The sequence below is a fragment of the Comamonas terrae genome, assembly GCF_001544075.1.
Taxonomy (GTDB): domain Bacteria; phylum Pseudomonadota; class Gammaproteobacteria; order Burkholderiales; family Burkholderiaceae_C; genus Comamonas; species Comamonas terrae.
In genome coordinates this window covers 1-54719 of record NZ_BCNT01000006.1, presented here as the reverse complement: position 1 = coordinate 54719, position 54719 = coordinate 1, and the positions used below count along the sequence as shown (strand labels likewise).

General features: G+C 68.1%; 53 protein-coding genes (1 of these 53 running past the window's edge). 26 read left to right on the top strand and 27 right to left on the bottom strand.

Annotation, left to right across the window (positions count from 1 at the left end; all coding sequences use genetic code 11):
- Nucleotides 1-843 carry the 3' portion of an EamA family transporter gene (locus Cte04_RS10535; protein ID WP_441529264.1) on the top strand. It extends 51 nt beyond the left edge of the window, so only the last 843 of its 894 coding nucleotides appear in the window; its start codon lies beyond the left edge, outside the window; it ends in the stop codon at nucleotides 841-843.
- Here Cte04_RS10535 and Cte04_RS10530 read toward each other — a convergent pair.
- The 8 genes from Cte04_RS10530 to Cte04_RS10495 all read right to left on the bottom strand — a co-directional run bounded on the left by Cte04_RS10530 (nucleotide 840) and on the right by Cte04_RS10495 (nucleotide 9225).
- On the bottom strand, nucleotides 840-1091 hold the full coding sequence (locus Cte04_RS10530) for a VF530 family protein (protein ID WP_066476379.1): 252 nt from the start codon (nucleotides 1089-1091) through the stop codon (nucleotides 840-842). The genes Cte04_RS10535 and Cte04_RS10530 overlap by 4 nt on opposite strands.
- 70 nt (nucleotides 1092-1161) lie before the next feature.
- Nucleotides 1162-1965, bottom strand: coding sequence for a 4-hydroxy-2-oxoheptanedioate aldolase (hpaI, locus tag Cte04_RS10525; RefSeq protein ID WP_066476378.1), 804 nt, complete (start codon nucleotides 1963-1965; stop codon nucleotides 1162-1164).
- An 18-nt stretch (nucleotides 1966-1983) separates the two neighbouring features.
- Nucleotides 1984-2958: an NAD(P)-dependent oxidoreductase gene (locus tag Cte04_RS10520; protein WP_066476372.1), complete on the bottom strand. Its 975-nt coding sequence runs from the start codon at nucleotides 2956-2958 to the stop codon at nucleotides 1984-1986.
- Nucleotides 2955-4109 (bottom strand): sialidase family protein, encoded by a 1155-nt coding sequence (locus Cte04_RS10515; RefSeq protein ID WP_066476365.1) that lies wholly within the window; start codon nucleotides 4107-4109, stop codon nucleotides 2955-2957. The genes Cte04_RS10520 and Cte04_RS10515 overlap by 4 nt, the downstream gene beginning before the upstream one ends.
- 10 nt (nucleotides 4110-4119) lie before the next feature.
- The gene (locus Cte04_RS10510) at nucleotides 4120-5112 is read right to left on the bottom strand and encodes a Bug family tripartite tricarboxylate transporter substrate binding protein (protein ID WP_066476362.1); all 993 of its coding nucleotides are present in this window, start codon (nucleotides 5110-5112) and stop codon (nucleotides 4120-4122) included.
- 43 nt (nucleotides 5113-5155) lie between these two features.
- Nucleotides 5156-6634, bottom strand: coding sequence for an NAD-dependent succinate-semialdehyde dehydrogenase (locus tag Cte04_RS10505; protein ID WP_066476359.1), 1479 nt, complete (start codon nucleotides 6632-6634; stop codon nucleotides 5156-5158).
- A gap of 66 nt (nucleotides 6635-6700) precedes the next feature.
- Nucleotides 6701-8236 (bottom strand): D-arabinonate dehydratase, encoded by a 1536-nt coding sequence (locus tag Cte04_RS10500; protein WP_066476351.1) that lies wholly within the window; start codon nucleotides 8234-8236, stop codon nucleotides 6701-6703.
- 2 nt (nucleotides 8237-8238) lie between these two features.
- A complete protein-coding gene (locus Cte04_RS10495) occupies nucleotides 8239-9225 on the bottom strand; it encodes a tripartite tricarboxylate transporter substrate binding protein (protein WP_066477048.1) in 987 nt (328 codons plus the stop codon).
- Nucleotides 9226-9405: 180 nt separating this feature from the next.
- Between Cte04_RS10495 and Cte04_RS10490 the strand changes: the two genes are divergently transcribed.
- On the top strand, nucleotides 9406-10341 hold the full coding sequence (locus tag Cte04_RS10490) for a LysR substrate-binding domain-containing protein (protein WP_066477045.1): 936 nt from the start codon (nucleotides 9406-9408) through the stop codon (nucleotides 10339-10341).
- Nucleotides 10342-10356: 15 nt separating this feature from the next.
- Here the strand turns inward: Cte04_RS10490 and Cte04_RS10485 are convergent, their stop codons facing one another.
- Together Cte04_RS10485 and ertE are read right to left on the bottom strand one after the other, a co-directional pair.
- A complete protein-coding gene (locus Cte04_RS10485) occupies nucleotides 10357-11733 on the bottom strand; it encodes a chloride channel protein (protein ID WP_066476350.1) in 1377 nt (458 codons plus the stop codon).
- Nucleotides 11734-11895: 162 nt separating this feature from the next.
- Entirely contained in the window at nucleotides 11896-13179 is a 1284-nt protein-coding gene (ertE, locus tag Cte04_RS10480; RefSeq protein WP_066476349.1) for an N-carbamyl-l-glutamate amidohydrolase ErtE, read from the bottom strand.
- A gap of 209 nt (nucleotides 13180-13388) precedes the next feature.
- Here ertE and Cte04_RS10475 point away from each other — a divergent pair, with 209 nt between their 5' ends.
- The 3 genes from Cte04_RS10475 (at nucleotide 13389) to Cte04_RS10465 (ending at nucleotide 15880) form a co-directional block, all read left to right on the top strand.
- Complete coding sequence (locus tag Cte04_RS10475; protein ID WP_157081936.1) at nucleotides 13389-13856, top strand: hypothetical protein; 468 nt, start codon at nucleotides 13389-13391, stop codon at nucleotides 13854-13856.
- Between the two features lie 113 nt (nucleotides 13857-13969).
- Nucleotides 13970-15202, top strand: a complete 1233-nt coding sequence (locus Cte04_RS10470) for a DNA-binding protein (RefSeq protein ID WP_066476344.1) — start codon at nucleotides 13970-13972, stop codon at nucleotides 15200-15202.
- A gap of 36 nt (nucleotides 15203-15238) precedes the next feature.
- Nucleotides 15239-15880, top strand: a complete 642-nt coding sequence (locus Cte04_RS10465; protein ID WP_066476340.1) for a Vgb family protein — start codon at nucleotides 15239-15241, stop codon at nucleotides 15878-15880.
- A gap of 6 nt (nucleotides 15881-15886) precedes the next feature.
- Here the strand turns inward: Cte04_RS10465 and Cte04_RS10460 are convergent, their stop codons facing one another.
- Entirely contained in the window at nucleotides 15887-16822 is a 936-nt protein-coding gene (locus tag Cte04_RS10460; protein WP_066477043.1) for a LysR family transcriptional regulator, read from the bottom strand.
- A 167-nt stretch (nucleotides 16823-16989) separates the two neighbouring features.
- Between Cte04_RS10460 and Cte04_RS10455 the strand changes: the two genes are divergently transcribed.
- The 8 genes from Cte04_RS10455 (at nucleotide 16990) to Cte04_RS10420 (ending at nucleotide 23292) form a co-directional block, all read left to right on the top strand.
- Nucleotides 16990-17700, top strand: a complete 711-nt coding sequence (locus Cte04_RS10455) for a pirin family protein (protein ID WP_066476337.1) — start codon at nucleotides 16990-16992, stop codon at nucleotides 17698-17700.
- Between the two features lie 53 nt (nucleotides 17701-17753).
- On the top strand, nucleotides 17754-18452 hold the full coding sequence (locus tag Cte04_RS10450) for a hydrolase (protein WP_066476335.1): 699 nt from the start codon (nucleotides 17754-17756) through the stop codon (nucleotides 18450-18452).
- Nucleotides 18453-18491: 39 nt separating this feature from the next.
- A complete protein-coding gene (locus Cte04_RS10445) occupies nucleotides 18492-18776 on the top strand; it encodes a XapX domain-containing protein (protein ID WP_066476333.1) in 285 nt (94 codons plus the stop codon).
- Between the two features lie 123 nt (nucleotides 18777-18899).
- Nucleotides 18900-20810, top strand: a complete 1911-nt coding sequence (locus tag Cte04_RS10440) for an amidohydrolase (RefSeq protein ID WP_066477038.1) — start codon at nucleotides 18900-18902, stop codon at nucleotides 20808-20810.
- A 15-nt stretch (nucleotides 20811-20825) separates the two neighbouring features.
- Nucleotides 20826-21266 (top strand): DoxX family protein, encoded by a 441-nt coding sequence (locus Cte04_RS10435; RefSeq protein WP_066476331.1) that lies wholly within the window; start codon nucleotides 20826-20828, stop codon nucleotides 21264-21266.
- Complete coding sequence (locus tag Cte04_RS10430) at nucleotides 21263-21976, top strand: YoaK family protein (protein ID WP_066476329.1); 714 nt, start codon at nucleotides 21263-21265, stop codon at nucleotides 21974-21976. Before Cte04_RS10435 ends, Cte04_RS10430 begins: the two co-directional genes overlap by 4 nt.
- A gap of 13 nt (nucleotides 21977-21989) precedes the next feature.
- Nucleotides 21990-22583, top strand: coding sequence for a TMEM175 family protein (locus Cte04_RS10425; protein ID WP_066476327.1), 594 nt, complete (start codon nucleotides 21990-21992; stop codon nucleotides 22581-22583).
- A 25-nt stretch (nucleotides 22584-22608) separates the two neighbouring features.
- Nucleotides 22609-23292 (top strand): YoaK family protein, encoded by a 684-nt coding sequence (locus Cte04_RS10420; RefSeq protein WP_066476325.1) that lies wholly within the window; start codon nucleotides 22609-22611, stop codon nucleotides 23290-23292.
- A 66-nt stretch (nucleotides 23293-23358) separates the two neighbouring features.
- Here Cte04_RS10420 and Cte04_RS10415 read toward each other — a convergent pair whose 3' ends face one another.
- Nucleotides 23359-24447, bottom strand: coding sequence for a tartrate dehydrogenase (locus tag Cte04_RS10415; protein WP_066476324.1), 1089 nt, complete (start codon nucleotides 24445-24447; stop codon nucleotides 23359-23361).
- A 94-nt stretch (nucleotides 24448-24541) separates the two neighbouring features.
- Between Cte04_RS10415 and Cte04_RS10410 the strand changes: the two genes are divergently transcribed.
- Nucleotides 24542-25450 carry a LysR substrate-binding domain-containing protein gene (locus tag Cte04_RS10410; protein ID WP_066476323.1) on the top strand — a complete coding sequence of 303 codons (909 nt, stop codon included), beginning with the start codon at nucleotides 24542-24544 and terminating at the stop codon, nucleotides 25448-25450.
- A gap of 149 nt (nucleotides 25451-25599) precedes the next feature.
- Here Cte04_RS10410 and Cte04_RS10405 read toward each other — a convergent pair whose 3' ends face one another.
- The 4 genes from Cte04_RS10405 to Cte04_RS10390 all read right to left on the bottom strand — a co-directional run bounded on the left by Cte04_RS10405 (nucleotide 25600) and on the right by Cte04_RS10390 (nucleotide 30642).
- Nucleotides 25600-27201, bottom strand: coding sequence for an alkaline phosphatase D family protein (locus Cte04_RS10405; RefSeq protein ID WP_066476322.1), 1602 nt, complete (start codon nucleotides 27199-27201; stop codon nucleotides 25600-25602).
- A gap of 131 nt (nucleotides 27202-27332) precedes the next feature.
- Complete coding sequence (locus Cte04_RS10400; protein ID WP_066476320.1) at nucleotides 27333-28322, bottom strand: Bug family tripartite tricarboxylate transporter substrate binding protein; 990 nt, start codon at nucleotides 28320-28322, stop codon at nucleotides 27333-27335.
- An 80-nt stretch (nucleotides 28323-28402) separates the two neighbouring features.
- Nucleotides 28403-29620, bottom strand: coding sequence for a CaiB/BaiF CoA transferase family protein (locus Cte04_RS10395; RefSeq protein ID WP_066476318.1), 1218 nt, complete (start codon nucleotides 29618-29620; stop codon nucleotides 28403-28405).
- 62 nt (nucleotides 29621-29682) lie between these two features.
- Nucleotides 29683-30642 (bottom strand): hydroxymethylglutaryl-CoA lyase, encoded by a 960-nt coding sequence (locus Cte04_RS10390; protein ID WP_066476316.1) that lies wholly within the window; start codon nucleotides 30640-30642, stop codon nucleotides 29683-29685.
- A 178-nt stretch (nucleotides 30643-30820) separates the two neighbouring features.
- Between Cte04_RS10390 and Cte04_RS10385 the strand changes: the two genes are divergently transcribed.
- Nucleotides 30821-31726: a LysR family transcriptional regulator gene (locus tag Cte04_RS10385; RefSeq protein ID WP_066477024.1), complete on the top strand. Its 906-nt coding sequence runs from the start codon at nucleotides 30821-30823 to the stop codon at nucleotides 31724-31726.
- A gap of 84 nt (nucleotides 31727-31810) precedes the next feature.
- On the opposite strand, the gene Cte04_RS10380 is transcribed toward Cte04_RS10385, so the two are convergent.
- A complete protein-coding gene (locus Cte04_RS10380) occupies nucleotides 31811-32257 on the bottom strand; it encodes a GatB/YqeY domain-containing protein (protein ID WP_066476315.1) in 447 nt (148 codons plus the stop codon).
- Nucleotides 32258-32414: 157 nt separating this feature from the next.
- Nucleotides 32415-32627 (bottom strand): 30S ribosomal protein S21, encoded by a 213-nt coding sequence (rpsU, locus tag Cte04_RS10375; protein ID WP_003052999.1) that lies wholly within the window; start codon nucleotides 32625-32627, stop codon nucleotides 32415-32417.
- A gap of 370 nt (nucleotides 32628-32997) precedes the next feature.
- Here rpsU and Cte04_RS10370 point away from each other — a divergent pair, with 370 nt between their 5' ends.
- Nucleotides 32998-34068: a BMP family protein gene (locus tag Cte04_RS10370; protein ID WP_245633343.1), complete on the top strand. Its 1071-nt coding sequence runs from the start codon at nucleotides 32998-33000 to the stop codon at nucleotides 34066-34068.
- Nucleotides 34069-34126: 58 nt separating this feature from the next.
- On the opposite strand, the gene Cte04_RS10365 is transcribed toward Cte04_RS10370, so the two are convergent.
- A complete protein-coding gene (locus tag Cte04_RS10365; RefSeq protein WP_066476305.1) occupies nucleotides 34127-35398 on the bottom strand; it encodes a BaiN/RdsA family NAD(P)/FAD-dependent oxidoreductase in 1272 nt (423 codons plus the stop codon).
- A gap of 219 nt (nucleotides 35399-35617) precedes the next feature.
- On the opposite strand from Cte04_RS10365, the gene Cte04_RS10360 reads away from it, so the two are divergent.
- A complete protein-coding gene (locus Cte04_RS10360; protein WP_066476303.1) occupies nucleotides 35618-36118 on the top strand; it encodes an acyl-CoA thioesterase in 501 nt (166 codons plus the stop codon).
- Between the two features lie 70 nt (nucleotides 36119-36188).
- Here the strand turns inward: Cte04_RS10360 and cobA are convergent, their stop codons facing one another.
- Together cobA and ybiB are read right to left on the bottom strand one after the other, a co-directional pair.
- Nucleotides 36189-36989, bottom strand: coding sequence for a uroporphyrinogen-III C-methyltransferase (gene cobA, locus Cte04_RS10355; RefSeq protein WP_066476301.1), 801 nt, complete (start codon nucleotides 36987-36989; stop codon nucleotides 36189-36191).
- A 47-nt stretch (nucleotides 36990-37036) separates the two neighbouring features.
- On the bottom strand, nucleotides 37037-38032 hold the full coding sequence (gene ybiB / locus Cte04_RS10350) for a DNA-binding protein YbiB (protein WP_066476298.1): 996 nt from the start codon (nucleotides 38030-38032) through the stop codon (nucleotides 37037-37039).
- A 199-nt stretch (nucleotides 38033-38231) separates the two neighbouring features.
- Between ybiB and Cte04_RS10345 the strand changes: the two genes are divergently transcribed.
- The 4 genes from Cte04_RS10345 (at nucleotide 38232) to Cte04_RS10330 (ending at nucleotide 41856) form a co-directional block, all read left to right on the top strand.
- Complete coding sequence (locus Cte04_RS10345) at nucleotides 38232-38927, top strand: DUF937 domain-containing protein (protein WP_066476296.1); 696 nt, start codon at nucleotides 38232-38234, stop codon at nucleotides 38925-38927.
- Between the two features lie 204 nt (nucleotides 38928-39131).
- On the top strand, nucleotides 39132-39575 hold the full coding sequence (locus Cte04_RS10340; RefSeq protein ID WP_066476267.1) for a CBS domain-containing protein: 444 nt from the start codon (nucleotides 39132-39134) through the stop codon (nucleotides 39573-39575).
- Between the two features lie 226 nt (nucleotides 39576-39801).
- Complete coding sequence (tsaD, locus tag Cte04_RS10335) at nucleotides 39802-40842, top strand: tRNA (adenosine(37)-N6)-threonylcarbamoyltransferase complex transferase subunit TsaD (protein ID WP_066476263.1); 1041 nt, start codon at nucleotides 39802-39804, stop codon at nucleotides 40840-40842.
- A 387-nt stretch (nucleotides 40843-41229) separates the two neighbouring features.
- Nucleotides 41230-41856 (top strand): hypothetical protein, encoded by a 627-nt coding sequence (locus tag Cte04_RS10330; protein WP_157081932.1) that lies wholly within the window; start codon nucleotides 41230-41232, stop codon nucleotides 41854-41856.
- A gap of 76 nt (nucleotides 41857-41932) precedes the next feature.
- Here Cte04_RS10330 and Cte04_RS10325 read toward each other — a convergent pair whose 3' ends face one another.
- A complete protein-coding gene (locus Cte04_RS10325) occupies nucleotides 41933-42841 on the bottom strand; it encodes a LysR family transcriptional regulator (protein ID WP_066476260.1) in 909 nt (302 codons plus the stop codon).
- Nucleotides 42842-42954: 113 nt separating this feature from the next.
- Here Cte04_RS10325 and metE point away from each other — a divergent pair, with 113 nt between their 5' ends.
- Nucleotides 42955-45282, top strand: a complete 2328-nt coding sequence (gene metE, locus Cte04_RS10320) for a 5-methyltetrahydropteroyltriglutamate--homocysteine S-methyltransferase (RefSeq protein ID WP_066476258.1) — start codon at nucleotides 42955-42957, stop codon at nucleotides 45280-45282.
- A 189-nt stretch (nucleotides 45283-45471) separates the two neighbouring features.
- Here the strand turns inward: metE and Cte04_RS10315 are convergent, their stop codons facing one another.
- A complete protein-coding gene (locus tag Cte04_RS10315; RefSeq protein WP_066476253.1) occupies nucleotides 45472-45855 on the bottom strand; it encodes an Hsp20/alpha crystallin family protein in 384 nt (127 codons plus the stop codon).
- Between the two features lie 179 nt (nucleotides 45856-46034).
- On the opposite strand from Cte04_RS10315, the gene Cte04_RS10310 reads away from it, so the two are divergent.
- A complete protein-coding gene (locus tag Cte04_RS10310) occupies nucleotides 46035-47333 on the top strand; it encodes a branched-chain amino acid ABC transporter substrate-binding protein (RefSeq protein WP_066476252.1) in 1299 nt (432 codons plus the stop codon).
- A 64-nt stretch (nucleotides 47334-47397) separates the two neighbouring features.
- Here the strand turns inward: Cte04_RS10310 and mltB are convergent, their stop codons facing one another.
- From mltB to Cte04_RS10290, 4 genes are read right to left on the bottom strand one after another with little or no spacing between them, the layout of a single operon-like run.
- On the bottom strand, nucleotides 47398-48534 hold the full coding sequence (mltB, locus tag Cte04_RS10305; RefSeq protein ID WP_066477022.1) for a lytic murein transglycosylase B: 1137 nt from the start codon (nucleotides 48532-48534) through the stop codon (nucleotides 47398-47400).
- A 5-nt stretch (nucleotides 48535-48539) separates the two neighbouring features.
- Nucleotides 48540-50732: a transglutaminase TgpA family protein gene (locus Cte04_RS10300; protein ID WP_083526604.1), complete on the bottom strand. Its 2193-nt coding sequence runs from the start codon at nucleotides 50730-50732 to the stop codon at nucleotides 48540-48542.
- On the bottom strand, nucleotides 50729-51712 hold the full coding sequence (locus Cte04_RS10295; RefSeq protein ID WP_066476251.1) for a DUF58 domain-containing protein: 984 nt from the start codon (nucleotides 51710-51712) through the stop codon (nucleotides 50729-50731). Before Cte04_RS10295 ends, Cte04_RS10300 begins: the two co-directional genes overlap by 4 nt.
- Nucleotides 51712-52632 (bottom strand): AAA family ATPase, encoded by a 921-nt coding sequence (locus Cte04_RS10290; RefSeq protein WP_066476249.1) that lies wholly within the window; start codon nucleotides 52630-52632, stop codon nucleotides 51712-51714. Before Cte04_RS10290 ends, Cte04_RS10295 begins: the two co-directional genes overlap by 1 nt.
- Before the next feature lie 36 nt (nucleotides 52633-52668).
- Between Cte04_RS10290 and Cte04_RS10285 the strand changes: the two genes are divergently transcribed.
- The 3 genes from Cte04_RS10285 to Cte04_RS10275 all read left to right on the top strand — a co-directional run bounded on the left by Cte04_RS10285 (nucleotide 52669) and on the right by Cte04_RS10275 (nucleotide 54712).
- Nucleotides 52669-53628 (top strand): histone deacetylase family protein, encoded by a 960-nt coding sequence (locus tag Cte04_RS10285; RefSeq protein ID WP_066476247.1) that lies wholly within the window; start codon nucleotides 52669-52671, stop codon nucleotides 53626-53628.
- 40 nt (nucleotides 53629-53668) lie between these two features.
- Entirely contained in the window at nucleotides 53669-54460 is a 792-nt protein-coding gene (locus Cte04_RS10280) for an enoyl-CoA hydratase (protein ID WP_157081928.1), read from the top strand.
- Nucleotides 54461-54550: 90 nt separating this feature from the next.
- A complete protein-coding gene (locus Cte04_RS10275) occupies nucleotides 54551-54712 on the top strand; it encodes a hypothetical protein (RefSeq protein WP_157081926.1) in 162 nt (53 codons plus the stop codon).
- Nucleotides 54713-54719 lie beyond the last annotated feature (7 nt).

Here is a 54719-nt window from a genome sequence, read left to right as displayed (position 1 = left end):
CTGAACTTCATTGCCATGAAGTGGGGGCTGGAGACGCTGTCGCCGCTGCTGCTGTGCGCGCTGCGCTTTGTCGCAGCGTCGCTGCCGTTCCTGCTGTTCGTGCGCCCGCCCGGGAACCTGTCCTGGGGACTGCTGGCCGCTTACGGCCTGGTACAGGGCGTGGGCCAGTTCGGCCTGCTGTTCACGGGCATGAAGCTGGGCATGCCGGCCGGCATGGCCTCGGTGGTGCTGCAGACCCAGGCCTTCATCACCATGCTGATGGCCGCGGCCATGCTGGGCGAGAAGCCGCGGCGCTGGCAGTGGCTGGGGCTGACGATTGCCATCGGCGGCCTGATCTTCATCGGCGCGGCGCATGGCGACAGCGCCACGGACATGACGCTGGTGGGCTTTGTGCTGACCGTGGGCGCGGCCGCCATGTGGGCCGGCTCCAACCTGCTCACGCGCCTGGCGGCCCGGCAGGGCCCGTATGAGCCCGTGCCCTTCATCGTCTGGACCAGCCTGTTCCCCATTGTTCCGCTGCTGCTGCTCTCGATCTGGGTGGATGGCGCGGACTCCGTGCAGCGCCAGCTGCAGGGCATGGGCCTGCGCGAGCTGGGCGTGGTCGCCTATCTGGCCCTGCTGTCTACCCTGCTGGGCTACGGCCTGTGGACCCGGCTGCTGCAGCGCTATGCCGCCAGCACCGTGGCCCCGCTGTCGCTGCTGGTACCCGTGGTGGGCCTGCTGTCGGCCATGCTGATCCTGGGCGAGCGGCCGAATTCCATGCAATGGCTGGGCACGCTGGCCGTGCTGGCCGGCATGGTGATCAACCAGTTCGGCGGGCGCTGGATGGGCGCGCGGTCCTAGCTTCGGCCCTGGCTCTGGCGCTGCTGGCGGCGCAGGGTGTAGAGGTACAGGCTTTCGGTCTTCTCGCGCGCCCAGGGCGTCTTGCGCAGGAATTTGAGGCTGGAGCTGATGCTGGGATCCACGCTGAAGCAGCGCAGGGGAATGTGCTCGCTTAAGGCCTCCCAGCCGTAGTGGTCCACGAGTTCGGTCAGCAGGCGCTCCAGCGTGATGCCGTGCAAGGGGTTGCGTGGTTGCGCAGGCGTATTCATGCCGTGATTGTCCTGCAGGGCCGGCGCGGCCGTGGCCTGCGGGGTTTTGCCTGCGCCGGTGCGCCTGTTATCAGTAGGCCGCTCCGGGGGCGCCGGGCGCCATGGCCGGCGTGCCGCCGAACTGCGTGCGCAGCCTGCGCGCCGCGTTCACGAACATCAGCACATCCACGCCCACGGCCACGAAGGTGCAGCCCAGGTCCAGGTAGCGCTGCGCCAGCGCCGGGTCCGAGGTCAGCGTGCCGGCGGCCTTGCCGCTTGCGATGATGGTCTTCATCGCGCCTTCGATGGCCGCCTGCACCTCGGGGTGGCCGGGGTTGCCGCGGTGGCCCATCGAGGCCGCCAGGTCGGCCGGGCCGATGAAGACGCCGTGCACGCCGTCCACAGCGCAGATGGCGTCGAGGTTGGCCAGTGCGGTGGTGGTCTCGGCCTGCACCAGCAGGCAGATTTCGTCGTCGGCGACCTGCAGGTAGTCGGCGCGGCTGCTCCACTGCGAGGCGCGCCCCACGGCGCTGCCCACGCCGCGCACGCCCCGGGGCGGGTACTGCGTGGCGGCCACGATGGCGCTGGCTTGTTCCGGCGTATCGACCATGGGCACGAGCAGCGTTTTCGCGCCAATGTCCAGCATTTGCTTGATGAGGGCCGTATTGTCCTCCACCACGCGCACCACGGGCTGGCCGGGGTGGGGCGCCACGGCCTGCAGCGCGGCCAGCGTGCTGCGCAGGTCGTTGGGGGCGTGTTCGCCATCGATCAGCAGCCAGTCGTAGCCACAGGTGGCGGCGGCCTCGGCCAGGTAGGGGTCGGCCATGGACAGCCACAGGCCGATGCGGGGCTGGCCTGCGGCCAGGGCGGTCTTGAATGGGTTGTGGGCGGGCATGGGGCGATGGAGAAAGGGTCAGAGCAGATGGCCGGCGGGCAGGGGCCGGCCCGCGAGGTGGTCGACGATGTTGGCGGCGGTGAGGGTGGCCACGCGCAGCGCGGCCTGGCGCGTGACGCCGGCCACATGCGGGGTCAGCAGCACCTGGGGCAGGCGGGTGAGCGGGTGGCCTTGGGGCAGCGGCTCGGTGTCGAAGGTGTCGAGGCCGGCGCCGGCCAGGTGGCCGCTTTGCAGTGCCGCCAGCAGCGCGGCCTCATCGACGACCGGGCCGCGCGCGGTATTGATCAGCAGGCTGCCGGGGCGCAGCAGCGCCAGCTCGGGCCCGCCGATCAGTCCGCGCGTGCGCTCGCTCAAAGGGCAGTGCAGGCTCAGTATGTCCACCTGGGGCAGCAGCCGGTGCAGATCGGGCTCGCAGCCAAAGCCGTCGGCCTGGCTCGCGGGGCGCAGCACCAGCACCCGGGCGCCCAGGGCCGCGGCCAGCTGTGCGGTGGCGCGGCCTATGGCGCCATAGCCCACGATGCCCACGGTGGAGCCGCGAAAGTCGCGCCCCTGCCAGTGGCTGCCGGGCCAGTTGCCGTCCCAGCCGCCGGCGCGCACCTGCCGGTCCAGCTGCGGCAGCTGGCGCACCAGGGCCAGCATCAGCGCCAGCGCATGCTCGGCCACGGCCGGGGCATTGGCGGCCAGCGCCACGGCCACGGCCACGCCTTGCGCGCGGGCGGCTTCGAGGTCCACGCTGTCCACGCCGGCGCCGTTCTTGGCGACGATGCGCAGTGCCGGCGCCGCGCGCAGCACGGCGGCCGTCACGGGCTTGGAGCCGCGCAGCACCAGGGCCTGGGCGCCGGTCTGCGCCAGCCGCCCGGCCAGGCTGGCCTCGGTGACGGGCTCGGCCATGAAGTGGATCTGCCCGCCGGCGGCCTGCACCAGGGCCTGGGCCTCGGGCGCCCAGTGCTCGGCGGTGACAAGAACATTGAATGGAGTATGTGTGGCGGTCATGCTTGTTGGGTCACCCAGTCCGGCTGCACGCGCACATGGCGGATGTGCTGGCGGAACACGGTATAGGCCAGGTGCAGCGCGCCGTCGGCGCCCTGGCGGATGGAGGGGTAGGAGTACTCGCGGTTGCGGCCGCGCTCGGAGTCGTTGCTCATGCACCAGCCGTCGCCCACCTCGAGGTTGCGCTGCCAGGGCCAGGTGAGGCCGTCGTCCGCCGACAGCGCCAGCGTCATGGGCGCACGGGGCGCGCCCCAGAACGCGCGGCGCTCGCCGGCCGCGGCGCTGGCAGGTGTTGCCGAGGCGTCGCCCAGCTCGTCATACAGCGACTCGCGCCGTTCGGTGGCATCGGCGGCGCTGCTGGCGTTGAAGATCATGGCCAGGCGTCCGTCGGCCAGGCGCAGCGCCTGGATGGAGGAGTTGTTGTTGGGCAGGGCCGTGGGTTCGGGCGCCTGCCAGCTCAGGCCGCCGTCGTCGCTGCGGCTGCGGTAGACATGGTCGGCCCAGCGGCTGCGGAAGAACGCCAGCAGGCCGCCGTCAGACGCGGAAACGATGTTCATGTGCACGCAGCCCAGGCTGCTCGGCACGGCGATGCGCTGCCAGCTGCCGCCCTGGTCGGTGGAACGCAGCACGCCGCTGTCGTCGTGGCTGCCGTCCCAGGCCTGGCCGGGCCGGGCGCGGCAGTGGAAGACCGGCAGCAGCCAGCTGCCGTCGGTATGGACAAGGATGGGCTGGCGCACGAAGGTGCCGGCCGGCGCGTCGGCCAGCGTCTCGGTGGGCTCCCAGCTCAGGCCGTGGTCGCGCGACAGGCGCCGGCGCACCACCGAGGTGTCCTGGTGGCCCGAGTGCTGGGCCGTGTGCAGCAACCACAGCGTGCCGTCGGGGGCCGGAAACAGTACGGGATTTTGCTCCGAGCGCTCGGCATCGTGCGACAGCTGCACGGGCTCGGACCATTGGTCGCTGCCGGGGGCCAGCCGCGACAGGAAGACCGAGATGTCGGAGCGGCCTTCCATCGAGCCGCCGAACCATACGCAGGCCAGGGCGCCGTCGCCCAGCACCATCAGGTTGGCGGCATGGGCCTGCACACGCGGCGAGGGCAGGTCGGCCACCTGGCGGGCCGGGTCTTCGGGGTGGGGGCGCAGCAATCCATCGGGCATGGGCTTCTCCTCAATCGGCCTTGATCTTGGCGCTCTTGATCAGCTCGCCGACGCGCTGGTATTCGCCAGGGATGAAGGCGCGCAGCTCGCCGGCATCGCCGTTGCCCGGGGTCACGCCCAGGTCGCGCAGCTTGGAGGCCACCTCGGGCTGCTTCAGGGCCTTGGTCAGCGCGCCGGAGAGCTTGGCGCTCACGTCGGCGGGCGTCCTGGCCGGCGCAAACAGCGCATACCAGGCCGAGAACTTGAACTGCGGGTAGCCGGCCTCGGCAAAGGTCGGCACATTCGGCAGTTCGGGCAGGCGGGCAGGCGCGCCCACGGCCAGGGCGCGCACCTTGCCGCCGCGCAGCAGCGGCATGGAATTGGTGGCCGTGTCGAAGATGACCGGCACGCGGCCGCCGATCAGGTCCACGATGTGGGCGTTGCCGCCCTTGTAGGGCACGTGCGTCATCTGGACCTTGGCGATGGAGACGAACAGCTCGCCGGCCAGGTGCAGCGGCGAGCCGTTGCCGGAGGAGCCATACATAACCGCCTGCGGGTCCTTGCGCGCCGCGTCCACCACGTCCTTGAGCGATTGGTAGGGCGAGTCGTTGGCCGTGATGGCGATGATGGGCGCGCTGCCGATCATGCCGATGGGCTCGAAGTCCTTGACCGGGTCGTACTCGGCCTTGATGAGGTGCGGGCTCGCGGCGTGCGTGGCCAGGCCGCCGACCAGCAGCGTGTAGCCATCGGCCGGTGCGCGCGCCACGATGCCCGCGCCCAGCAGCGCCCCGGCGCCGGGCCGGTTGTCCACGACACTTGCCGTGCCCAGCACCTCGCCCATTTTCTGGCCTACCAGGCGCCCCAGCATGTCGTTGGCGCCGCCCGCGGGGTAGGGCACCACGAAGGTGATGGGCTTGCTGGGGAACGGGCCCTGGGCCTGCGCCAGCGGCACGGCGCCGGCCAGGGCCAGTGCCGCCAGCGCGCCCAGCACGGGCCTGCGGGTGAGGGATCGGGAATGGCTCATGGTTTGTCTCCTGTGGTGGTGTGGTTCTAGCGACCGGGGGGCGTCAATCCAGTTGTCCCTGGCAGACGTACTTGGTGTGCAGGTAGTCGTCGAGTCCGTGCGTCGAGCCTTCGCGGCCGTAGCCGGATTCCTTGACGCCGCCGAAGGGCGCGGCCTCGGCGGCGAGCGCGCCCTCGTTGATGCCGACGATGCCGGTCTCCAGCGCGTCGGCCACGCGCCAGATGCGGCGCACGTCCTGGCTGTAGAAGTAGGCGGCCAGGCCGAAGGGCGTGTCGTTGGCGGCGGCCAGCACCTCGGCCTCGTCGTCGAAGACGGTCAGCGGCGCCACGGGACCGAAGGTCTCCTCGCAGGCGCAGGCCATGCGGGCGTCGGCGCCGGTGAGCACGGTGGGTGCGTAGTAGTGGGGGCCGAGTTCGGCCAGGCGCTTGCCGCCGACCAGGACCTTGGCGCCCTTGGCCACGGCGTCCTGCACGTGGCGCTCTATCTTCTCGACGGCGCGGGCATTGATCATGGGGCCGATCTGCGAGGCCGGGTCGCTGGCCGGGCCGACCTGCAGCGCGGCCACGCGCGCGGCGAGCTTGTGCGCAAACGCATCGAACACGCCGCGCTGCACGAACACGCGGTTGGGGCAGACGCAGGTCTGGCCGCCGTTGCGGAACTTGGCGGCCATGAAGCCGTCGACGGCGGCATCGATGTCGGCGTCGTCGAACACGATGAAGGGCGCGTTGCCGCCCAGCTCCAGCGAGAGCTTCTTGAGCGTATCGGCGCTGCGGCGCGCCAGGTGCTTGCCCACGGGCGTGGAGCCGGTGAAGGTGATCTTGCGCACGCGGGCATCCTGAAGCCACACGTCCACCAACTCGGGCGTCTTCTCGCGCGAGGCGGTGACGATGTTGAGCACGCCGGCCGGCACGCCGGCCTCGTGCGCCAGCAGCACCAGGGCCAGCGAGGTCAGCGGCGTGTCCTCGGCGGGCTTGCAGACCACGGTGCAGCCGGCGGCCAGCGCGGGCGCGATCTTGCGCGCGATCATGGCGGCGGGAAAGTTCCAGGGCGTGATGGCGGCCACCACGCCCACGGGCTCCTTGAGCGCGAACATGCGCCGGCCCGGCAGGGGCGCGGGAATCACCTCGCCGTTCATGCGCGTGGCCTCTTCGCCAAACCATTCGATGTAGCTGGCGGCGTAGGCCACCTCGCCCTTGCCTTCGGCCAGCGGCTTGCCCTGCTCCAGCGAGATCAGCGCGCCCAGGTCATCCTGGTGGGCGATGACCAGGTCGTTCCAGCGCTTGATGATGGCGGCACGCTGCTTGGCCGGAACCTTGCGCCACGCGGCAAATGCGGCATGGGCGGCATCCAGCGCGGCGCGCGCCTCAAGCGCGCCCGAATCCGGCACTTCGGTGATGAGGGCGCCGGTGGCCGGATCGGTCACGGCCAAACGGGGAGCCGGTGCGGCGGGCGCATCGCTCCACTGGCCGGCGATGAAGTTGGCGCTGCGGATCAGGTCGGGGCGGGTGAGGGTCAGGGGCATGGTTTTGAATGAAATTGGCATCCAGGGCTTATGCAGAAAGCGCTAGCAGCTATTGTTTTTGATGGTTCAGCTCACGATGCCCAGGTGCCAGGGCACGAACTCGTGGTCGCCCAGGCCGAGCTGCTCGCTCTTGGTGGCTTCGCCGCTGGCGTGGCGCAGGATCTGCTCGAAGATGCGCTCGCCCATCTCGGGCACCGTGCATTCGCCGTCCACGATCAGGCCGCAGTTGATGTCCATGTCCTCGGACAGGCGCTGGTACATGGGCGTGTTGCTGGCCAGCTTGATGGTGGGCGCGGGCTTGCTGCCGAACATGGAGCCGCGCCCGGTGGTGAAGCAGATCAGGTTGGCGCCGCTGGCAATCTGGCCGGTGGAGGCCACGGGGTCGTAGCCCGGCGAGTCCATGAAGACGAAGCCGCTCTCGGTGATGGGCTCGGCGTATTCATAGACCGCGCGCAGCGGCGTGGTGCCGCCCTTCATGGCCGAGCCCAGCGATTTCTCGAAGATGTTGGCCAGGCCGCCGGCCTGGTTGCCATGGCCCACCACGCCGTTGAACTGGGCGTTCTGGCCGGCCGTGTACTTTTCCCACCAGGCCAGGCGGTCGAGCAGCTTCTGGCCGACCTCGGGGCTGATGGCGCGGCGCGTGAGCATGAACTCCACGCCGTGGATCTCGGGCGTTTCGCTGAGGATGGCCGTGCCGCCGTGGCGCACCAGGATGTCCATGGCCGCGCCCAGGGCCGGGTTGGCCGTGATGCCCGAGAAGCCGTCCGAGCCGCCGCATTCCAGGCCGATCTTGAGGTGGCTCGCGCTCACCGTGCTGCGCTGTGCCTGGTTGGCGATGGGCAGCATCTCCTCGATGGCGGCAATGCCGGCGGCGATGGTGGCGCGCGTGCCGCCCACGTCCTGCATCACGAAGCTGCGCAGCAGCCGGCTTTCGTGCAGGCCCTGCGACTCCATCAGGCCATCGACCTGGTTGCGCTCGCAGCCCAGGCCCACGATGAGCACGCCCGCCAGGTTGGGGTGGCGCGCATAGCCGGCCAGCGTGCGGCGCAGCACGTCGAAATGCTCGCTGGGCGAGGACATGCCGCAGCCGCTGGTCTGCGCGAAGGCGGCCACGCCATCCACGTTCGGGAAGGCCGCCAGGCGCTCGGGCGTGAAGTGCGCGGCGATGTTCTTGATCACCGTGGCCGAGCAGTTCACCGACGACAGGATGCCGATGAAGTTGCGCGTGCCCACGCGGCCGTCGGCGCGCACAAAGCCCTGGAAGGTGGCGCGCTGCTCTTCGGGCACATAGTTCACCGGCCGCACGTCGGCGCCGAAGGCCGGGTCGCGGTAGTAGTCCACCAGCTGCAGGTTGTGGCTGTGCACGTAGTCGCCGGGCTCCAGCTCGCGCGTGGCCACGCCGATCACGGTGTCGTACTTCTTCACCTGCTCGCCGGCGGCGATGCGGCGCGCGGCGATCTTGTGGCCGGCCGGCACCTGGGCGCGCGTGCGCACGCCCAGGCCGGGGATTTCCTGGCCCAGCGCCAGCGCGGTCTTGGCGACGAAGACGTTGTCGTTGGGGTGCAGGTGCAGCAGCGGGCTGGCGGGGGGGCTGGAGGTCATGGTCAACCCTTCATCAATTCACGGAGTTTGAGCTTGTCGATCAGCACGGTCTCCTTCTGGTAGACCGTGTTCACGTATTTTTCGTAGTCGGGGCCGTCCAGGTACATCACCGGCGCGTCGATCTTGTCGGTCACGGCCTTGAACTCGGGGCTGGCCACGGCCTGCCTGAAGGCTGCGCGCAGCTGGGCCAGGATGGCCGGGTCCACACCCTTGGGGGCGCCGATGCCGTTGGGCGCATCGACGACGACGTGGTAGCCCAGCTCCTTGAGCGTGGGCGTGTCCTTGAAGCGCGGCGGCCGCTGCTCGCCCCAGGTGGCCAGCAGGCGCAGCTTGCCGGCCTGCACATGCGGCGCCCACGAGCTGGAGTCGGCCAGCACGTCCACATGGCCGCCCAGCACGCCCGCCAGCGCCTCGGCACCGCCCTTGTAGGGCACCTGGTTGAGGCGGATGCCGGCCGCGCCGGCGAATTCCTCCATGCCCACGTGCGTGGCGCCGCCCACGCCGGCGTGGGCATAGGTCACCTGGCCGGGTCGGGCCTTGGCGGCATCGACCAGGTCCTGCAGCGTCCTGAACGGCGAGTCGGCCTTCACGGCGATGCCGAAGGTCTGGCCCGAGGTGCGGGCGATGTAGCTGAAATCCTTGCGCGGATCCGCCTGCAGCATGCCCAGCTGCGCGAAGCGCGTGACCGAGATCGGGATCTGGCCGATGGTGTAGCCGTCGGCCTTGGCCGAGGCCAGCGCCTTGGCGCCGATCATGCCCGAGGCGCCGGCGCGGTTCTCCACCACGATGCTCTGCCCCAGCACCTTGCCGGCCACGGTGCACAGCGCGCGCATCGACTGGTCGGCCGTACCGCCCGCGGGCCAGGGGCAGATGAAGACGATGGGGCGCTCGGGCCAGGCCTGGGCCCGCAGCGGGCCGGCGGCCGCCAGCGCGGCGGCGCCCAGCGTGGTGTAGAGAAAGTCGCGGCGGTTGGGGCGATCGAGGGGCATGCGTGTCTCCGTATTGTTCTCAGGCCCGGGGCCGTGGATGCCAAAGGCTGGTGCCGCCGGAAGCGGAAGGCCTGCGACAACCGGATTGCCCGATTCCTGGTGGTGCAGCCGCGATTGTTCAAAATAGCGCCATGACAATCCAATGAGAATGTGGACTGTCTTCATAACCAAGAGGTAATGATGAGCAAGATCGACCGCGTGCTGCGCAGCAACCTCAAGCTTCGCCATCTGCAACTGCTGGTGGCGCTCGACCAGTTCCGCCACGTGGGCCGGGCGGCCGAGTTCCTGTCGGTCACGCAGCCGGCGGTCTCCAAGACCCTGGCCGAGGTGGAGCGCATGCTGGACACGCCGCTGTTCGAGCGCGGCCCGCGCGGCACCGAGCCCACGGCCGCCGGCGTGAGCCTGGTGCGCTTTGCGCGCTCGGTGCTGGCGGGCTTCGAGCGCACGCGCGACGAGATCGCCGCCGAGGCCAGCGGCGCGCGCGGCCGCACCAGCGTGGGCGCCATGGTCGTGGCCACGCCGGTGCTGCTGGCCCCGGCGGTGGAGCGGCTCAAGGCGCGCTCGGCCCAGACCACGGTGCTGGTCGAGGAGGGCGACCTGACGCGTCTGCTGCCCAAGCTGCGCCTGGGCGAGCTGGACCTGTTCGTGGGCCGGCTGGAGCCCGGCTATGCCGCGCCCGACCTGGAAACCGAGGCCCTGTACGAAGACCCCATGGTGGCCGTGGTGCAGGCCGGCCATCCGCTGGCGCGCAAGCGCCAGGTGCGCTGGGCCGACATTGCCGGCCAGCCCTGCGTGATGCCGCCGCCCTGGGCGTCGCTGCGCGTGAAACTGGAGCAGCAGTTTTTCGCCCACGACCTGCATCCGCCGGCCGACATCGTGGAGTCGGCCTCGTTCCTGTCGCAGATCAGCTTCCTGCACCAGCGCGGCGCCGTGGCCTTCATGGCGCGCACGGTGGCGCGGCACTTCGCGCAGCAGGGGCTGCTGGCGGTGCTGAAGCTCACGGTGCCGGTGGAGCTGCCGCCCGTGGGCCTGATCACGCTGCGCGGCCAGCCGATGACGCCGGTGACCCAGGGGCTGCTGGAGTGCCTGCGCGACGTGGGTGGCTCCATTCGCTGAACGTTTCCGTCGCGCCTATTTCTGCTGCGGGACGCCCGGGGCGTGCGCAGGTTCGGGCGGGTCCTGTGTACTGGCCGGCCCGGGCAGGGCACTGGCCATGTGGTGGGCAAGCGTTTCGTACAGCGGGCGTGCCAGCATGCGCGAGATCAGGCTTGCCAGCATGGCGGACGCCATGAGGCTGAGCACCATGGCATGTCCGTCGACCATTTCCATGACGATGATGAAGGCGGTCAGGGGCGCCTGGGTCACCGCGGCCAGAAAGGCTGCCATGCCCATGGCGATCAGCGCGGGAGCAATGGAGTCCGAGCCCGTGAGCGTGGCCACGTTGTGGCCCACGCCCGCGCCGATGGACAGCGAGGGCGCGAAGATGCCGCCCGGCACCCCCACCCAGGCGGACAGCCAGGTGGCGACGAATTTCAGCGTCACGTAGAACGACGGCACATCGGCCTCGCCTGCCAGCATGTGCTTGACGGCTTCGGAGCCGGCGCCGAAGGTGGCGCCGCCCGTCACCAGTCCGATCACCGCGATCACCAGGGCGCCGCCTGCCGCAAAGCGCAGCGGAAAGCGCGCGCGCCAACGGTTCATGCGCTCCGCCGGGGAGGTCAGCGAGGCGGCCATCACCTTGGCGAACAGGCCGCCCAGCACGCCGGAGGCCAGGGCCACGCACAGGCCCGGCAGCAGGGCATTCCAGGTCAGGCTGGGCACGCGGATGCGGCCGAAGTAGCTCAGGTTGCCGAAGGCGGAGACGCCCATCAGGCCTGCGAGCACGATGGCGGCGATGATCAGGCCGCTGGAGCGCGACTCCAGCTTGCGCGACAGCTCTTCGATGGCAAACACCACGCCGGCCAGTGGCGCGTTGAAGGCCGCGGCAATGCCCGCCGCGCCGCCAGCCACCAGCAGCGCATGGCTGCTGATGCCCGAATGGGGGCCGAGCCAGCGGCGTGCGCTGTGCATCACGCCGGCCGCCACCTGAACCGACGGACCTTCGCGGCCGATCGACAGGCCCGCGGCAAAGCCCGCGCTGGCCAGCGCCATCTTGGAAAAGGACAGCCACAGGGATACGAAGCGGCTGCGCTGGTGTTCGCTCACGGCCGGGTCCAGCGTCACCATGACCTGGGGAATGCCGGAGCCGGCTGCACCTGGCGCCCAGCGCCGGGTGGCCCAGACCGCAGCCACCGTGATGGCCGGCAGCCACAGCAGCACGGCCCAGCCGCCTTGCCAGCGGTAGATGCGCTGGAACAGCTCGAAGCCCGCATCGGCCATCAGCGTGAATGCCACCACGCAAAGGCCGGCGGCCGCTGCATAGGCCAGCACGATGCTGCGGTCCAGCCAGCGCCTTCCGTCCCGGAGTTCCTGATGCAGGTTGTGGAGAAAGTCTGGCTCTTGGTGCATCGCGCAGTGGAACCGGCCGGGGCCGCGGGAAATGGCTGAAAGCTGCTATTGTGCGCCGTGCCGGAAAAGTGCCGGCTCAAGAGATTTACTGGTTCACCAGATTGCTCGCCTATCCGCCGGTTGGGCGGCGGCAGGAAGAACCGCTGCAAGCGGCATCTCTCTTCATGACAGGGCGGCCAGCTGTTCATCCAGCACGCGGACCGTCTGATACAGCACCCGGGTGCCGTCGAGCAGCTGTGCGGGCTCTATCCATTCTTCCGGTGCGTGGCTGCGTCCCTGCAGGCAGGGAATGAAGATCATGCCGATGGGGCCGGTGGCCGCCATGTAGACGGCGTCATGGCCTGCGCCGCTGGGCATGCGCATGCTGGCGTAGCCAAGCTGCCTGCAGGCCTGCTCTATGCCCTGCATCACCAGTTCCTGGCAGTCGGTGGGCTGGGAACGGCTTACCTCATGCATGTCGGCCTGCACGCGCAGGCCGGCCAGCGCGGGCCGGACCTCGGCAAACAGTTCCTCGGGAAAGGATGCCAGCACGCCGGCGTTGTCGCTGCGCACTTCCATCGTCATCTCGACCAGGCCGGGCACGGCATTGGAGGCGTTGGGCGTCAGCGACAGGCGCCCCACGGTGGCCACCACATAGTGCGGTTGGCCGGCCAGCGCCCAGGCCTTGCGGTTGGCTGCGCCGATGATGCAGGCGGCACCGGCCAGCGCGTCCTGACGGATGTCCATGGGCGTGGTGCCCGCATGGTCGGCCTGGCCGCGCACGGTGAACGCGACGCGGCGTATGCCCACGATGTTGGTGACCACGCCGATGGGCAGCTGGCTGCGCTCCAGCACCGGGCCCTGCTCGATGTGCAGTTCCACGAAGGCTGCCGTGCTGCCCTTGCCGCGCAGCGGGCCGATCAGGGCTTCGGGCCTGGCGCCGATGCGGCGCATCCCCTGCGCCAGCGTTTCGCCCTGCGGGTTCGTTGCGGCCAGCATGTCCGGGCCCAGCTTGCCCGAAATGGCGCGGCTGCCTATGCAGGAGATGCCGTAGTCGCTGGGCTCCTCGGAAAGAAAATCGATCACTTCGAACGGGTGCTGCAGCGCGATCCCGTTCTCGTGCAGCGTGTGTGCGACCTCGATGCCGGCCAGCACGCCGATGATGCCGTCGAAGCGGCCCCCCATCATCACGGTGTCGCAGTGCGAGCCCGTGACGATGGGCGCGCGCGGTGCGGCGCCCGCTGCCGCGGGCAGGCGGCCCACGAGGTTGCCGCCCTCATCCAGGCGGACCGCCATGCCGGCGTTACTGAATTCTTCGGCCAGCCAGCGGCGCGCCTGTTCGAATTCCGGCGAGAAGGCCCGGCGGGTCCAGGGTGCATCAGGCAGCGTGAAGGTGGAAAGTGTCTCGATGCGGCGCCACAGACGCTCTGCGTTCAGTGGAGGGAGGCCGGTGGTGTGAAGCGTCATGTTTGCGTATCCGTTGGCGCATGCGGCGATTTCCCGGGACGGGTGGCGTGCATGCAGATGCCCGGCTCCATGTGTCCAGGGAGAAGCGGGCCGGAGGATTTTAGGCACTGGCCTGCGGGAAAAACGCCGGAATATCCGTTTGCTGCACAAGCGGGTAATTCCCGGGTTTCCCGCTTTCCCTTGCCCCGTCCGGCCAAGCCGGAGTTTTCATGTCCGGCATGCAGGAGGGGAAGGCTGGCCGGGGTCAGGGTTTCTGCCCGGCGGCAGGAACCGGCTCCGGGACAATCGGCTTCCAATGCGGCCGAAGGAGCAGCGACATGACTTCCATCCCTCATTGGTCTTGCCGCATGAGCGTGCAGGACCCTGTGCTGGATGCCCAGCACATTGAGCTTCTGGAAATGTGCAGATCCATCCAGTCCGACCTGGAGCAGGGCGGCGCGCAGGGCTGGGCCTTCCAGCAGAGGCTGGATGAATTCGCCTTCCTGCTGCGCGAGCACGATTGCGCGGAAGCCAGCGCCTTGCGGCTGCGTGGCCAGGACCTGCCGCATGGCTTGCGCATGCAGCGTGCGCAGGCCTTGCGGGACATAGAGGCGCTGGCCGGACAAAGTCCGTCGCAGCCGTTTGATCCGGCCATGGCGCGACACATGCTGTGCCGCTGGATTCAGTACCATTTCTGAATTTCAAGGCAGGCCTGCATGGCGCAGGTGCCTGCCCCTTGTTGCCGGGGCCGCGCTTTCCAGGGCGGCCATTGTGAAGGGCTCTGCGGCATGGCGGATGTGGCGGTACTGGCATGGATTCCCTGATCGCGGCGGCGGCCCGCGCGCTGGCGGCCGGCGACCCGTTCGGCGCGCTGAACCGGATTGCCCTGCGCAGCGATGCACCGGCGCTCGCGCTGCGCGGCATCGCCATGGCGCAGCTGGGCGACCTGGAGCGGGCCAGGGCCCTGGTGCGCAGCGCGGCGCGCGCCTTTGGCGCCCGCGAGGCCGTGGCCCGCGCCCGCTGCGTGGTGGCCGAGGCCGAGATCGCGCTGGCCCAGCGCAACCTGGGCTGGCCGGCCCGCCGGCTGGATGCGGCGCGCGCCACGCTGCAGGCGCGCGGCGACCCGGTGAATGCCGCGCATGCGCGCTACCTGGAAATCCGGCACTGCCTGCTGGTGGGCCGCCTGGGCGAGGCCGAGCGCCTGCTCGAGGGACAGCAGCCGGCGCTGCTGCCGCCGATGCTGAGGACTGTCCACGAACTGGCCGTGGCGGGCATGGCCATGCGGCGGCTGGATACCGGGGCGGCGTGCACGGCGCTGGCCCAGGCCGCGCAGGCGGCAGGCAGCGCGGGCATTGCGGCGCTGGAGGTCGAGGTGGAGCGCGCCGCCGCGGCCCTGGACGCGCCCGCGGCGCGGCTGGTGCAGAAAGCGCAGGCCGGGCGCCTGCTGGCGCTGGGCGAGGTCGAGGCCCTGTTCGCCTCCGGCACGCTGGTGGTCGATGCCTGCCGCCATGCCGTGCGTGCGGGCGATGTGGTCGTGCCGCTGACGGGCCGGCCGGTGCTGTTTGCGCTGGCGCGCCTGCTGGCCGAGGCCTGGCCGGCCGATGTGTCGCGCGATGCGCTGGCGGCGCGGGTGTTCCGGGCCCGCGAGGCCGACGAGTCGTACCGCGCACGCCTGCGCGTCGAGCTGGGGCGGCTGCGCCGGCTGCTGCGGCCGCTGGCCGGCGTGCGCGCCACGGCGCAGGGCTTTGTGCTGGTGCCTCGCCATCAGCCTGTGGCCGTGCTGGCGCGGCCCGTGGAAACGGCCCAGGGCGCGGTGGATGGGGCGGTGCTGGCGCTGCTGTCCGATGGCGAGGCCTGGGCCAGCTCGGCCCTGGCGCTGGCGGTGGGCGCCAGCCAGCGTAGCGTGCAGAGAGCGCTGGACGCGCTGGCGGCCGGCGGCCTGGCGCAGCCCGTGGGACGCGGCCGTGCGCGCCGCTGGCTGAGCCAGCCCGTGCCGGGATTCACGACGACTTTGTTACTCCCCGCTGCGCTGCCGGGTGGCTAGCATGGACTGACCGAACGCAACTTTCAGGAGTCCCGCATGAAAGCATCCACCGCAGAAATCATCCGCGAGTACGGGCCGTTTGACGGCGTCACGCATGTGCATGGCGTGTCCTACGACGGCCGGCAGGTCTGGTTCGCCACCGGCGACCACATCCAGGCGCTCGATCCCGACAGCGGCCAGATCGTGCGCAGCCTCGACGTGCAGGGCCACGCGGGCACGGCCTTCGATGGCCGGCACCTGTTCCAGATCGCCGAGAACCGCATCCAGAAGATCGACCCGGCCACCAGCCGCGTGCTGGCCACCATCCCCGCGCCCGGCGGCGGCGGCGACTCGGGCCTGGCCTGGGCCGAGGGCTCGCTGTGGGTGGGGCAGTACCAGGAGCGCAAGATCCACCAGATCGACCCGGAGACGGGGGAGGTGCTGCGCACCATCGCCTCGAACCGCTTCGTCACCGGCGTCACCTGGGTGGACGGCGAGCTGTGGCACGGCACCTGGGAGGGCGAGCAGAGCGAGCTGCGGCACATCGACCCCGGCAGCGGCGCGGTGCTGGAGCGGCTGGAGATGCCCGCAGGGCTGGGCGTGTCGGGGCTGGAGTCCGACGGCGGAGAGCGCTTCTTCTGCGGCGGAGGGGCCAGTGGCAGGCTCCGGGCCGTGCGCCGGCCGGCGCGGGCGAAGTAGTCCGGCTCAGAGCGGCCGCACCAGCTCCGCCACGCCGGCCCAGGGTTCGCTGGCGAAGGCCTCGGCCAGGTGCTCGATCAGGGCCTGCACGCGCGCCGGGCGGTTGCGGCCCGGGGGCGTCAGGATGTGCAGCGCGATCGGGTCCACCTGCCAGTCCTCCATCACGGCCTCCAGCGCGCCGGTCTGCAGCGCCGGCCAGGCCAGGAAGGCCGGCTGCAGCGCCACGCCCAGGCCTGCCAGCAGCGCGGGCGTCAGCGCGTCGGCGTTGTTGGCCTGCATCTGCACCGCCATCGACTGCGTGAACTCGCCATGCCGCGCATGCTTGAAGCGCCAGTGCGTGCCGCTGCGCTGGTAGCTGTACTGCAGCGCCTTGTGGTGCGCCAGGTCGCTGGGGTGGCGGGGCCGGCCGTGGCGCGCGAAGTACTCCGGCGAGCCCACGAGCAGGATGCGCACCTTGCACAGCTGGCGCGCCAGCAGGCTGGAATCCACCATGGTGGCGATGCGCAGCGAAAGATCGAACCGGTCGCCGATCAGATCCACCTGCTGGTCGTTGAAGTGCACGTCCAGCTCCACGTCGGGGTGGGCCTGCAGAAAGCCGGGCAGCACCGGCGCCAGCCGCGCGAGGCCGAAGGACATGGGTGCGGACAGGCGGATCAGGCCGCGCAGGCTGGTGGACTGCTCTGCCACCTCGGCCTCGACGGCCTGGCCCTCCTCGAGGATGCGCGCGGCGCGCTCCAGCGCCGCGTGGCCATTGGCGGTCAGCGACAGGCGGCGTGAGGTGCGGTGGAACAGCGTGGTCTTCATGCGCGCTTCCAGCCGCGAGACGGCCTTGGACACAGTGGCCTGGGACAGCGAGAACTCGGCCGCGGTGCGCGCGAAGGAGCCGGTTTCCGCGACCTTGGCAAAGATAGCCCACGCTTCCAGGTCTGGCAGTTTGTTCATGGTGGCTATGGAGCAGAGATAGGGAGGACAGCCCGCAATATGCCAGCAGTCGGCATGGCGGCGCATGCCAAAAACGGAAAGGATGGAATTCCAGTCCTTGGCTTCTCAGCGTGATCTGCGGTTCCTAGACTGGCTCCATTGCATCAACGAGTCCGCAGGAGAACACCATGATCGAACGCCGTCCCCTGGAAAGCCTGGGCGCCGCCCACCATGGCTGGCTCGACGCCAGGCACCATTTTTCCTTTGCCGAATACCACGACCCCGAGCGTGTCCACTGGGGTGCGCTGCGGGTGTGGAACGACGACACCATCGCCCCCGGCTCGGGCTTTCCGCCGCACCCCCATGCCGACATGGAAATCATCACCTATGTGCGCGAAGGTGCCATCACCCACCGCGACAACCTGGGCAACCAGGGCCGTACGGTGGCCGGCGACGTGCAGGTGATGAGTGCGGGCACGGGTATCCGCCACTCCGAATACAACCTGGAACCCGGCGTCACTCGCATCTTCCAGATCTGGATCCTGCCCGACCGGCAGGGCGAGCGGCCGGCCTGGGGTACCAAGCCTTTCCCCAAGGACGACCGCGCCGGCCGCTTCGTGACGCTGGCCAGCGGCGCCGAAGGCGACGACGACGCGCTGCCGATCCGCGCCGACGCCCGCGTGCTGGGCGCCACGCTCAAGGCCGGCGAGAGCGCCGAATACCGGTTCGCCGAAGGCGACCGCTATGGCTACCTGGTGCTGGCCAAGGGCCGCGCCGAGGTCAATGGCGTGCCGCTGGATGCCCGCGACGGCGCCGCGGTGCATGCCGAGAAGAGCCTGCGCATCACCGCGAGCGAAGACGCCGAGATCGTGCTGGTCGATGCCGGCGCGGTGCATTGAGTTTTCTCCCCCGTTTCCTTCACCCACCCTTCACCACCCTCAAGGAGTTCACCATGCCCAAGAACCGCTACACCGAAGTTCTGACCCCCCAGAACAGCCAGATCATCTTCATCGACCAGCAGCCGCAGATGGCCTTCGGCGTGCAGTCCATCGACCGCCAGGTGCTGAAGAACAATGTCGTGGGCCTGGCCAAGGCGGCCAAGGCCTTCGGCATCCCGGCCACCATCACCACGGTCGAGACCGAGAGCTTCTCGGGCCACACCTATCCGGAGCTGCTGGCTGTCTTTCCCGAACACAAGCTGTTGGAGCGCAGCTCGATGAACTCCTGGGACGACCAGAACGTGCGCGACGCGCTGGCCGCGGGTGCCGCCCAGGGCCGCAAGAAGATCGTGGTCTCGGGCCTGTGGACCGAGGTCTGCAACACCACCTTCGCGCTCTCGTGCCTGCACGACACCGACTACGAGATCTACATGGTGGCCGACGCCTCGGGCGGCACCTCGCTGGATGCGCACAACTACGCCATGGACCGCATGGTGCAGGCCGGCGTGGTGCCCATGACCTGGCAGCAGGTGCTGCTGGAGTGGCAGCGCGACTGGGCGCGCCGCGGCACCTACGACGCGGTGATGGACATCGTGCGCGAGCACTCCGGCGCCTACGGCATGGGCGTGGACTATGCCTACACCATGGTGCACAAGGCGCCCGAGCGCGTGCAGCACGGCGAGACCGTCGGCCCCAACCCCGCCCAGGCCTGACCCCCCCGCGCCGCGGCCCCTCGCCACAGGAGTGACACCATGAAGCTCTACGCACTGTCCCTGGGAGCCGGCCTGCTGGTCGGCGTGGTCTACAGCCTGCTGCAGGTGCGCTCGCCCGCGCCGCCGCTGGTGGCCCTGGTGGGGCTGCTGGGCATCCTGGTGGGCGAGCAGATCATTCCTGTCGGCAAGCAGCTATTGCAGGGCACGGCCTTCAGCGCCGCCTGCGAGCAGGCCGAGGCCACCGAGCATGTGCTGGGCCAACTCCCCGGCAGGCCCGGCAGGCCCGGCTGCCAGAAGCCCGGCGCGGACCAGCGCCAGGGCTGACACCGGCCCCCACTTCAAGGAAACTGTCCCATGAGCACGCGCAGAAAAGTCCTGGGCTCTGCCGCCACCCTGGCCATGGGTGGCCTGCTGGGCTGCAGCATCCCCTCACGCCAAGGAGCCTCCATGACCGACCAAACGCCCGACGCCAAGCCCGACGCCATCTTCCATAACGGCCGGTTCACCACGCTGAACCGGGCCCAGCCCACGGCCACGGCCGTGGCCGTCAAGGACGGCCGCTTCATCGCCGTCGGCTCCGATGCCGAGGTGCTGGCCCTGGCCGGCAGCGGCACGCGCAGGATCGACCTGCAGCGCCGCAGCGTGCTGCCCGGTCTGTTCGACAACCACACCCATGTGGTGCGCGGCGGCCTCAACTTCAACCTCGAGCTGCGCTGGGACGGCGTGCGCTCGCTGGCCGATGCGCTCGACATGCTCAAGCGCCAGGTGGCTATGACCCCGGCGCCGCAATGGGTGCGCGTGGTCGGCGGCTTCACAGAGCACCAGTTCGTCGAGAAGCGCCTGCCCACCATCGACGAGATCAACGCCATCGCGCCCGACACGCCGGTGTTCCTGCTGCACCTGTACGACCGCGCCCTGCTCAACGCCGCCGCGCTGCGCGCCGTGGGCTACACCCGGGACACGCCCGCGCCGCCCGGCGGCGAGATCGTGCGCGACGCCAACGGCAACCCCACGGGCCTGCTGCTGGCCAAGCCCAACGCCACCATCCTCTATGCCACGCTGGCCAAGGGGCCCAAGCTGCCGCTGGACTACCAGGTCAACTCCACGCGCCACTTCATGCGCGAGCTCAACCGCCTGGGCGTGACCGGCGTGATCGACGCGGGCGGCGGCATGCAGAACTATCCCGAGGACTACGAGGTGATCCAGCAGCTGGCCGATGCCAACCAGATCACCGTGCGCCTGGCCTACAACCTGTTCACGCAAAAGCCCAAGGAAGAGAAGGCCGATTTCCTGAAGTGGACGTCCTCGGTCCAATACAAGCAGGGCGACGACTACTTCCGCCACAACGGCGCCGGCGAGATGCTGGTGTACTCGGCCGCCGACTTCGAGGACTTCCGCCAGCCGCGCCCCGACATGCCGCCCAGCATGGAGGGCGACCTGGAGGAAGTGGTGCGCGTGCTGGTGCAGAACCGCTGGCCCTGGCGCCTGCACGCGACCTATGACGAGACCATCAGCCGCGCGCTCGACGTATTCGAGAAGGTGCACCGCGACACGCCGCTGACCGGCCTGAACTGGTTCTTCGACCACGCCGAGACCATCTCCGACCGCTCCATCGACCGCATCGCGGCGCTGGGCGGCGGCGTTGCCGTGCAGCACCGCATGGCCTACCAGGGCGAGTACTTCAGCGAGCGCTACGGCGCGCGCGCCACCGAGGCCACGCCGCCCGTCAAGAAAATCCTCGAGCGCGGCGTGAAGACCTCGGCCGGCACCGACGCCACGCGCGTGGCCTCGTACAACCCCTGGGTGTCGCTGTCGTGGATGGTCACCGGCAAGACCGTGGGCGGCCTGCAGATGTACCCCGAGCGCAACCTGCTCGACCGCGAGACCGCGCTGCGCATGTGGACCGAGAACGTCGCCTGGTTCAGCAACGAGGAAGGCCGGCGCGGCCGCATCGAGGTCGGCCAGTTCGCCGACCTGATGGTGCCGAGCAAGGACTACTTCACCGTGCCCGAGGACGAGATCTCGTTCCTCACGTCCGAGCTCACCGTGGTCGGCGGCCGCGTGGTCTATGGTGCGGGCCCGTTCCAGCAGCACGACGACAACCCGCTGCCGCCCGCCATGCCCGACTGGTCGCCCGTGCGCCGCTTCGGCGGCTACGGCGCCTGGGGCGAGCCCGAGGGCGCGGGCAAGAACTCGCTCAACCCCGCCCGCTACCGCAGCCTGGCCGCGGCCTGCGGCTGTGGCACCCGCTGCGGCCTGCACGGCCACAGCCACGCCAGCGCCTGGGCGTCCAGCGTGCCGTCCTCCGATCCGAAGAGCTTCTTCGGTGCGCTGGGCTGCTCGTGCTGGATGGCCTGACGCAGGAGGTCCGCCATGACAAGCACCCACCTGGAAAACCGCCTGGCCGCGCTGGCGCGCCCCGTCTTCGGCAGCGCCGCGCTGCGCTGGCTGGCCTGCCTGGGCCTGTGCGCGGCCTACCTGCAGGGCGGGCTGGTCAAGCTCAGCGACTTCCCCGGCGCCATCGCCGAGATGCAGCACTTCGGCCTGGCGCCGGCGCCGCTGTTCGCGGTGCTGGTGATCGCGCTGGAACTGGGCGCCTCGGCGCTGGTCCTCATCGGCCGGCTGCGCTGGCTGGGCGCGCTGGCGCTGGGGGGCTTCACCCTGCTGGCCACCTTCCTGGCGCTGCGCTTCTGGGAGCTGCCCGCGGGGCAGGAGCGCTTCATGGCGGCCAATTCCTTTTTCGAGCACCTGGGCCTGGCGGGCGGATTCCTGCTCGTGGCCTGGCTGGACCTGCGGGAAAAGGAGGACGCATGACGGCTGCCAACCAAGCAACGCCGGCCACGGGGCCCGCCCCGGGGCTGTGGGCGCAGTGCCGCGCGCCGGTGCTGCTCACCATCGTGGGCGGCGCCATAGACACCATCGGCTTCATCGCGCTGCTGGGCTTCTTCACCGCCCATGTGACCGGCAACCTGGTGCTGGCCGGCGCGGCCTTCGCCAAGGACGGGGCGGGCCTGTGGATCAAGCTGGGCGCGATCCCGCTGTTCATCGCCACGGTCATGCTCACCAAGCTGTGGATAGACCGCTGCAGCCCGTCCCCCAAGACCCTGGGCTGGCTGTTCGTGGGGGAGGCGGTGTTCCTCGCCGGCTTCATGCTCGCGGGCCTGCAGCTAGAGCCCTTCCGCGACCCCGATGCCGGCGCGCTGGCGCTGACCGGCGGGCTGGGCCTGGTGGCGCTGGCCATACGCAACACCGCCAGCAAGACGCTGATCAAGCACATCAGCCCCAGCACCATGATGACGGGCAACACCACGCAGTTCGGCATCGACCTGTCCAACTACCTGCGCCATCCCGGCAGCGAAAACCGGCAGGCGGTATGCAAGAGCGGCAGCGTGGTGGGCGGCTTCGTGCTCGGCGCTTTCCTGGGCGCGGTGCTCTACCAGCACCTGGGCTTCTGGAGCGTGCTGCCCTTCCTGCTGGCCGTGCTGTACCTGGCCAGCCTGGCCTTTCGCCAGCAGCCTCTCTGACGGAGGTGCCGCCATGAACAAGAGCCGCCTGGAATCCTTCAGCGACGGGGTCATCTCGGTGAGCCTGACGCTGATGCTCTACCAGATCCAGCTGCCGGCCGAGTTCACCTGGAGCGGGCTGTGGAAGGAGGCGCACAACTTCTTCGGCTACGTGCTCAGCTTCATCTATGTCGGCATCTACTGGAACAACCACCACCACCTGTTCCTGGTGGTGCGCGGCATCAACGGCCGCATCATGTGGGCCAACCTGAACCTGCTGTTCTGGCTGACCATGATCCCCATCACCACCACCTGGGCCGGCAGGTCGGGGCTGCTGGCGCTGCCCACCGCGCTCTATGCCGCGGTGCTGTTCATGTGCGCGCTCTCGTACTGGGGGCTGGAGCGTGTCATCATCGCGTCGGAGGGCCGGGATTCCGTGCTCGCGCGCACTCTGGGCAAGGACCTGAAGGGCAAGCTCTCGCTGCCCGTGTACGCCCTGGCCATAGGCGTCAGCTTCTACAGCACCATGGCCGCGTTCTTCATTTTCACGGCGATGGCGGTGCTCTGGTTCCGGCCCGACCCGCGCATCGAAAAATACCTGGCGCAGCAGAACGAGCAGCAGCGCTGACCGCCCCGCCTTGCCTGGAGCCCCCATGCCCGAAACCCGCAGCACCCCCGCCCCCCTGAGCCACCTGCTGGGCTTCAATGCCGGCTATGTGGACACGGCGGGTTTCCTGGCGCTGGGCGGCCTGTTCGCCGCGCATGTGACGGGCAACTTCGTCACGCTGGGCGCGGCGCTGATCCACAGCAGCGCGGGCGCCGTCTCCAAGCTGCTGGCGCTGCCAGTGTTCTGCGTGGCCGTGGTGCTGGCGCGCCTGGCCAGCAATGCGCTGGTGGCGCGGCAGCAGGCGCCCCTGCGCAGCCTGGTCGCGGCCCAGGTGCTGCTGCTGGCGCTGGCGGCGGCGCTGATGCTGGGCTACGGCCCGTTCGCGGACGGCGACGCGCCGCCCGCGTTTGCCGCCGGCATGCTGATGGTGTGCGCCATGGCCGTGCAGAACGCCATGCAGCGCATGCACCTGGCCCAGCTGCCGCCGTCGACTCTGATGACGGGCAACACCACCCAGGTGATGATCGATCTGGCCGACCTGTTCAAGGGCCTGTGGGGCGATGCGCGCGGCGCTGCCATGGGACGGCTGCGCAAGATGCTGCCCGCCATCGCCAGCTTTGCCGTGGGCTGCGCGCTGGCGGCGCTGGCCTATGTGGCCCTGGGCATGTGGTGCTTTGCGCTGCCGCCGGTGGTGGCGGCGCTGACGCTGCGCTACAGCAGCGATTCATGATGAAAATGGCTTGTAGCGCCAGTCCATCAAACGCCAATAGCTATTAATATAATAGCAATCAAACCATCAGTCACGGGCGATCAGTGCCGCAACCGCCTCGCCCACCTGCGTGGTATTGGCCGTGCCGCCCAGGTCCGGCGTGCGCGGGCCGCTCTTGATGACCTCCTCGATGGCGGCCACGATGGCGTCGTGCGCGGCGCGGCCGGCGCCCTGGCCCTGGGTCAGGAAGTCCAGCAGCAGCGCGCCCGACCAGACCATGGCGATCGGGTTGGCGATGTTCTTGCCGTAGATGTCGGGCGCCGAGCCGTGCACCGGCTCGAACAGGCTGGGGAAGGTTCGGTCGGGGTTCAGGTTGGCCGACGGCGCCAGGCCGATGGTGCCGGTGGTGGCCGGGCCCAGGTCGGAGAGGATGTCGCCGAACAGGTTGGTGGCGGCCACCACGTCGAAGCGGCCCGGCTGCAGCACGAAGCGCGCGGTCAGGATGTCGATGTGCTGCTTGTCCAGCGTGACCTCGGGGTACTGCCTGGCGACCTCCTCGGCGCGCTGGTCCCACCAGGGCATGCTGATGGCGATGCCGTTGCTCTTGGTGGCCAGGGTCACATGCTTCTTGCTGCGGCTCTGCGCCAGGTCGAAGGCGTACTTCAGCAGGCGGTTGGCGCCGTGGCGCGAGTAGACCGACTCCTGGATCACGATCTCGCGGTCCGTGCCCTCGTACATGATGCCGCCCAGCGACGTGTACTCGCCCTCGGTGTTCTCGCGCACCACGTAGTAGTCTATGTCGCCGGGCTTGCGGCCGGCCAGCGGGCAGGGCACGCCCTCGAACAGGCGCACCGGGCGCAGGTTGATGTACTGGTCGAACTCGCGGCGGAACTTGAGGAGGGACCCCCACAGCGAGACGTGGTCGGGCACGGTGGCCGGCCAGCCCACGGCGCCGAAGAAGATGGCGTCCATGCCCGAGAGCCGGGCCTTCCAGTCGTCCGGCATCATCTGGCCGTGCGCGGCGTAGTAGTCGCAGCTGGCCCATTCGAAATGGTGGAATTCGAGCGCCAGGCCGAAGCGCTTGCTGGCGGCTTCCAGGGCGCGCAGGCCCTCGGGCATGACTTCCTTGCCGATGCCGTCGCCGGCGAGGACTGCGATGTGGTAGGTGGTGGACATGGGCGGTTTCCGTCGTTGAAAGTGCTGGGCCGTATTCTCAGACCCTGCGTTTATGAAGACAATCCCGTATTTGTAGTCTGATTGTTTACGGATCGTGTTCAAAAACCTGCTGCCCGACGACCTGCGCGTCTTCCTCTCGGTGGTGCGCCGCGCCAGCTTTGCCGCGGCGGCGCAGGAGCTGGGCGCCTCGCCTGCCTATGTGAGCAAGCGCATCCGCCTGCTGGAGGCCGAGCTGGGCGTGCAGCTGCTGCACCGCACCACGCGGCGCGTGGCGGTCACCGAGGACGGCGAGCGCGTGTTCGGCTGGGCCCAGCGCATCCTCGACGACATCGACCACCTGGTGCAGGACGTGAGCACCGCCGCTGGCGAGCCGCGCGGCCTGCTGCGCATGAGCAGCAGCTTCGGCTTCGGCCGCAACGTGGTGGCGCCGGCCATGTCGCAGCTGGTGGCGCGGCACCCGGGCCTGCAGGTGCGGCTGGAGGTGTTCGACCGCCTGGTCGACGTGGCGGCCGAAGGCATCGACCTGGACGTGCGCGTGGGCGACGAGATCGCGCCGCACCTGATCGCCCGCAAGCTGGCCGACAACCACCGCGTGCTGTGCGCCGCGCCCGCCTACCTGGCGCGCAAGGGCCCGCCGCGCGGCATCGCCGAGCTCTCCGCGCACGACTGCCTGGTCATCAAGGAGCGCGACCATCCGTTCGGCGTCTGGAAGCTGCGCGCCGGCGCCGAGGAGCGCACGGTGAAGGTGACCGGGCCGTTGTCGGCCAACCACGGCGAGATCGCGGTGCAGTGGGCGGTGGACGGCCACGGCATCGTGCTGCGCTCGGTCTGGGACGTGGCCGCGCTGCTGCAGTCCGGCCAGCTGGTGCAGGTGCTGCCCGAGTGGCGCCAGGAGGCCAATGTCTGGGCCGTCTACCCCACGCGGCTCGACCGCTCGGCCAAGGTGCGGGCCTGCGTGGAGTTCCTGCAGGACTATTTCCGGCGGGCCATGCCCGTTTCCTGATGGCGCAATGGTCCATGGCACGCATCCATGGCACGGATCGCGGCCTACGAAACTGGCACGATTTAAGCGCGGGACGGCCAGCAGGGGCCGCCCCGCAGCAAAGGCCGTCGTCCCTTGGGGGAAGCCGCGCAGCGGCTCAGGGGGGCGTTTTATGCCCGCTGCGCCTCCAGCACCTTGGTGAACAGCGACTTGCCGTCCAGGTCCTTGAGCGTGACGGTCATGGCCTGGCTGCGATGGTCGATGTCCACCTGGCCGAAGAACTGGTAGCCCTCGGTGGGCGCGGAGTTGTCGTAGCCGGCGCCCTTCTGGTAGACGACCTCGCCGCCAAAGGTCTTGTCCATGGGGTTCGGGCCGAAGCCGCCGGCGTTCAGCGGGCCGGAGACGAATTCCCAGAACGGGTCGAAATCCTGGAACTTGGCGCGCTCGGGGCTGAAGTGGTGGGCCGCGGTGTAGTGCACGTCGGCGGTGAGCCAGACCACGTTCTTGATGCCCGCGTCCTTGATGCCCTTGAGCAGGCGCGCCAGCTCCATCTCGCGGCCCTTGGGCGCGCCGTCGTCGCCGTTGGCCACGGCCTCCCAACGGGCGCGGCCTTCGTCGTCCTTGCCGTCGGGCACGAAGAGGCTGATCGGCATGTCGGCGGCGATGATCTTCCAGGTGGCGCGGCTCTGCTTGAGGCCGGCCAGCAGCCAGTCCACCTGCGGGCGGCCGAGGAACTCGGTCTCGTGGCTCTCGGCGGTCTGCAAGTTGTGGGTGTTGGGGCCGCGGTAGCTGCGCATGTCGAGCACGAAGACATCGGCCAGCGGGCCCTGTGGCAGGTGGCGGTAGACGCGCTGCGACTCGGCCGCACCGAAGGGGCGCATAGGCGCGTAGTCCATGAAGGCGCGCTGGCCGCGCGCGGCCAGCAGCTGCACGTTCTTCTCGGTGTAGCGCGCGTCGGCGGCCACGCTCTTGCTGTCGGAGTAGTTGTTGCTGACCTCGTGGTCGTCCCATTGCCAGATCTGCGCCACTTCGCTCGCGAAGGCGCGCACGTTGGCGTCCATCAGGTTGTAGCGGTGGCGGCCGCGGAACTCGTCCAGCGTCTCGGCCACCTTGGCGACCTCGGGCGTGACCAGGTTCTTCCACAGCGTGCCGTCCTTGAGCTTGAGCTCGGCGGGAATGGGGCCGTCGGCATAGATGGTGTCGCCGCTGTGGATGAAGAAGTCCGGGTTGGTCTTGCGCATGGCCTCGTAGATGCGCATGCCGCCGAAGGCCTCGTTGATGCCGAAGCCCTGGCCGGCGGTGTCGCCGCTCCACACCAGGCGCAGCGGGCGCGTGGCGGGGCCGCCGCTGGCCTCGGGCGTGCGGAAGTGGCCCAGCACGGCGGGCGAGCGCACGTTGGCGCTGGCCAGGTCTTCGAGCACCACGCGGTAGAAGATCTCCTGGCCGGCGGGCAGGCCCTGCAGGTCGATGCGGCCGGTGCCGTCGCTGGACGCGAGCAGGTCGGGGCCGCGCAGCCGGGTGGCGTTGGCGAAGCCGGCGGTGGTGGACCATTCCAGCCACATGCGCGCATCGCGGCTGGCGCGGGCCCAGACGATGGCGCGGTCGGCCAGCACGTCGCCGCTCTGCACGCCCGAGGGCAGCAGCGGCCGGGCGCCGTCGCGGGTGATGGCGGCGGGCGCGGTCTGCGCGCGCAGCACGGCGGGCAGCAGGCCGGTACCGGCCACGGCGGTGGAGGATAGCAGGAAGCGGCGGCGGGGGAGAATCAATGGCATGGCATCGAGGAGGCAAAGCTGAACAGCCGGCCCAGCTTAGGCTGCGCGGATGACATGCCCGTGAATGCGCTTTCGGCCCCAGGACCTGCGCCCATGGCCCCCGCGATCCATGTGCGTGATGCGATCAGACCCTAATCCATCTTCACATTGGCGGCCTTCACCACCGCCTCCATGCGCTGTTTCTCTTCGCGGATGAAGGCCGCGGCTTGCGCGGGCGGCGTGAGCTGGAGGTCGTAGCCCTGCGCCACCAGGGCCTGCGTGGCCTCGGGGGCTGCCACGCCTTTCACGAAGCCCTGGTAGATGCGCTGGCGCTCGGCATCGGCAAGGCCTGCGGGGCCGATGGCGGCAATCCAGCCGTTGAGAACATAGTCGGGCAGGCCCTGTTCGGCAATCGTGGGCACTTCGGGCAGGGTGTCGGAGCGCCGGGTGCCGGTGACGCCCAGGGCGCGCAGCGCGCCGGTTTTGACATGCGGTGCGGCCGGCGCCACGGCCACCACGCCCAGCTGCACCTGGCCGCTGAGCAGATCGTTCATCAGCTGGCCCATGCCGCGGTACGGGATATGCGGAATCTGCAGGCCTGCCTGCTGCACGAACATGGCTGCGCCCAGGTGCAGGATGGTGCCGTTGCCCGAGGAGCCGTAGTTGAGTGCGCCGGGGTTGGCCCTGGCATAGGCCATCAGCTCCTGCAGGTTGCGCACGGGCAGCCTGGGGCTGGCCACCAGCACGAACGGCGTGGTGCCGATGATGGTGATGGGCGTGATGTCGTTGATCGAGTCGAACGGAATGTTTTTGTACAGGCTGGGATTGACGACATGGTTGTTGCTGACGATGGCTATCGTCGAGCCGTCCCTGGGCGCACGCACCAGCTGGGCCGTGCCGGTGATGCCGCCCGCGCCAGGCAGGTTCTCGATCACCAGCGCCTGGCCCAGCACCTTGCCCACGCTGGGGGCGATGGCGCGGATGGCGCCGTCCGCCCCCGAGCCGGCCGACAGCGGCAGGATGACGCGCAGCGGCTTGTCGTGCGGCGCAGCATGGGCTAGCGGCGGCAGCGCGCTGCCTGCCGCCCATGCGGTGGTGGTGGCCAGCCATTGGCGGCGGCTGATGCGTGGGCTTGTCTTCATGCCTTGTCTCCGGAATGCGGGCTGTTCCCGTCTATGTGGTGTGGATCGCTGTCAATCAGTGGGAGTTGGGCTGTGCGCTGTCAGCCCGCCACGGCGCCGCTGGCGCGCAGCGCGGCGATGGCGGCCGCGTCGTAACCCAGGCTGTCCAGCAGCTCCTGGGTGTGTTCGCCCAGCTGGGGCGGGTCCATGCGCACGCCTAGGCGTTCGCCCGCCATGCGAACCGGCAGCAAGGTGGCCGGTGCCGTCTGGCCGGCACGTTCGCCGTCGGTCAGGCGCACATCGGCCAGGCCGCCCGTGGCGCGCAAATGCGGATCGTCCAGCAGTTGCTCGGGCTTGCTGATGGGGGCATAGGGCAGGCCGTTGTCCTCAAATCGCTTGGCGATGTGCGCGGCCGTCATTGGCGCAAAGCGCCGGCGCAGCTCGGACAGCAGGGTGGGGCGAAGGCGCACGCGGTCGTTGTTGGTCGCGTACTGCGGGTGGGCCAGCAGGTCGCTCCAGCCGAAGGCGTTGCACATGGCGGCCCATTGCGCATCGCTGACGGCGGCCAGGAAGATCTGCTCGCCATCCAGCACGGTGAACACGTCGTACACCGACCAGGCCGAGATGCGGTTGGGCATGGGCTCGGCGGCCTGGCCGGTCACGGCGTACTGCATCATGTGCTGGCCCACGAGGAAGACATTGTTTTCGAACAGCGCGGAGTCGATCTCCTGGCCCTTGCCGGTCTGCGCGCGCTGTATCAGCGCGGCCATCGCGCCGATGGCGCCGAACATGCCGCCCATGATGTCGTTGACGCTGGTGCCCGCGCGCAAGGGGTCGCCGGGGCGGCCCGTCATGTAGGCCAGGCCGCCCATCATCTGCACCACTTCATCGAGCGCGGTGCGGTGCTCGTAGGGGCCGGGCAGGAAGCCGGTGTGGTTCACGTAGATGAGCCGCTCGTTCAGCCTGGAGAGCGCGGCATAGTCCAGGCCGTATTTGCGCATCACTCCAGGCTTGAAGTTCTGGGCCACCACATCGGCCGTGCCGGCAAGGCGGATCGCCGCTTCCAGCCCCTGCGGCTGGCGCAGGTCCAGCGCGATGCTTTTCTTGTTGCGGTTGAACATGGGGAAAAAGCCTGCGCCTGCGCCCAGCAGGTGGCGGGTGCGGTCGCCGTCCACCGGTTCGACCTTGATGACTTCGGCACCCAGGTCGGCCAGCACCATGCCGCAGGTCGGGCCCATGACCATGTGGGTGAATTCGACCACGCGCAAGCCGGCCAGTGGAAGGGGGGGCGATGGGTGGGTGGAGGATGAGTTGCTCATGATTTGGTAGCTTTTGGCGCTCTGTTGGCAAGCGCTAGAAGGTGTTTCGATGAAAAATCCGTTCAAAGGCAGGCGGTGGCCGTGTCGGGCATGGGCCCGGCGTGGGGGCGGATCACGCCCGCCCGCCACAGGCTGCCGTGCAAGGGTTCGTTCGGCAGCCACTGCTGCAACTGCCGGCGCAGCTGCAGCAGGGCCGGCACCTGCGCGCCAGTCTGCGCGCCCATGCGTTCGAGCATGTAGGCCAGGTCTTCGGTGGCCACATTGCCGCTGGCGCCGGGCGCATGCGGGCAGCCGCCAATGCCGCCCAGGCAGGCGTCGAAGCCGCGCACGCCGGCCTGCCAGGCCGCATAGGCATTGGCCAGGCCCATGCCGCGCGTGTCGTGGAAATGCGCGTAGCGCAGCCTGTCACCCACCCGGTGCACGGCCTTGTCAAACAGGCGGCTGACCATGGCCGGGTCGGCATGGCCCACGGTGTCGGCGAGGCTGACGCGGTCGGCGCCGGCATCCAGCAAGGCCTGCAGCAGACGCAGCACTTCGGCCTCGGACACTTCGCCCTGTAAGGTGCAGCCGAAGGCCGTGCCCACGCCGCCTTCGATGATGGCGCGGCTGCCCGAGGCATCGCGTGCCGCACGGATGCGGGCCACTTCGGCCACGACCTCGTCCGGCGTTTTGCGCAGATTGGCCAGGCTGTGGGCATGGCTGGCCGATAGCGGCACGATCATCGCGTGCGCGCCGGCGGCCAGGGCGCGCTCCGCCCCCTTGAGGTTGGGCACCAGCACGGAAGCCACCAGGCCGGGCAGCTGCAGCGCATGCTGCAGCACGGCTTCGGTATCGGCCAGCTGCGGCAGCAGGCGGGCGGGCACCATGGAGCCCACCTCGATCTCGCGCATTCCGGCGGCATGGGCGGCATCGACCCAGCGGCATTTGTCGGCCGTGCCGACGATGGTGGACACGCTTTGCAGGCCGTCGCGCAGGCCGACTTCGCGAAGGGTTGCAACGGCAGAGGGATGGGTGGTTGACAAGAGGCAGTCTCCGTGGGCGTTGTTCGTGCTGGATTCTAGAATTTCCAATGCATCAGCAATAATCAATTTCGGAAGCTGTTAGATTCCATAATAGAAATTCAATAACCGTCATGTCAGCTTGGTTGCTCCCTGGCTCCGAGACCGATGCGGCATGCCGGATGCAACGCCGGAGATCCCCATGCATGACCTCAGCCTGTTGAACCTGCGCCTGTTCGTGCAGGTGTGCGAGCAGCGCAGCATCGCCAGGGTGGCGCAGTCCGAAGTGCTGGTGGCATCAGCCATCAGCAAGAGGCTGGCGCAGCTGGAACACCAGGTGGGCGCCGACCTGTTCCTGCGCGAAAAGCGCGGCCTGAAACCCACGGCAGCCGGCGAGACCTTGCTGGAGCATGCGCGCACCATCCTGGCGGCGGCCAGCCACATGCAGCAGGAGATGGCGGCCTACGGCAAGGGCGTGCAGGGCCAGGTGCGCGTGCTGGTGACGGCCTCGGTGATGGCCGAGTCGCTGGCCGAAGACGTGGCCCGCTTTCTGCAGCAGCCCGCGCACGCCAATATCCGCGTGACCCTGGAGGAGTGCGTGAGCCCGGATGTCGCGCGCGGCGTGCGCGAAGGGCGTGCCGCCATGGGCATCTGCTGGGATGCGACGGATCTGTCCGGCCTGCAGACCCGGCCGTACCGCAGCGACCATCTGGCCGTCGCCGCGCATCGCAGCCACCCGATCGCGCAGTTGCGGCAAGTGCATTTTGCCGACGTGCTGGACTACGAGCATGTCAGCATGCCGGCCCTGAGCGCGGTGCAGATCCTGCTGACGCGCGCGGCGGCGCAGGAGGGCAAGCATTTGCGCCACCGGGTGCATGTTTCCAACTTCGACGCGGCCTTGCGCGTGGTGCAGGCCAATCTGGCCATCAGCGTGGTGCCGCGTGAAGTGGCGCTGTCCTATGCCGCCTATTCCGATGTGCGCGTGATTGCCCTGGCGGACCCCTGGGCCCGGCGGCGCTTTGCCATCAGCTATCGCGACGAAGCGCAGCTGCCGCCGGCAGCCAGGGCCTTGCGCGACCATCTGGTCCAGGCCAGCCAGCAGGCTTGAATCATGAAAAAAGCCATTTGCAGTGCTGCAAATGGCTCGGCCGTGCTTCGCCTGTTACTTCAGGCGGTACGAAATAGCGGGAGATCAGCGGCTCAGCGCGGCCTTGACGGCGGCCGAGACTAGGCCCATGTCGGCCTTGCCGGCCAGCCGGGCCTTGACCGCGCCCATGACCTTGCCCATGTCGCCAGGGCCGCAGGCGCCGACTTCGGCCACGATGGCCTGCACGGCTGCGGTGATCTCGGCTTCGGACATGCGTTCGGGCAGATAGACCTTGAGCACGTCGATCTCGGCCTTTTCCACATCGGCCAGGTCCTGGCGGCTGGCGCTCTCGTAGGCCGCGATGGAGTCCTTGCGCTGCTTGATCAGCTTGTCCACGATGGCGATCACGGCCGCATCGTCCAGCTCCACGCGTTCGTCCACTTCCTTTTGCTTCATGGCGGCCTGCAGCAGGCGGATGGTGCCCAGGCGTGCACTGTCCTTGGCGCGCATGGCGGTCTTCATGTCTTCGGTAATCTGGGCTTTCAGGCTCATAACTCTCTCCTGGTGAAGGGCCGGGGCGAAATCGCACGATTGCGCCATGGCTTGAGCGGTCACTGCGCGATGGTCGCAGTGGCCAGAAAACAAAAAACCCGCGCCTGGCGTCCCGAGCGCGGGTTTGCGGCGTTTGACGGCCGACTGTCCTAACGAATTAGTACAGCTTCTTGGGCAGTTGCATGCTGCGAACGCGCTTGTAGTGGCGCTTCACGGCAGCAGCCTTCTTGCGCTTGCGCTCGGCTGTGGGCTTTTCGTAGAACTCACGAGCGCGCAGATCGGTCAGCAGACCCAGCTTTTCGATGGTGCGCTTGAAGCGGCGCAGGGCAACTTCATAGGGCTCGTTTTCTTTGACGCGGATGGTAGTCATTCAATTTCCAGATATATCTGTGCCGACAGCGGGTTCTCGGGAAGATCGGGCCTGAGAGCCATGAACAGCGGTTGTTCCCCGTCTCTATTCAACTAGTATGGCCGACGGGGTAATGCCAGCAAAGTCGAGCATTATAAGGGATGAGCGGGCGATATGTCCAAACCCGGCTCCAATCGTCTCGATACGGCATCGGCAACTCCCTGCGCCAGGGGCGCTAAACGCGGTTGGTGGCGACCCTGAGCGGGTTTGCCAGAGGGTCCGGGTACGCACAAATTGCATACAGTTTGTGAAACTCCAATTTCTTCAGGTTGCCAAGGAAATTGGCTTTTCTCTTTGCCCATACCGGCTGTTGCCCTAGGAGCCTTGTATCGTGTCCCAGCAGTTTTCCCGTTTCCATATGTCGCGCCGCCAGTGGCTGGCTTCTGCCGCCGCCCTGGCCGTTGCTCCCGGTGCCATGGTCCTGGGCGGCTGCGCCAGCGCGCAGGGCGCAGCCGCTGGTGCGGCAGCCGGCAGCCAGCCCGGCGGCCTGGGCATGGTGGGCGGCCTGTTTGCCGGCTCGCGCAGCGACAAGGGTTTCATGGAGGCTGGCTGGCGCGGGCTGGAGAAGGCGCGCGACGTACTGGGCGTGCAACTGCGCTTCATCGACGGCATTGCGCCCCAGCAGGACAAGCTGGCTGCGGCCCTGGCGCAACTGGCCGAGCAGGGCGCGCCGCTGGTGATCGCCCATGGCGGGCAGAACAACCAGGCGGCCGTCGAAGTGGCGCGGCGCTTTCCGGGCACGCGCTTTGTCGTGACTCAGGGAGCGGTGCAGGCGGCCAACCTGAGCAGCTACGACGTGCTGCAGGAGGAGTCGGCCTATCTGGCCGGCGTGCTGGCCGCGCTGACGACCAGGACCGGCGTGGTCGGCCATATGTCGGGCATCCGCGTGCCGCCGGGGCTCAAGGGCCGCGCGGCCTATGCGGCCGGCGTGCGCGATACCGATCCCAAGGTGCGGCTGCTGACCAACTTCTCGGGCGACCAGGACGACAACGCCCTGTCGCACCGCATCGCCCAGGCGCAGATCGCGGCGGGTGCCGATGTGATCTTCACCATGCTCAACTCGGGCCGCGACGGCGTGACGCGCGCCTGCCGCGAGAAGAAGGTGCGCCAGATCGGCAACGTGATCGACTGGACGGCGGTGGATCCGCAGGTCTTCGTGGCCTCGGCCTGGGCCGACGTGGGCATTGGCGCCTTCCTGGCGGTCAAGGACATGAAGGAGACCGGCGCGCCCCGGCCCGGCATCTACAAGATCGGCCTGCAGGACCCTGCGGCCGTGCGCCTCGTCATGGGCAGGGACGTGCCCGCCAGCGTGCGCGCCAGGGTGGACCAGGCCCGCGCGGAGATTGCCGCGGGCCTGCTCAAGGTGCCCGAGCACTACGAGGGCCCCGAGTTCTCGGCCTGACCGGCTGCTGGACAGGAAAAGGATGGCGCTGCCATCCTTTTTTCATACGGAGGAGCCTTCAGGAGACTGCGTCCTGGACCGGCTTCCGGTCCGAGACCGGCAGCGCCTGTGCGCAGGCGTGGGCGCTGGCCCAGGCCCACTGGAAGTTGTAGCCGCCCAGCCATCCCGTGATGTCCACCACCTCGCCGATGAAGTACAGGCCGGGCTGGCTCTTGCATTCCATGGTCTGCTGGGACAGCTCTTTGGTGTCCACGCCGCCCAGCGTGACCTCGGCCTTCTTGTAGCCCTCGGTCCCCGTGGGCGTGATCTCCCAGCGCGAGAGCCTGTGCGCCAGCTGGACCAGGGCCTTGTCCGAGGCCTGATCGATGGGCCGTTGCCAGGCTGCGTCCTGCTGCACCCAGGCATCGGCCAGGCGCGCTGGCAGCCACTGGCACAGCTCGTTGGCGATCAGCTTGCGCGAGCGGGCCTTGGCGGCCAGCAGTTCGGCTTCCAGGTCCACCTGGGGAGCGAGATTGATGGTCAGCGGCGTGCCGGGCGTCCAGTAGCTCGAGATCTGCAGCACGGCCGGGCCCGAGAGGCCGCGGTGGGTGAACAGCAGGTCTTCATGGAAGGTCATGCGTTCCTTCTTGCTGCCCGTTGCTGCGCTCGCGCTGATCTCGACCGGCAGGGCCAGGCCCGCGAGCTGGGCATAAGGCTGCCAGCCGGCGCCGTCGAAGGTCAGCGGCACCAGGCCTGGCGAGCGCTCCACCAGCGGCAGGCCGAACTGCCGGGCCAGCCGGTAGCCGAAATCCGTGGCGCCGATCTTGGGAATGCTCAGGCCGCCCGTGGCAATCACCAGGCTGCGCGCCGTGACCGTGCCGCGGTCGGTCTCGATCTGATAGCTGCCGGCGCTCTCCCCGTCAGCGTTTGAAGCCGAAAACGCTATGTTTCCGATACGGCAGGGCTGCCAGCGCTGCACGCCGCCGGCTGCGCATTCGGCCAGCAGCATGGCGATGATGTCCTCGGCCGAGCGGTCGGCGAACAACTGGCCCTTGTGCTTTTCATGGTGGGCGATGCCGTGCCTGTCCATGAGGGCAATGAAGTCGGCCGGCGTGAAGCGCGACAGGGCGGAGCGGCAGAACTGGGGATTGGCGCCCACGAAGTGGCGGTGCGGCGCGCGCACGTCCAGGTCGCGGTTGGTGAAGTTGCAGCGGCCGCCGCCCGAGATGCGGATCTTCTCGGCCACCTTGTCGGCGTGGTCGACGAGCAGGACCCTGAGGCCGCGCTGCCCGGCCCGGGCGGCGCAGAACAGGCCGGCGGCGCCGGCGCCGACGATGACGGCATCAAACATGGAGGATTTCACAGCAGCAGGAAATCAGTAGGACTTACGCAAACAGGGAGGCTTTGAGACTGCTTCGTTGAAGCAAAGGTCTTGCCGGGGCCTGCTTTGCGTAAGCCGTAATCAGGAAAATGCGCCGGCGTGCAGGCGCCGGCCGCGAATACGGGCCCCGGGGTGGGACAAAAGGGTGCCCATTCTCGCCCAGAGCCGCATATTCCTAGAATCGCGCCCATGAATATCCCATCGCATCAGCTCAGCATGACGGTGCTCATGTCCCCGGACATGGCCAATTTCTCGGGCAACGTCCATGGCGGAGCCATTCTGAAGCAGCTCGACCAGGTGGCCTACGCCTGCGCCAGCCGCTACGCCGGCCGCTATGTGGTGACGCTGAGCGTGGACCAGGTGATGTTCCTACAGCCCATCCATGTGGGCGAGCTGGTGACGTTCCTGGCCAGCGTGAACTACACGGGCACCTCGTCCATGGAGATCGGTATCAAGGTGGTGGCCGAGGACATCCGCACCCAGGTGGTGCGCCATGTGAACAGCTGTTTTTTCACCATGGTGGCCGTGGACGAGAACAAGAAGCCCGTTTCCGTTCCCCCGCTGCAGCCCCAGACCGACGACGAAAAGCGCCGCTGGCAGGCCGCGCTGATCCGCAAGGAGCTGCGCAAGGAGCTGGCAGGGCGCTTCAGGCAGATCCATGTCACCACCAGCGCGAACGTCGCGGGCTGACCGGAAGGTCGCTGGCGACCACGAAAAAAGGCCGCATCGCGGCCTTTTCTTTTGACGCGCCGAGCGGCCTTCAGGCCGCCGCGGTCTGCAGCGCCGATGCGCCTTGCGCCTGCCAGGCGGCCACGCCCTGCACCACGTCGCCGATGACCATGACGCTGGGGCTGGCCAGGCCGCTGCGGGCAATGCATTCGGGCAGGGTGGCGAGCGTGGTCAGCGCATGGCGCTGGCGGGGCAGGCTGGCGTGCTGGATCACGGCTACGGGCGTGCTGCCGGGCAGGCCGGTCAGCAGCTCGGCGGTGATCTGCTCGACGCTGCTCACGCCCATGTAGATCACCAGGGTCAGCTTGGCCGCGTGGGCGGTTGCGGCGATCTGGCGCCAGTCGGGGCCTTTGTCTCCTGGCTTGGCGTGGCCCGTCATGAAGAGCACGCCGTGGGCGCGGTCGCGGTGGGTCAGCGGCGCGCCCAGGCTGGTCAGGCCGGCCAGGCCCGAGGTGATGCCGTTGACCACGCTCACCGCGATGCCGGCTTCGCGCAAGTGCTCCACTTCCTCGCCGCCGCGGCCGAAGATGAACGGGTCGCCGCCCTTGAGGCGCACCACGTTCTCGCCCTCGCGCACCGCAGCGATCATGAGCTTTTCGATGAAGGCCTGCGGCGTGCTCTTGCAGCCGCCGCGCTTGCCCACATAGACGATGCGCGCCTGGGGGCTGGCATGGGCCACGACGGCATCGCTGACGAGATCGTCCACGAACAGCACGGTGGCGGATGCAATGGCCTTGGCGGCCTTGAGCGTGAGCAGTTCCGGATCGCCCGGGCCGGCGCCGACCAGGGTGCAGGTGCCCGGGCCCGGGCGGGAAATGGTCGAGTTCGTCATGGCAGTGGGTTCTAGGGTTCTGGAGAGGTCGGCGCCTGCGGCGCGTTTCAGTCGCGGCTCAGGCCCTGCAACCGGCCGATGTTATGGGGATTGGGCGCGCACATGGCCGCATGCAGGGTTTTGATCTGTTGCACCTGTTGCGCGATGGGCGCGGGAACGGGCCGGTGCCCGCCCAGCATGTCGCGGATGAGCTGCGCAGTCTGGAGGGCATCGAGGCCCTGGGGCAGCTGCGGCGCAGCGGCTGTCTCGTCGGCATACAGACTGCTGTGCACGGCCGAGCGTGCAAAGCAGGTCTGGCCGGCCAGCAGGCCCTGGCTGGCCGGCTCGCGGTTGGGCGCCGCCACCGGCTCACCTTCGGTGCCGCGCAGCAGCAGTCCGCTGGCCTGGCGCAGGGCCAGTGTCTCGGCCATGGGATGGGCATAGTCGGGATGGGTGTAGCTGCCCACCACCAGGCTGGGGAGGGTCGTGCGGCCGGGCAGGGGGCGTTCCAGCGGATCGAGCAGCTTGACGATGCTGTGCGCCGGGTTGCGCAGCCCGATGCGGCGGCGCAGCTGCAGCAGCTTTTCCAGCGCCGGCAGCAGATGGCGGGTGCGCATCCAGACGGCCTGGCCAGGCTGCAGCGCGGCGGGGGCTGCCAGCACCGGCCATTGCAGCGCGCTCCACACGGCCTGGGTGCCGATGCGTCTGTCTTCAGTGTCGCAGCCGTGCACCAGCACCGGCAGGCCTTCGCGGGCCAGCAGCGCGGCCAGCAGCGGCGTGAGATTGGGCAGCTTGCGCGCGCCGTTGTAGCTGGGCAGCACGACGACGGGAACCTCCGGCCGCGGCCAGGGCGCCTGCCGTGCCGCCACCGCATCGAGAAAACCGGCCAGCTCTTCGGCGGATTCGCCCTTGAAGCGCATGGCAATGCAGAACGCGCCCAGATCCAGGTCGCTGACCTGGTTGTCGAGCAGCAGGCCCATGAGTTCCCGGGCTTGTGCACGCGAAAGCGACCGCGCACCCTTGGTGCCGCGGCCGATTTCCTTGAGATAGGCGCTGATGCTCATGATTCATGTAATTGTCGTCATAAAAACAGCAATCCATAAGACTTGTTCGTTATATATACATGTGAGTGCTTGCGCCTGCAGCCCGGCGGTGGTTAATAACTGAATACCGCAGGGCTGCGGACTTGCGGGCCTGAACATTGCTCACATTTGCTGTCACCGGGCACGCGTACGATGTGCTCTGTTTTTTCAGGAGCTTTTCATGAACACCAGCGCATCACTGACGGACGAACTCATGGGCCAGCTGCAGGGCGCGCCCATGCAGGGGCTGGCCCAGCAACTGGGCGTGGACAGCGCGCAGGCCGAGCAGGCCGTGGGCGTGGCCCTGCCCATGCTGTTCGGAGCCTTGGGGCAGAACGCCTCCCAGCCCCAGGGCGCGGCCGCTCTGCTTGGCGCGCTGCAGCGTGACCACAGCAGTGCCAACGGCGCCATGGACCTGGGTGGCCTGCTTGGGGGCCTGGGCGGATTGCTGGGCGGGGCCGGCGGCGGCGCGGGCGGCCTGGGCAGCATCCTGGGCTCCGTGCTGGGCGGCGGTGGCGCTGGAGCCAATGCCGCGCAGGCCGATGGCGGCTCCATCCTGGGCCATATCTTCGGCGGCAACCAGGATCAGGCCCAGGCGCAGCTGGGCCAGGCGACGGGACTGGGCAGCAACGCCGGCCAGCTGCTGGCCATGCTAGCGCCCCTGGTGATGTCCTTTCTGGCCCATCGCGTGCAGTCCCAGGGCATGGGCGCCAGCGAACTGGGCAACACCCTGGGGCAGGAAAGCAGCCAGATCCAGTCGCAAGGCGGCGTAGCCGGCGGCATCCTGGGAAGCCTGCTGGACCAGAATGGCGATGGCAAGCTGGACATGGGCGACCTGTTCAAGCTGGGCGGCAGCCTGCTGGGCGGCCGCCGCTGATTCCGGCCGCAGGATAAAAAAAGGCAGCTTCGGCTGCCTTTTTGCCTTGGGGAACGCGATGGCGCGCGCAGGAAGCTGTTTTCCTGCGGGCCATACGGGCATAGCCTGATTGCCGCAATGCAACAAGCTCCTCACACTGGTTTTCAGTCCCTGTGTGCAGCGACCCGCCGCACCGGCTTTTTCTGAACCCCAAAGGAGGACCCTATGACGACCGTAGCCGACATCCTGCGCGCCAAAGGCAACAGCGCCATCCACAGCGTGACCCCCTCCGATACCATGCTGGTGGCGCTGCAGCGCATGGCCGACAAAGGCATAGGCGCCCTGCTGGTGCTGGAGGGCGGAGCGATCGCCGGCATCGTGACCGAGCGCGACTATGCCCGCAAGATCGCCCTGCAGGGCCGCAGCTCGGGCAGCACCAAGGTCGAGGAAGTCATGACGCGCAAGGTCCATTGCGTGCTGCCGCACCAGACCAGCGAGGAGTGCATGTCGCTGATGACCAGCAACCGCATACGCCACCTGCCCGTGGTGGACGAGCAGCGCCAGCTGCTGGGACTGATCTCCATCGGCGACATCGTCAAGGAAATCATCTCGGCCCAACAGTTCACGATCCAGCAGCTGGAGCACTACATCTCGGGTACGCATGCCTGACCTGCTCCTGCGCGCCTGCGCCGCCTCCCTCTGAAGGAGGCGGCGGCCTTTGCCCGGACAGCCCCTGCCGCGGGCGGCCCTGGCTGACCGTTTCTGGCTGGGGGCATGTCGGTTTCACGCGCCCATTGGAAATGCCGCAACTCCGGGGCGGCAGACACAAAAAGGCGGGCAGGGCCAATGCCCGCCTTTCCTGCGCCGGCGAGCCGCAGCACCTACACTTGCGGCCATGAGTTTGCTGATCCTGGGAATCGAATCCTCCTGCGACGAGACCGGCGTGGCCCTGGTGCGTGCCGATGCGGGCAAAGGCGTGCCTGTCCTGCTTTCGCACGCGCTGCACAGCCAGATCGAGATGCACCGCGCCTATGGCGGCGTGGTGCCCGAGCTGGCCAGCCGCGACCACATCCGCCGCGTGCTGCCGCTGACGGAAAAAGTGCTGGCCGATTCCGGCGCCACGCTGGAGCAGGTGGACGTGGTCGCCTTCACGCGCGGGCCGGGGCTGGCGGGCGCCCTGCTGGTGGGCGCGGGCGCGGCCTGCGCCATGGCCGCGGCACTGGACAAGCCCGTGCTCGGCGTGCACCACCTCGAAGGGCATCTGCTCTCGCCCTTTCTGAGCGAGGATCCGCCCGAATTCCCGTTCGTGGCCCTGCTGGTCTCCGGCGGCCATACGCAGCTGATGCGCGTGGACGGCGTGGGGCAGTACGCGATCCTGGGCGAAACCATCGACGACGCGGCGGGCGAGGCCTTCGACAAGTCCGCCAAGCTCATGGGCCTGCCGTATCCGGGCGGCCCCGTGCTGTCCCGGCTTGCCGAGGGCGGCGATGCCAAGGCTTTCAAGCTGCCGCGCCCGCTGCTGCATTCGGGCGATCTGGATTTCTCGTTCGCCGGCCTGAAGACCGCCGTGCTGACCCAGGCCAAGAAACTGGGCGAAGAGCTGGAGGCGCGCAAGGCCGATCTCGCGGCCAGCACCCAGGCGGCCATCGTCGAGGTGCTGGTCAAGAAGACCCTGGCCGCGCTGCAGCAGACCGGCATGAAGCGCGTGGTGGTGGCCGGCGGCGTGGGTGCCAACAGGCTGCTGCGCGAACAGCTCGATGCCGCATGCGCCCAGCGCAAGATTCGGGTTCACTACCCCGAGCTGCATCTGTGCACCGACAACGGCGCCATGATCGCCATGGCCGCGGCCATGCGCCTGCAGGCCGGGCGTGAACAGGCGAACAAGGAATACGCCTTCGACGTGAAGCCGCGCTGGCCGCTGGATACGCTGCAGTAAAAATCAAAAGGCAGACCGATGGTCTGTCTTTTTTTTGCCAATGGAGCTTATTCAAAAAGAATTTCTGGAATTTTTGCTTCTATTTGATTGGGCGCGGAGGAAATTCTCATAATGCTGCGTATCAATAGTGAGCAGCAAAGCTGCCGCAAGCATTCTTCAGTCAGGTCAAAACTGCTTGCCTTTGCTTAAGCCTATTGACTTTTCTTCGATTTTTAGAGGTGGATGTTTCTTGAGTAGGGGCTAAAAGTTGCCTGAAAGAAACAATCGGCTATGGCTAGGTGTGCTGCATTGCCCAATATTTCGGCATACTACCGTGCGCAGAAGGGAATCCTTCTGCAAAAAACTGCTGCAATGGCGGTGTAACGCAAAGAAATCAAAGGCGAGAGAATGAGGAAACAATGGAGTTTATGGGTGGTTGCTGGCGCAACTGCCATTGTCCTGGCTGCATGTGGAGGAGGAGAGGGAGGGAGCTCAACGTCGCCTGCTCTGGAGACTTCTGCAGGGCAGGGCACGGATACAGGGATTGCCGGAAATAGCGCAAGCGTTGCAACGCCGTTCTTGGGCATCTGGCAAGTTGATCAGGTTTGTACGAATAACTGGGAGCTGGTACCTGCGAGTGAACAGAAGAATGGCGGATCGCTCCGGGTTGAAAAATTGGAAATATTCGAAACCAAGCTGATACAGACAACAGTCATCTATGGTGATCGGAATTGCTCTCAACCGATAGGACGTGTGATAGAGAACTATGACCTTTCCTGGAGCGCTGCCAGTACTCCGGGTTGGAGTAAGGCCGCGCGTATTAAAGCTACCTTTAATGGATATGAGGCCAGCGCCAGCCTGTTATTAGTGCCCAGCGAAGGAGAGGCGCTGGGAAATGTCAGGAAAATGCTTGTTGGCGCCAAAATCAGTGCAACTTATGAGCAGCTTTACATAGGCAGCAGCCAGGTACCTGTGGACATGGACGGCTATCCTACTGACTTCCCACCTTATCCTTATGGAATCCGTGACCGCTGAATTGACCTGATTCAGGTGATCGTGCTCTGAATCAGTTGAAAAGCTTGCAAGGTAGTTCTTGCAGGCTTTTCTTTTGCTAGGCTTCGTGGTTTGGAGTTCCTGGCACCGGCTGCTGCGCCAGCTCGATGAAGGCGCGCAGATAGCCGATATCGAGATCGGCCTCGCGTGCACCCAGGTGGATCTGCTTGGCAATGCCTTTCCTGCCCAGGCGCACGGGCACCACATCCATCTTGCTCGCATATTCGAGCACCAGCCAGCGCGGCAGCGCGGCCACGCCGCGGCCGCTGGCCACCATCTGCAGCATGATGTCCGTGGTCTCTATGGTCTTGTGGCGGCGCGGCGCAATGCCGGCGGGCAGCAGGAACTGGTTGTAGATGTCCAGCCGGTCCGTGGCCACGGGGTAGGTGATCAGCACTTCCCGGTCCAGATGCCGGGGCAGCACGTATTCGGCCCGGGCCAGCGGATGCGAGCCGGCCACCACGAGCACCTGCTCGTAGTCGAACACGGGCACGAACTGCAGCCCGGGCTTGAACAGCGGGTCGGGCGTGACCAGCAGGTCGATCTCGTAGCCGAACAGCGCGCCGATGCCGCCGAACTGGAATTTCTGCTTCACGTCCACATCCACGTCGGGCCAGGCGCTCAGGTAGGGCGAGACGATCCTGAGCAGCCACTGGTAGCAGGGGTGGCATTCCATGCCGATGCGCAGCGCGCCGCGCTCACCCTGGGCGAACTGGCGCAGGCGCTCTTCGGCCAGGTCCAGCTGCGGCAGCACGCGGCCCGCCACGGCCAGCAGGTACCGGCCCGCCTGCGTGAGGCGCAGGCTGCGGCCTTCGCGCAGACAGATATCGGTGCCCAGTTGCTGCTCCAGCTTTTTCATGCTGTGGCTCAGCGCCGACTGGGTGACGCACAGCACGTCGGCCGCAGCCGTGAGCGAGCCCTGTTTCTCGACTTCCTGGACGATGGCCAGATGGATGCGTTCCAGCATTTAATGAATGAAATTCATGGATGTGTGAGATAAGACCATTTTACTTCATGGATTGAAGAAACCAGAATGCGTTCACTCCTTCCGAACCCTTGTTTTCTCATCCAAGAATTTCCATGACGACCATTCACAACCTCGGCTTTCCCCGCATCGGCGCCCGGCGGGAACTCAAGTTCGCGCTCGAGGCCTACTGGAGGGGCGAATCCTCGCGCGACGAGCTGAAGGCTTTAGGCGCCGCGCTGCGCCAGCGCCACTGGAGCGAGCAGCAGGGCCTGGATCTCGTGCCCGTGGGCGACTTCTCCTTCTACGATCAGGTGCTGGACATGAGCTTCACGCTGGGCCATCTGCCCGAGCGCGTGCAGGGCTTCCATGGCGAAGCCCTGGATAACTATTTCCGCGTGGCCCGCGGCCGTTCGGCAACGGGGACCGGGGACCATCCGGGCTGCTGCGGCGGCGTGGCCGCCGGCGAGATGACCAAGTGGTTCGACACCAACTACCATTACATCGTGCCCGAATTCACGGCCGGCACCACGTTCAAGCTCGATGCCACGCGGTTGCTGGAGCAGCTGTCCGAGGCCAGGGCGCAAGGCGTGAGATCCAAGCCCGTCATCATCGGCCCCGTCACCTACCTGGCCCTGGGCAAGGCCAAGGACGGTTCCAACAAACTCGATCTGCTGCCGCGCCTGCTGCCCGTGTATGCCGAGCTGCTCGACACCCTGGCGGCGCAGGGCGTGGAGTGGGTGCAGGTCGACGAGCCCATCCTCGTGACCGAGCTCGACGCGGACTGGCAGCATGCGTTCAACGCGGCCTACCACCACCTGAAGGCCGCCAAGGCCAAGCTGCTGCTGGCCACGTATTTCGGCGACCTGGCGGAGAACAAATACCTGGCGGCCAATCTGCCCGTGGCCGGCCTGCATGTCGACGCCGTCAACGGCCGTGAGGATGTGCAGCAATTGCTGGGCCTGCTGCCTGCGCACAAGGTGCTGTCGCTGGGCGTGATCAATGGCCGCAACATCTGGAAGACGGACCTGGCGGCCGTGCTCGACTGGGTGGAGCCGCTGGCCGAGCGCCTGGGCGAGCGCCTGTGGATCGCGCCCAGCTGCTCGCTGCTGCATGTGCCCGTGGACCTGGCCCAGGAGGGCAAGCTCGACGCCGAGATCAAATCCTGGCTGGCCTACGCGCTGCAAAAGCTCGAAGAGCTGCGCGTGCTGGGCAGGGCCTTGCGCGAAGGCCGCGAGGCAGTGAAGGCGCAGCTGGCGGCCAACGCCGCGGCCCTGGCATCCCGCCGCGCGTCGCCGCGCGTCAACAACCCGGCCGTGCAGGCTGCCACGGCCACCATCGATTTCCGCATGGGCGAACGCCGCAGCGCCTACGGCGTGCGCGCGGCCCGGCAAGCCAGGCTGCTGAAGCTGCCGGCCTATCCGACGACGACCATAGGCTCGTTCCCGCAGACGGCCGATATCCGGCGCGCGCGCAGCGAGTTCAAGGCCGGCAGGCTGGATGCGGCGCTCTACCGGGCGGCCATGCGCGCCGAGATAGAGCGCAGCGTGCGCGAGCAGGAGGCGCTGGGCCTGGATGTGCTGGTGCATGGCGAGGCCGAACGCAACGACATGGTCGAATACTTCGGCGAACAGCTGGCCGGCTATGCGTTGAGCCAGTTCGGCTGGGTGCAGTCCTATGGCTCGCGCTGCGTGAAGCCGCCCATCCTGTTCGGCGACATCAGCCGACCCCGGGCCATGACGGTGGAGTGGATCACCTATGCGCAGTCGCTCACGTCCAAGCCCATGAAGGGCATGCTGACGGGGCCGGTGACGATGCTGAACTGGTCCTTTGTGCGCGACGACCAGCCGCGCCCGGTCTCCTGCAGGCAGCTGGCGCTGGCGATACGCGAGGAGGTGCTGGACCTGGAAAGGGCCGGTGTGCGCGTGATCCAGATCGACGAGGCGGCACTGCGCGAAGGCCTGCCGCTGCGCAAGTCGCAATGGAAGGCGTACCTGCACTGGGCCGTGGAGTGCTTCCGCATCGCGGCCAACGGCGTGGCCGACGACACGCAGATCCACACCCACATGTGCTATTCGGAGTTCAACGACATCATGGCCTCGATTGCCGACATGGATGCCGACGTGATCACCATCGAGACTTCGCGCTCGGACATGGAACTGCTCGATGCGTTCGAGAACTTCCGGTACCCGAACGGAATCGGTCCCGGCGTCTACGACATCCATTCGCCCAACATCCCGACGCAGGATCACATCGTGCAACTGATGCGAAAGGCGGCCGGGCGCATTCCGGCCGGGCGCCTGTGGGTCAATCCCGACTGTGGCCTCAAGACACGCCAGTGGAGCGAAGTGATCGCGGCCCTGACCCATATGGTGGCCGCCGCCAGGACGCTGCGCCAGGCGCCGGCGGCTGCCGGGACTGCCGAAGCCATCGCGGCGGCCTGAATACCCTTGGGCTGAAGCTCCGCGATCCGGAGCGGCGGACTAAAAAAAGCCCGCAGTGCATTGCGCATTGCGGGCTTTCTGCCGTTCGGCCTGCCGGTGCTAAAGAAGACGGAAGAAAGGATGTCGGGCAGGCCGGCCAGCTCCGAAAACGTCAGGCGGCGGCCACATCGGCCGGCACCGCCTTAGCGCTTATTCGATGGGCAGGACCGTGGCCTTGCTCTGCGGCTCCAGCTTGGCCAGTGTCAGTGTCAGCACGCCGTTTTCGAGCTTGGCCTTGCTGGCCGCGGCGTCGATCTCATGGTCCAGTTCCCAGGCGCGCTTCACCTGGCGGGCAGCGCCTTCCACGCTCTGCAGGCGGACGACGGCACCTTCGATGGCGAGCTGCAGCTGCTCGCGCGCCAGGCCGGGAACGTCCAGCGCGAGCGTGGTGGCCTTGTCGTCGCGGCTGACCTGGACCTGTTGCTGCACGGGGCTGGAGGCGCCCAGGGTTTCTTGCAGAAAGCGCTGCAGGGCCAGGTCGGCTGCACGGGGGGAGACAAAGCTGTTGCGGCTCATCACAGGGGCGAAGATCATGGTGGTTAACTCCAAATTTGACTGGCGCAAACAAGAATGAATCCAGGTCCGCAGCCAGGAGGCGGCGTTCTGCTTCGACCCGTTTTGCGTCAGTCGTTGCCTATACACTGCGCGGCTTGCGTTGCTGCCGCTTGGTTCATAGGTAGGTGGCTCGCAATGCATTTCAAGAGGATTTTGGGATGAATAAATTGCGCCGCCAGGCCTTGAAATACCTGCAGTTGGCACTATGGGCCGGACCATTGAGCGCTTTTGACGCCATGGCCGGGAATTCGGTGAAGGAGGCCCGCCCGATCCGGCTGGCCTTGATCGAAAGCCTGTCCGGTCCCTTCGCCAACACGGGAGAGGCCGTGTTTCGCAACCTGCTGTGGGCCGCCGAGCGCGTGAACGCGCGCGGCGGCGTGCGGCTGCCGCCAGCGCAGGGCGGGGCCCGGCCGCTGGCCATCGTGCGCTACGACAGCAAGGGCCAGAACGAGGAGGCGCTGTCGGCGCTGCGCTCGGCCATCGACGACGGCGTGCGCGTGGTCATGCAGGGCAATTCCTCGGCCACGGCGGCGGCCTTGCTGGATGCGATTGAAAAGCACAACGAGCGCGACCCCGAGCGCCGCGTGCTGTATCTCAATTACTCGGCCGTGGACCCGGCGCTGACCAACGAGAAATGCAGCTTCTGGCATTTCCGCTTCGATGCCCATGCCGACATGCGCATGGCGGCCCTGATGCAGGTGATCCGGGACGACAAGGCCGTGCACAGCGCCTATCTGATCGGGCAGGACTACAGCTTCGGCCAGGCCGTGCTGCGCGAGGCGCGCCGGCAATTGGCCGTGCAGCGTCCGGACATCCGCATCGTGGGCGACGAGCTGCATCCGGTGGGCCGCGTCAAGGACTTCGCGCCCTATGCGGCCAAGATCCGGCAAAGCGGCGCCCAGGCGGTGATCACGGGCAACTGGGGCAATGACCTGATGCTGCTGGTCAAGGCGGCGCGCGAGGCAGGGTACGAGGGGCGCTTTTACACCTTCTACGGCAATGCGTTGGGCGCGCCCGCCGCGCTGGGCGACGCCGGCGTCGGCAAGGTGCTGGCCGTGGCCGACTGGCTGCCCAATGTGCCTGTGGCCGACAGCCGGGCGTTCTACCAGGCTTTCCGCCAGCGCTTTCCGCGCAACGAGGACGACTATGTGCACATGCGCATGCAGCTCATGATGGAGGCATTGGCCCAGTCCATGGAGCGCGCGGGCAGCACCGACACCGTGGCCGTGGCGCGCGCCATGGAGCAGGCCAGCGTGCAGCTGGCCGGGCGTTCGGGCTGGATGCGCGCCGCAGACCACCAGTTCCAGCAGCCGCTGGTGGTGGGCGTGATGGAGCGCAAGGGCAGCGAGGGCGTGGCTTTCGATGTGGAGGGCTCGGGCTATGGCTTCAGGGTGGTGCGCGAGATCGCGGCCCGCGATGCCGAGCAGCCGTCCCTGTGCCATATGCGTCGCCCTTGAGTTGCCTGCACTCCTGATTGCATAGCTTCCAGCGCTTGCTCCATAAGCGCTGGAGGCTTTTTTCTTATGGATTGCCAGAGGCGCTGGCCTGCTGTCCGGCCCGATAGGCTTCGTGCACGCGCTGACCCAGCTCGATCACCGACAGCGCATAGAAGGCCGACCAGTTGTAGCGCGTGATCGCATAGAAGTTCTCGGTGCCGGCCAGGTATTGCGTGGGGCCGGAGCTGCCGTTTTCCAGCGTGATCAGCGCCAGCGGACGCTGGTAGCTTTCTCCGCCCAGCACGCGCACGCCCCGGGCGGCCATCTGCGCCGCGGTGAAGCTGGGCAGGATGTCGGGGGCCTGCAGCGCGGCCAGGTCCTGGCCCCCGGCCTGCATGTCCACCGCGAAGGTGGAGGGCAGGCCGCTTTGCCAGCCATGGCCCACGAAGTAATTGGCCACCGAGCCGATGGCATCGGCTGCGCTGTTGAACATGTCGATGCGGCCGTCGCCGTCGAAGTCCACGGCCCATTTGTCCCAGCTCGTGGGCATGAACTGGCCCATGCCCATGGCGCCCGCATAGCTGCCGCGGATGGAGAACGGATCGATGCCCGAGCGGTAGGCCGTGAGCAGCATCTGCGCCAGTTCGCCGCGGAAATATTCGGTACGCGCCTGGGCGCGCGGATGGGCACGGGGAAAGTCCAGCGACAGCGTGGCCAGTGCGTCCATGACGCGGAAATTGCCCATCTGCCGGCCGTAGATGGTCTCCACGCCGATGATGCCCACGATGATTTCGGCGGGCACGCCGAACTGGCGCTCGGCCCGCTCCAGGGCTTCGCGGTGGGCCCGCCAGAAATCCACGCCCGCACGGATGCGTATGGGCTCGACGAAGCGGCTGCGGTACACCGTCCAGTTCTTGACGAAGCCGCGCGCCGGCGGCGTCACCAGCCTGGGCACTTGCGGCAGGAAGCGGGCCTGGCCCAGCATGCTTTCCACCCACTCGCGCGGCAGGCCGTGGTGTTCGGCAATCTCGGCGGCCAGCAGCATGGCGTCGGGCCGGCCGGCGTAGTAGATGTCCGCCGCTGGCTGGCTGGCAGCGGCCTTTCCGGCGCCTTTGGCATGCTGTGGCGCGGCCTGGGCGGCAGCCGGATGGACCAGGGCCAGCCCTAGCGAAAGTGCCATTGAGAAGGCCACGGACAGGGCGGTGCGGGCGGGTGATTGCATGGATGTCATGAGGTGGCGGATGAGTGCAGGCCTGCGGCGGCTGGCGGGTTCACGTCGGGTTTGTCGGCGCAGGCCTGGGTGGCTGGCGGCCACGGCAAGGCGCGCAGCTGGCGCCAGCGCCGGCGCAGCGAGGCCAGCTCGGCGACGCAATCCGGCTGCGGGCGTGGCGCGTAGCGCAGTTTCTCCATGTCCAGCAGCCACTGGCCCATTGCCCGGGCCCAGGGCTCGTGGGTGGTCTGCCAGCGGGCCTGCACCTGCAAGGCCATGGCGCGCGCCGAGGTGGCGGGCCCCGCGGCAATGCCGCTGCGCTGCAGCCGGGCCCTGGCTTCGCCGAGCAACTGGCTCCAGGCATCGGGGCGCGGTCGCGTCATGCGGGCCCAGAGCAGCCACAGCAAGGCCAGGGTGCCCAGGCTGGCGCCCAGCAGGCGCAGCAGATCCGTCCAGTCGGGCGACTGCAGGCCCAGGCCCTGCAGCAAATGGAGCTGGCGGCTTTGCGTGTAGTTGATCACCCACTGGTTCCAGCGATGGTTGGCGGCTTCCCAGAAGGCGCGCAGCGCCTGCAGCGTGCCGGTATCGACCAGGTTGCCCATGGCGCTGGCAAGGGCGCCGCGCGGCGCCTGCAGGCGCTGGAACTGGCCCACGCGCGCGGGCGAGACCGCGGCCGTGGGGTCCACGCGCGTCCAGCCCTGGCCGGCGACCCAGACTTCGGCCCAGGCATGTGCGTCGCTGTTGCGCACGGTCCAGTAACCGTCCACGGCGTTGCGTTCGCCGCCCTGGTAGCCGGTGACGATGCGGGCCGGCACGCCCATGCTGCGCATGAGCACGGCAAAGGCCGAGGCGATGTGCTCGCAAAAGCCCTGCTTGCTGTCGAACCAGAAATCGTCGGCAGTGTGCAGCGCATCGACCACGCCGGGTTCCAGCGTATAGACATAGCCGCCGCTGCGCAGCCGCTCCAGTGCTTTCTGCACCAGGGCCGGGGTGTAGCGGGGGCCGGCCATGGAGGCCAGCAGCTGCTGCCCCAGGGCGCGCGTACGCGGGTTGCCGCCCGGGCTGCCCTCGGGCGGCAGCTGCAGATAGCGCTGCAGCTCGGGCGTGGCCTCTCGCGGGCCGTACTGGAATTGCGTATGGCTCTGGGCATGGACGCGCAGCACATCGGTGATCGGCCGCTGCGTGATCCATTGCAGCTCGCCTCCCATGCGGGCGCGGCCCACGGATGCGCCTTCGGGCAGTTGCGGCGCGTCGCGCGCGGCGTCGAGCAGGGTCAGCCAGCGGCGCTTGCTGGGCTCGATCAGCATCTCGTAGCGCAGCGGCTCGCCGCTCACGCGCAGCTGCGGCATTTCCAGGGCCGATGCGGCGGGATCGGCCTGCCAAGCGCTCCAGTTGCGGCCGTCGAAGTGCGCGAGCACGGGACCGCGGAAATACAGGGCCGCTGCCGGCGGCGCCGTGCCGCCGGGCGTGAGAAAGCGCAGGCGCAGGGCCACGCTGTCGTCCAGCGCCAGCGATGCGACTTCGCCTACCCGCATGTTTTCCGACAGGCCGCTGCGGCCGGCCAGGTCGGCGGACGCAACGCCCCACAGCGGCGCCATGCGCGGAAAGAACATGAACAGCGCCAGCATGACCGGCGCGCCGCACAGCGTCAGCAGCGCGGCGGTGCGCAGCGCCTGCAGCAGCGGCGGCTTGCCCGCCGTCATGTGGGCATTGACCAGCGCGGTGAGCAGGCCCACGAGCCCGGCGATCATGGCCAGGGCCATGAGAGGCGACTGCGAATGGAAGAAATTGCTCAGCAGCGCGAAAAAGCCCAGGAAGAAAACCACCATGGCGTCGCGCCGCGCGCGAAGCTCCAGGGTCTTCAAGGCCAGGAGCAGGACGACCAGCGTCACGCCGGCATCCCTGCCGACCAGGGTGCGGTGGGTGGCCCAGGTCGCGGCAACCGCCACCAGCAGCAGGCCGGCCAGCACCATGCGGCCGGGCAGGGGCGCGGCCTTCCAGGCCAACTGGCCCCGCCACAGCAGCAGGCTGGCGGCGAAGGCACTGGTCCACCAGGGCGTGTGGGAGGCCTGCGGCAGCAGCACCCAGGCGATGACGGCCAGCAGGAACAGGGTGTCGCGCGCATCGCGCGGCAGCGCGGCGAGCCGCTGGCGCAGGCTTTCAGGCGCCAGGGTAGCGGACAGGTCGGCCATGGAAGAGCTGTGGTTCATGGGCAGGCCGCTAGCGCTTCGAGGCAGCGCGTTGCATGGGCCGCTCCGCTGTCGGGCGCGATTTCCTGGCCGTGGGGCAGGCGCAGCCCCCAGGTATGGCCCTGCTGCTGCGCCAGCAGCACCCAGGCCGCCAGCCGCGAAAGGCAGGCTTCCGGATCGTGCAAGCCCGTGGCGCGCGCATCCAGCCACAGCCTGTGCTGGCTTGCATAGGGGCGGTCGCGGCTGATGAGCTGATGGCTGCCCGTGGCAAAGGCCTGGGCCGCCTTTTTCCAGACCACGAGCTTGAGCGAATCCCCGGGCCGGTAGGCACGTACGCCGTCGAACTCGTCGCCGCTGCGCACGGCGGCATGGCCCTGGCCGCCGGATTCGGGGCTGGCTTCGGGCAGCGGCGGCGGATGGGCCTCGGGCGCCGGATAGATCCAGACCCGGGTCTGTGGGCGCCAGATGGCCCAGACCTTGAACGCACCCAGTGGATAGCGGGTGAGCACCTGGACTGCCGGCAGGGCGTGCAGGCCCCGCTGCCGGGGCGTGAAGGCCAGCTCGGCCGGCGTGCCGGACTGCTCGGGCACGTCCACCCAGGTCCAGTCGCCGGGCCTGGCTTTTGCCGCTTCGTGAAGAGCCAGGCCGATGCCCCATCGCCGGCCCCGTCCCGGGTTGCCCAGCATGATGCGCATGGACAGCGGCGCATGGGCGAAGCCGCCGCCGGCGCCCTGCAGCTGCAGGCGCAGCCCGCGCAGATTGGCGTGGCCCACGATCATACTGGCCGCGGCGCTGCCCGCCAGCAGAAAGGTCAGCAGGTAGCCCAGTTTGAGCTGGTAGTTGATGGCCGCCACCAGCAGCACCAGCAGCGTCAGCAGCAGGGCCCAGCCGGCGCGCGAAGGCAGTATGTAGACATTGGCCTGCGTGAGCGTGAGCTGGTCCGTGCGGGGCTGGCGCGCCAATATCCAGCGGCGGATCCGGGCGGCGGGCGACACCGGCATCACGGCAGCGGCACGGCGTGCATCATGGCGCGCACCTGCTCGGCCGCCCCGCGGCCCGCATTGCCCACGGGCACGAGACGGTGGGCTGCCACCTGCGGCAGTATGGCCTGCACGTCGTCGGGCGCCACATAGTCGCGCCCCTGCATGAGGGCCACCGCCTTGGCGGCGCGCAAAAGGGCGATGGCGGCCCGGGGCGACAGGCCCTGCACGAACCACTGGCCGTTGCGCGTGGCGTCCACGAGGTCCTGCACATAGTCCAGCAGCGCATCGCTGGCATGTATTTCCAGCGCGAGCAGCTGCAGCTGCTGCAGCTGCCCGTGGGAGACAACGGGCAGCAGCGCCTCGGCCGTGGCGCGCCGGCCATTGCCCGCCAGCAGCAGCCGCTCTGCCGCACGATGCGGATAGCCGAGGCTGACGCGCATCAGGAAGCGGTCCAGCTGGCTTTCGGGCAACGCAAACGTGCCCAGCTGCTCCAGCGGGTTCTGCGTGGCAATCACGAAAAACGGCGCCGGCAGGCTGTGCGTGCGGCCCTCGGCCGTGACCTGGCGTTCCTCCATGGCCTCCAGCAGCGCGCTCTGTGTCTTGGGGCTGGCGCGGTTGATTTCGTCGGCCAGCAGCACCTGGGCAAAGATGGGGCCGGTATGGAAGGCAAAGGCCTCGCTGGCTCGGTCGTAGATGGAAACGCCTGTCAGGTCGCTGGGCATGAGGTCGGCCGTGAACTGCACGCGAGAGAACTGCAGGCCGAAGCTGCGGGCCAGCGCATGGGCCAGCGTGGTCTTGCCCACGCCGGGCACGTCCTCGATCAGCAAATGCCCGCCCGCGATCAGGCAGGCCACGCTGTCCCTGACCTGGTCCGGCTTGCCCTCCATTACCGTGTTAAGCTGATTCAGTAACGCGTTGATTGTGTGCTGAGCGTGCATGGCGCGACGTTATCCCAAAAAAACGATTGCGGAGACATGACTGTGGGCAAGACAGGATATTTCACCCACCGGGACTGCTGGCTGCACGAAATGGGGCCGGGGCATCCCGAGTGCCCTGCACGCCTGGATGCCATCGAAGACCGGTTGCTCATCACGGGCGTGAGCGACGCGCTGGACCGGCGCGACGCGCCCGAAGCATCGCTGACCGAAGTGGAGCTGGCGCATGACGCCATGCATGTGGCGGCTTTGCAGGGGTTGACCAGCCGCCTGGAGCAGGAGCTGCAGGCCGGCGGCCCCGAACACCGGCAGATCGATACCGATACCTCCATCAACCGCCATACCTTCAAGGCCGCGCTGCGGGCGGCCGGTGCGGCCCTGGCCGCGACCGATGCCGTCATGGCCGGCGAGCTGGAAAATGCCTTCTGCGCCGTGCGCCCGCCCGGCCACCATGCCACGCGCAACCAGGCCATGGGCTTCTGCTTCTTCAACAACGTGGCCATTGCCGTCAAATATGCACTGGAGCGCTACCAGCTGCGCCGCGTGGCTGTCATCGATTTCGACGTGCACCATGGCAACGGCACGGAGGACATCCTGGCCGGCGACGAGCGCGTGCTGATGTGCGGCATCTTCCAGCATCCGTTCTATCCGTTCAGCGGCGACAAGGACCCGGCCCCCAACATGCTCAACGTGCCCGTGCCCGCGTATACCAAGGGCATGGACATCCGGGAGATCGTCGAGATGATGTGGATTCCGCGGCTGGAGTCGTTCAAGCCCGAGATGATCTTCATCAGCGCCGGCTTCGATGCCCATCGCGAAGACGATATGGGGCAACTGGGCATGACCGAGAATGACTTCGCCTGGATCACCACCCGGGTCAAGGATATTGCGCGGCGCTATGCCAAGGGACGCATCGTGTCCTGTCTGGAAGGCGGCTATGTGATGTCTGCGCTGGCGCGCAGCGTGGAGGCCCATGTGAGGGTTCTCGCCGATATCTGATGCGGCCTGGCAGGCCCTTTGGAAGTGAAGGAGACATGCTGTGACACAAGCTCGGCAGCCAGCGCTGGTGCGGATGGAAAAGGACGAACGCGGCGTCGTGCGGCTGACGCTGGATGATCCGCAGCGCTTCAACGCGCTGGGAGAGCAAATGCTGGAGGCCCTGCAGCAGGCCCTGGATGCGATCGCCTGCGACGCATCGGCGCGCGTGGTGGTGCTGGCGGCCAGCGGCAAGGCCTTTTGCGCGGGGCACAACCTCAAGGACATGGCCGCCCATCCCGAGCTGGCCTATTACCAGCAGCTGTTTGCCCGGTGCAGCCGCGTCATGCTGGCCATCCAGAAGCTGGCCGTGCCGGTCATTGCGCGCGTGCACGGCATTGCGACGGCGGCCGGCTGCCAGCTGGTGGCGCAGTGCGATCTGGCAGTGGCCAGCGACCAAGCCCGCTTTGCCACCAGCGGCATCCAGTACGGCCTGTTCTGCGCCACGCCCAGCGTGCCGCTGGTGCGCAACATGCCGGCCAAGAAAGCCATGGAGATGCTGCTGACCGGCGAATTCATCAACGCAGCCCAGGCCATGGAGTACGGGCTGCTCAATGGCGTCGTCGCTGCGGACCGGCTCGATGCCGAAATAGAGCGCCTGGTACAGGCCATCGTGAGCAAGCCGCGCACGGCCATCGCCATGGGCAAGGCGCTGGTCTATCGCCAGCGCGAAATGGGCGTGGAAGCGGCCTACCAGCTGGCCGGGCAGACCATGGCCTCCAATATGATGGACGTGGATGCCCAGGAAGGCGCCCAGGCATTTGTGCAAAAGCGTGCGCCGCGCTGGCAGTCCTGATGCGTCCGGCCTGGCCCGCATGATGCAGGGTGGAATACCTAGGTATTACCCTGATTCAACCGGCAAAAGGTCTTCGGTTTTGCGCAAGTCATGCATAAAATTGAACGGTCGTTCGTTTTTATGCCGTCGGCTCGGCTGGCCGGCCATCCACCGGCAGCCGGAATTTTTGCAGCAGCTGTTGCAGTGCCGCATAAAATGAATCCAGTTTACGTAAACGTCAATGCAGTAATCATGAAGGAGCCGCAGCAATGAAGGTATT

What these genes read in the sequence shown, in the direction of transcription:
- Cte04_RS10330 (WP_157081932.1), top strand. Translation starts at nt 41,230, where the DNA reads ATGAGGAAACAATGGAGTTTATGGGTGGTTGCTGGCGCAACTGCCATT.
- Cte04_RS10285 (WP_066476247.1), top strand. Translation starts at nt 52,669, where the DNA reads ATGACTGTGGGCAAGACAGGATATTTCACCCACCGGGACTGCTGGCTG.
- Cte04_RS10275 (WP_157081926.1), top strand. Translation starts at nt 54,551, where the DNA reads ATGCATAAAATTGAACGGTCGTTCGTTTTTATGCCGTCGGCTCGGCTG.
- Cte04_RS10475 (WP_157081936.1), top strand. Translation starts at nt 13,389, where the DNA reads ATGTCCGGCATGCAGGAGGGGAAGGCTGGCCGGGGTCAGGGTTTCTGC.
- Cte04_RS10325 (WP_066476260.1), bottom strand. Translation starts at nt 42,841, where the DNA reads ATGCTGGAACGCATCCATCTGGCCATCGTCCAGGAAGTCGAGAAACAG.
- Cte04_RS10380 (WP_066476315.1), bottom strand. Translation starts at nt 32,257, where the DNA reads ATGAGCCTGAAAGCCCAGATTACCGAAGACATGAAGACCGCCATGCGC.
- Cte04_RS10505 (WP_066476359.1), bottom strand. Translation starts at nt 6,634, where the DNA reads ATGCCCCTGACCCTCACCCGCCCCGACCTGATCCGCAGCGCCAACTTC.
- Cte04_RS10415 (WP_066476324.1), bottom strand. Translation starts at nt 24,447, where the DNA reads ATGTCCACCACCTACCACATCGCAGTCCTCGCCGGCGACGGCATCGGC.
- Cte04_RS10465 (WP_066476340.1), top strand. Translation starts at nt 15,239, where the DNA reads ATGAAAGCATCCACCGCAGAAATCATCCGCGAGTACGGGCCGTTTGAC.
- Cte04_RS10440 (WP_066477038.1), top strand. Translation starts at nt 18,900, where the DNA reads ATGACCGACCAAACGCCCGACGCCAAGCCCGACGCCATCTTCCATAAC.
- Cte04_RS10300 (WP_083526604.1), bottom strand. Translation starts at nt 50,732, where the DNA reads ATGAACCACAGCTCTTCCATGGCCGACCTGTCCGCTACCCTGGCGCCT.
- cobA (WP_066476301.1), bottom strand. Translation starts at nt 36,989, where the DNA reads ATGACGAACTCGACCATTTCCCGCCCGGGCCCGGGCACCTGCACCCTG.
- ybiB (WP_066476298.1), bottom strand. Translation starts at nt 38,032, where the DNA reads ATGAGCATCAGCGCCTATCTCAAGGAAATCGGCCGCGGCACCAAGGGT.
- Cte04_RS10405 (WP_066476322.1), bottom strand. Translation starts at nt 27,201, where the DNA reads ATGCCATTGATTCTCCCCCGCCGCCGCTTCCTGCTATCCTCCACCGCC.
- tsaD (WP_066476263.1), top strand. Translation starts at nt 39,802, where the DNA reads ATGAGTTTGCTGATCCTGGGAATCGAATCCTCCTGCGACGAGACCGGC.
- metE (WP_066476258.1), top strand. Translation starts at nt 42,955, where the DNA reads ATGACGACCATTCACAACCTCGGCTTTCCCCGCATCGGCGCCCGGCGG.
- Cte04_RS10395 (WP_066476318.1), bottom strand. Translation starts at nt 29,620, where the DNA reads ATGAGCAACTCATCCTCCACCCACCCATCGCCCCCCCTTCCACTGGCC.
- Cte04_RS10450 (WP_066476335.1), top strand. Translation starts at nt 17,754, where the DNA reads ATGCCCAAGAACCGCTACACCGAAGTTCTGACCCCCCAGAACAGCCAG.
- Cte04_RS10435 (WP_066476331.1), top strand. Translation starts at nt 20,826, where the DNA reads ATGACAAGCACCCACCTGGAAAACCGCCTGGCCGCGCTGGCGCGCCCC.
- Cte04_RS10500 (WP_066476351.1), bottom strand. Translation starts at nt 8,236, where the DNA reads ATGACCTCCAGCCCCCCCGCCAGCCCGCTGCTGCACCTGCACCCCAAC.
- Cte04_RS10295 (WP_066476251.1), bottom strand. Translation starts at nt 51,712, where the DNA reads ATGCCGGTGTCGCCCGCCGCCCGGATCCGCCGCTGGATATTGGCGCGC.
- Cte04_RS10345 (WP_066476296.1), top strand. Translation starts at nt 38,232, where the DNA reads ATGAACACCAGCGCATCACTGACGGACGAACTCATGGGCCAGCTGCAG.
- Cte04_RS10530 (WP_066476379.1), bottom strand. Translation starts at nt 1,091, where the DNA reads ATGAATACGCCTGCGCAACCACGCAACCCCTTGCACGGCATCACGCTG.
- Cte04_RS10340 (WP_066476267.1), top strand. Translation starts at nt 39,132, where the DNA reads ATGACGACCGTAGCCGACATCCTGCGCGCCAAAGGCAACAGCGCCATC.
- Cte04_RS10510 (WP_066476362.1), bottom strand. Translation starts at nt 5,112, where the DNA reads ATGAGCCATTCCCGATCCCTCACCCGCAGGCCCGTGCTGGGCGCGCTG.
- Cte04_RS10385 (WP_066477024.1), top strand. Translation starts at nt 30,821, where the DNA reads ATGCATGACCTCAGCCTGTTGAACCTGCGCCTGTTCGTGCAGGTGTGC.
- ertE (WP_066476349.1), bottom strand. Translation starts at nt 13,179, where the DNA reads ATGACGCTTCACACCACCGGCCTCCCTCCACTGAACGCAGAGCGTCTG.
- Cte04_RS10515 (WP_066476365.1), bottom strand. Translation starts at nt 4,109, where the DNA reads ATGCCCGATGGATTGCTGCGCCCCCACCCCGAAGACCCGGCCCGCCAG.
- Cte04_RS10490 (WP_066477045.1), top strand. Translation starts at nt 9,406, where the DNA reads ATGAGCAAGATCGACCGCGTGCTGCGCAGCAACCTCAAGCTTCGCCAT.
- hpaI (WP_066476378.1), bottom strand. Translation starts at nt 1,965, where the DNA reads ATGCCCGCCCACAACCCATTCAAGACCGCCCTGGCCGCAGGCCAGCCC.
- Cte04_RS10470 (WP_066476344.1), top strand. Translation starts at nt 13,970, where the DNA reads ATGGATTCCCTGATCGCGGCGGCGGCCCGCGCGCTGGCGGCCGGCGAC.
- Cte04_RS10445 (WP_066476333.1), top strand. Translation starts at nt 18,492, where the DNA reads ATGAAGCTCTACGCACTGTCCCTGGGAGCCGGCCTGCTGGTCGGCGTG.
- Cte04_RS10365 (WP_066476305.1), bottom strand. Translation starts at nt 35,398, where the DNA reads ATGTTTGATGCCGTCATCGTCGGCGCCGGCGCCGCCGGCCTGTTCTGC.
- rpsU (WP_003052999.1), bottom strand. Translation starts at nt 32,627, where the DNA reads ATGACTACCATCCGCGTCAAAGAAAACGAGCCCTATGAAGTTGCCCTG.
- Cte04_RS10420 (WP_066476325.1), top strand. Translation starts at nt 22,609, where the DNA reads ATGCCCGAAACCCGCAGCACCCCCGCCCCCCTGAGCCACCTGCTGGGC.
- Cte04_RS10310 (WP_066476252.1), top strand. Translation starts at nt 46,035, where the DNA reads ATGAATAAATTGCGCCGCCAGGCCTTGAAATACCTGCAGTTGGCACTA.
- Cte04_RS10400 (WP_066476320.1), bottom strand. Translation starts at nt 28,322, where the DNA reads ATGAAGACAAGCCCACGCATCAGCCGCCGCCAATGGCTGGCCACCACC.
- Cte04_RS10460 (WP_066477043.1), bottom strand. Translation starts at nt 16,822, where the DNA reads ATGAACAAACTGCCAGACCTGGAAGCGTGGGCTATCTTTGCCAAGGTC.
- Cte04_RS10425 (WP_066476327.1), top strand. Translation starts at nt 21,990, where the DNA reads ATGAACAAGAGCCGCCTGGAATCCTTCAGCGACGGGGTCATCTCGGTG.
- Cte04_RS10290 (WP_066476249.1), bottom strand. Translation starts at nt 52,632, where the DNA reads ATGCACGCTCAGCACACAATCAACGCGTTACTGAATCAGCTTAACACG.
- Cte04_RS10520 (WP_066476372.1), bottom strand. Translation starts at nt 2,958, where the DNA reads ATGACCGCCACACATACTCCATTCAATGTTCTTGTCACCGCCGAGCAC.
- Cte04_RS10360 (WP_066476303.1), top strand. Translation starts at nt 35,618, where the DNA reads ATGAATATCCCATCGCATCAGCTCAGCATGACGGTGCTCATGTCCCCG.
- Cte04_RS10430 (WP_066476329.1), top strand. Translation starts at nt 21,263, where the DNA reads ATGACGGCTGCCAACCAAGCAACGCCGGCCACGGGGCCCGCCCCGGGG.
- Cte04_RS10315 (WP_066476253.1), bottom strand. Translation starts at nt 45,855, where the DNA reads ATGATCTTCGCCCCTGTGATGAGCCGCAACAGCTTTGTCTCCCCCCGT.
- Cte04_RS10495 (WP_066477048.1), bottom strand. Translation starts at nt 9,225, where the DNA reads ATGCCCCTCGATCGCCCCAACCGCCGCGACTTTCTCTACACCACGCTG.
- Cte04_RS10455 (WP_066476337.1), top strand. Translation starts at nt 16,990, where the DNA reads ATGATCGAACGCCGTCCCCTGGAAAGCCTGGGCGCCGCCCACCATGGC.
- mltB (WP_066477022.1), bottom strand. Translation starts at nt 48,534, where the DNA reads ATGCAATCACCCGCCCGCACCGCCCTGTCCGTGGCCTTCTCAATGGCA.
- Cte04_RS10485 (WP_066476350.1), bottom strand. Translation starts at nt 11,733, where the DNA reads ATGCACCAAGAGCCAGACTTTCTCCACAACCTGCATCAGGAACTCCGG.